49 protein-coding genes and 1 pseudogene (1 of these 50 running past the window's edge) are annotated in these 57,671 nt (G+C 64.4%); 16 read left to right on the top strand and 34 right to left on the bottom strand.

Going from position 1 to position 57,671, the window contains the following annotated elements; all coding sequences use genetic code 11:
* The 11 genes from G8E10_RS15895 to G8E10_RS15845 all read right to left on the bottom strand — a co-directional run.
* On the bottom strand, nucleotides 1-2,448 hold the 5' portion of the coding sequence (locus G8E10_RS15895; protein ID WP_167129987.1) for a molybdopterin cofactor-binding domain-containing protein. 732 nt of this gene lie to the left of the window's left edge; 2,448 of the gene's 3,180 nt are visible here — the first part of the coding sequence; its start codon is at nucleotides 2,446-2,448; its stop codon lies beyond the left edge, outside the window.
* Nucleotides 2,449-2,450: 2 nt separating this feature from the next.
* The gene (locus G8E10_RS15890) at nucleotides 2,451-3,305 is read right to left on the bottom strand and encodes an aromatic ring-hydroxylating oxygenase subunit alpha (RefSeq protein WP_110801425.1); all 855 of its coding nucleotides are present in this window, start codon (nucleotides 3,303-3,305) and stop codon (nucleotides 2,451-2,453) included.
* A gap of 62 nt (nucleotides 3,306-3,367) precedes the next feature.
* A complete protein-coding gene (locus tag G8E10_RS15885; protein ID WP_110801426.1) occupies nucleotides 3,368-4,753 on the bottom strand; it encodes an amidohydrolase family protein in 1,386 nt (461 codons plus the stop codon).
* A 41-nt stretch (nucleotides 4,754-4,794) separates the two neighbouring features.
* A complete protein-coding gene (locus G8E10_RS15880; protein ID WP_110807758.1) occupies nucleotides 4,795-6,360 on the bottom strand; it encodes a GMC family oxidoreductase in 1,566 nt (521 codons plus the stop codon).
* Between the two features lie 3 nt (nucleotides 6,361-6,363).
* Complete coding sequence (locus G8E10_RS15875; protein ID WP_110728684.1) at nucleotides 6,364-6,972, bottom strand: thiamine pyrophosphate-dependent enzyme; 609 nt, start codon at nucleotides 6,970-6,972, stop codon at nucleotides 6,364-6,366.
* On the bottom strand, nucleotides 6,969-7,469 hold the full coding sequence (locus G8E10_RS15870; protein ID WP_110728683.1) for a thiamine pyrophosphate-binding protein: 501 nt from the start codon (nucleotides 7,467-7,469) through the stop codon (nucleotides 6,969-6,971). The genes G8E10_RS15875 and G8E10_RS15870 overlap by 4 nt, the downstream gene beginning before the upstream one ends.
* Before the next feature lie 93 nt (nucleotides 7,470-7,562).
* The gene (locus tag G8E10_RS15865; protein ID WP_110801428.1) at nucleotides 7,563-8,501 is read right to left on the bottom strand and encodes a LysR family transcriptional regulator; all 939 of its coding nucleotides are present in this window, start codon (nucleotides 8,499-8,501) and stop codon (nucleotides 7,563-7,565) included.
* Nucleotides 8,501-10,300 (bottom strand): adenine deaminase C-terminal domain-containing protein, encoded by a 1,800-nt coding sequence (locus G8E10_RS15860; protein ID WP_167129986.1) that lies wholly within the window; start codon nucleotides 10,298-10,300, stop codon nucleotides 8,501-8,503. Before G8E10_RS15860 ends, G8E10_RS15865 begins: the two co-directional genes overlap by 1 nt.
* Nucleotides 10,301-10,394: 94 nt before the next feature.
* On the bottom strand, nucleotides 10,395-11,027 hold the full coding sequence (locus G8E10_RS15855; protein ID WP_110801430.1) for a glutathione S-transferase family protein: 633 nt from the start codon (nucleotides 11,025-11,027) through the stop codon (nucleotides 10,395-10,397).
* Nucleotides 11,027-11,668 (bottom strand): Rieske (2Fe-2S) protein, encoded by a 642-nt coding sequence (locus G8E10_RS15850; protein WP_110801431.1) that lies wholly within the window; start codon nucleotides 11,666-11,668, stop codon nucleotides 11,027-11,029. Before G8E10_RS15850 ends, G8E10_RS15855 begins: the two co-directional genes overlap by 1 nt.
* 21 nt (nucleotides 11,669-11,689) lie before the next feature.
* Nucleotides 11,690-11,929, bottom strand: a complete 240-nt coding sequence (locus G8E10_RS15845; protein WP_245420119.1) for a hypothetical protein — start codon at nucleotides 11,927-11,929, stop codon at nucleotides 11,690-11,692.
* 407 nt (nucleotides 11,930-12,336) lie between these two features.
* Here G8E10_RS15845 and G8E10_RS15840 point away from each other — a divergent pair, with 407 nt between their 5' ends.
* From G8E10_RS15840 to G8E10_RS15820, 5 genes are all read left to right on the top strand, one after another.
* Complete coding sequence (locus G8E10_RS15840; RefSeq protein WP_110801432.1) at nucleotides 12,337-13,458, top strand: BMP family ABC transporter substrate-binding protein; 1,122 nt, start codon at nucleotides 12,337-12,339, stop codon at nucleotides 13,456-13,458.
* 197 nt (nucleotides 13,459-13,655) lie between these two features.
* Nucleotides 13,656-15,179 carry an ABC transporter ATP-binding protein gene (locus G8E10_RS15835; RefSeq protein ID WP_181425228.1) on the top strand — a complete coding sequence of 508 codons (1,524 nt, stop codon included), beginning with the start codon at nucleotides 13,656-13,658 and terminating at the stop codon, nucleotides 15,177-15,179.
* A 1-nt stretch (nucleotide 15,180) separates the two neighbouring features.
* Nucleotides 15,181-16,221: an ABC transporter permease gene (locus G8E10_RS15830; RefSeq protein WP_110801434.1), complete on the top strand. Its 1,041-nt coding sequence runs from the start codon at nucleotides 15,181-15,183 to the stop codon at nucleotides 16,219-16,221.
* A gap of 11 nt (nucleotides 16,222-16,232) precedes the next feature.
* Nucleotides 16,233-17,168 (top strand): ABC transporter permease, encoded by a 936-nt coding sequence (locus G8E10_RS15825; protein WP_110801484.1) that lies wholly within the window; start codon nucleotides 16,233-16,235, stop codon nucleotides 17,166-17,168.
* 167 nt (nucleotides 17,169-17,335) lie between these two features.
* Nucleotides 17,336-18,193 carry an aromatic ring-hydroxylating oxygenase subunit alpha gene (locus tag G8E10_RS15820; RefSeq protein WP_110801435.1) on the top strand — a complete coding sequence of 286 codons (858 nt, stop codon included), beginning with the start codon at nucleotides 17,336-17,338 and terminating at the stop codon, nucleotides 18,191-18,193.
* A gap of 290 nt (nucleotides 18,194-18,483) precedes the next feature.
* On the opposite strand, the gene G8E10_RS15815 is transcribed toward G8E10_RS15820, so the two are convergent.
* The 4 genes from G8E10_RS15815 to G8E10_RS15800 form a co-directional block, all read right to left on the bottom strand.
* Nucleotides 18,484-19,113 carry an isochorismatase family protein gene (locus G8E10_RS15815; protein ID WP_110801485.1) on the bottom strand — a complete coding sequence of 210 codons (630 nt, stop codon included), beginning with the start codon at nucleotides 19,111-19,113 and terminating at the stop codon, nucleotides 18,484-18,486.
* Nucleotides 19,114-19,154: 41 nt separating this feature from the next.
* Complete coding sequence (locus tag G8E10_RS15810) at nucleotides 19,155-20,732, bottom strand: amidase (RefSeq protein ID WP_165910697.1); 1,578 nt, start codon at nucleotides 20,730-20,732, stop codon at nucleotides 19,155-19,157.
* 5 nt (nucleotides 20,733-20,737) lie between these two features.
* Nucleotides 20,738-21,823 carry a pyrimidine utilization protein A gene (rutA, locus tag G8E10_RS15805; RefSeq protein WP_110801437.1) on the bottom strand — a complete coding sequence of 362 codons (1,086 nt, stop codon included), beginning with the start codon at nucleotides 21,821-21,823 and terminating at the stop codon, nucleotides 20,738-20,740.
* 275 nt (nucleotides 21,824-22,098) lie between these two features.
* The gene (locus G8E10_RS15800) at nucleotides 22,099-22,905 is read right to left on the bottom strand and encodes a GntR family transcriptional regulator (protein WP_110801438.1); all 807 of its coding nucleotides are present in this window, start codon (nucleotides 22,903-22,905) and stop codon (nucleotides 22,099-22,101) included.
* 171 nt (nucleotides 22,906-23,076) lie between these two features.
* On the opposite strand from G8E10_RS15800, the gene G8E10_RS15795 reads away from it, so the two are divergent.
* The 7 genes from G8E10_RS15795 to rutF all read left to right on the top strand — a co-directional run bounded on the left by G8E10_RS15795 (nucleotide 23,077) and on the right by rutF (nucleotide 30,502).
* On the top strand, nucleotides 23,077-24,294 hold the full coding sequence (locus tag G8E10_RS15795; protein ID WP_110801439.1) for an MFS transporter: 1,218 nt from the start codon (nucleotides 23,077-23,079) through the stop codon (nucleotides 24,292-24,294).
* A gap of 271 nt (nucleotides 24,295-24,565) precedes the next feature.
* Entirely contained in the window at nucleotides 24,566-25,663 is a 1,098-nt protein-coding gene (locus tag G8E10_RS15790; protein ID WP_167129985.1) for a sugar ABC transporter substrate-binding protein, read from the top strand.
* A gap of 38 nt (nucleotides 25,664-25,701) precedes the next feature.
* The gene (locus tag G8E10_RS15785; RefSeq protein ID WP_110801441.1) at nucleotides 25,702-27,291 is read left to right on the top strand and encodes a sugar ABC transporter ATP-binding protein; all 1,590 of its coding nucleotides are present in this window, start codon (nucleotides 25,702-25,704) and stop codon (nucleotides 27,289-27,291) included.
* On the top strand, nucleotides 27,288-28,316 hold the full coding sequence (locus G8E10_RS15780; protein WP_110801442.1) for an ABC transporter permease: 1,029 nt from the start codon (nucleotides 27,288-27,290) through the stop codon (nucleotides 28,314-28,316). Before G8E10_RS15785 ends, G8E10_RS15780 begins: the two co-directional genes overlap by 4 nt.
* Nucleotides 28,317-28,326: 10 nt before the next feature.
* On the top strand, nucleotides 28,327-28,533 hold the full coding sequence (locus tag G8E10_RS15775) for a hypothetical protein (RefSeq protein WP_132713212.1): 207 nt from the start codon (nucleotides 28,327-28,329) through the stop codon (nucleotides 28,531-28,533).
* Nucleotides 28,520-29,938 carry an amidase gene (locus tag G8E10_RS15770; protein ID WP_165929833.1) on the top strand — a complete coding sequence of 473 codons (1,419 nt, stop codon included), beginning with the start codon at nucleotides 28,520-28,522 and terminating at the stop codon, nucleotides 29,936-29,938. Before G8E10_RS15775 ends, G8E10_RS15770 begins: the two co-directional genes overlap by 14 nt.
* A gap of 30 nt (nucleotides 29,939-29,968) precedes the next feature.
* Nucleotides 29,969-30,502 (top strand): NADH-dependent FMN reductase RutF, encoded by a 534-nt coding sequence (gene rutF / locus G8E10_RS15765; RefSeq protein ID WP_207901515.1) that lies wholly within the window; start codon nucleotides 29,969-29,971, stop codon nucleotides 30,500-30,502.
* Between the two features lie 204 nt (nucleotides 30,503-30,706).
* On the opposite strand, the gene G8E10_RS15755 is transcribed toward rutF, so the two are convergent.
* Nucleotides 30,707-30,919: a hypothetical protein gene (locus tag G8E10_RS15755; protein WP_132664930.1), complete on the bottom strand. Its 213-nt coding sequence runs from the start codon at nucleotides 30,917-30,919 to the stop codon at nucleotides 30,707-30,709.
* 418 nt (nucleotides 30,920-31,337) lie between these two features.
* Here G8E10_RS15755 and G8E10_RS15750 point away from each other — a divergent pair, with 418 nt between their 5' ends.
* Complete coding sequence (locus G8E10_RS15750) at nucleotides 31,338-32,420, top strand: ROK family transcriptional regulator (protein ID WP_110801446.1); 1,083 nt, start codon at nucleotides 31,338-31,340, stop codon at nucleotides 32,418-32,420.
* Here the strand turns inward: G8E10_RS15750 and G8E10_RS15745 are convergent.
* The 5 genes from G8E10_RS15745 to G8E10_RS15725 all read right to left on the bottom strand — a co-directional run bounded on the left by G8E10_RS15745 (nucleotide 32,365) and on the right by G8E10_RS15725 (nucleotide 39,932).
* Nucleotides 32,365-33,621, bottom strand: coding sequence for an ROK family transcriptional regulator (locus G8E10_RS15745; protein ID WP_110801447.1), 1,257 nt, complete (start codon nucleotides 33,619-33,621; stop codon nucleotides 32,365-32,367). The genes G8E10_RS15750 and G8E10_RS15745 overlap by 56 nt on opposite strands.
* A gap of 112 nt (nucleotides 33,622-33,733) precedes the next feature.
* On the bottom strand, nucleotides 33,734-36,763 hold the full coding sequence (locus G8E10_RS15740; RefSeq protein ID WP_110801448.1) for an alpha-mannosidase: 3,030 nt from the start codon (nucleotides 36,761-36,763) through the stop codon (nucleotides 33,734-33,736).
* Between the two features lie 33 nt (nucleotides 36,764-36,796).
* Entirely contained in the window at nucleotides 36,797-37,639 is an 843-nt protein-coding gene (locus tag G8E10_RS15735; protein WP_110801449.1) for a carbohydrate ABC transporter permease, read from the bottom strand.
* Nucleotides 37,639-38,571, bottom strand: coding sequence for a carbohydrate ABC transporter permease (locus tag G8E10_RS15730; protein WP_110801486.1), 933 nt, complete (start codon nucleotides 38,569-38,571; stop codon nucleotides 37,639-37,641). Before G8E10_RS15730 ends, G8E10_RS15735 begins: the two co-directional genes overlap by 1 nt.
* 65 nt (nucleotides 38,572-38,636) lie before the next feature.
* Nucleotides 38,637-39,932, bottom strand: a complete 1,296-nt coding sequence (locus tag G8E10_RS15725; RefSeq protein WP_110801450.1) for an extracellular solute-binding protein — start codon at nucleotides 39,930-39,932, stop codon at nucleotides 38,637-38,639.
* A gap of 239 nt (nucleotides 39,933-40,171) precedes the next feature.
* Between G8E10_RS15725 and G8E10_RS15720 the strand changes: the two genes are divergently transcribed.
* Both G8E10_RS15720 and G8E10_RS15715 read left to right on the top strand, forming a co-directional pair.
* Nucleotides 40,172-41,194, top strand: coding sequence for an ABC transporter ATP-binding protein (locus G8E10_RS15720; protein WP_110801451.1), 1,023 nt, complete (start codon nucleotides 40,172-40,174; stop codon nucleotides 41,192-41,194).
* Nucleotides 41,195-41,391: 197 nt separating this feature from the next.
* Nucleotides 41,392-42,753: a peptidoglycan L,D-endopeptidase MepK gene (locus G8E10_RS15715; RefSeq protein ID WP_110801487.1), complete on the top strand. Its 1,362-nt coding sequence runs from the start codon at nucleotides 41,392-41,394 to the stop codon at nucleotides 42,751-42,753.
* A gap of 12 nt (nucleotides 42,754-42,765) precedes the next feature.
* Here the strand turns inward: G8E10_RS15715 and G8E10_RS15710 are convergent, their stop codons facing one another.
* The 10 genes from G8E10_RS15710 to G8E10_RS15665 all read right to left on the bottom strand — a co-directional run bounded on the left by G8E10_RS15710 (nucleotide 42,766) and on the right by G8E10_RS15665 (nucleotide 54,495).
* Nucleotides 42,766-44,112: an adenylate/guanylate cyclase domain-containing protein gene (locus tag G8E10_RS15710; protein ID WP_110801452.1), complete on the bottom strand. Its 1,347-nt coding sequence runs from the start codon at nucleotides 44,110-44,112 to the stop codon at nucleotides 42,766-42,768.
* Between the two features lie 325 nt (nucleotides 44,113-44,437).
* A complete protein-coding gene (locus G8E10_RS15705) occupies nucleotides 44,438-45,478 on the bottom strand; it encodes an isopenicillin N synthase family dioxygenase (RefSeq protein WP_110801453.1) in 1,041 nt (346 codons plus the stop codon).
* Between the two features lie 167 nt (nucleotides 45,479-45,645).
* A complete protein-coding gene (locus tag G8E10_RS15700) occupies nucleotides 45,646-46,260 on the bottom strand; it encodes an alkylhydroperoxidase domain protein (protein WP_422038412.1) in 615 nt (204 codons plus the stop codon).
* A gap of 14 nt (nucleotides 46,261-46,274) precedes the next feature.
* Entirely contained in the window at nucleotides 46,275-46,862 is a 588-nt protein-coding gene (locus tag G8E10_RS15695; RefSeq protein ID WP_110801454.1) for a CMD domain protein, read from the bottom strand.
* Between the two features lie 92 nt (nucleotides 46,863-46,954).
* Nucleotides 46,955-48,007 carry a putative FMN-dependent luciferase-like monooxygenase gene (locus G8E10_RS15690; protein ID WP_110801455.1) on the bottom strand — a complete coding sequence of 351 codons (1,053 nt, stop codon included), beginning with the start codon at nucleotides 48,005-48,007 and terminating at the stop codon, nucleotides 46,955-46,957.
* Complete coding sequence (locus tag G8E10_RS15685; protein WP_110801456.1) at nucleotides 48,004-49,653, bottom strand: dipeptide ABC transporter ATP-binding protein; 1,650 nt, start codon at nucleotides 49,651-49,653, stop codon at nucleotides 48,004-48,006. The genes G8E10_RS15690 and G8E10_RS15685 overlap by 4 nt, the downstream gene beginning before the upstream one ends.
* Nucleotides 49,650-50,537 (bottom strand): ABC transporter permease, encoded by an 888-nt coding sequence (locus tag G8E10_RS15680; RefSeq protein WP_110801457.1) that lies wholly within the window; start codon nucleotides 50,535-50,537, stop codon nucleotides 49,650-49,652. Before G8E10_RS15680 ends, G8E10_RS15685 begins: the two co-directional genes overlap by 4 nt.
* A complete protein-coding gene (locus tag G8E10_RS15675) occupies nucleotides 50,537-51,475 on the bottom strand; it encodes an ABC transporter permease (RefSeq protein ID WP_110801458.1) in 939 nt (312 codons plus the stop codon). Before G8E10_RS15675 ends, G8E10_RS15680 begins: the two co-directional genes overlap by 1 nt.
* A 56-nt stretch (nucleotides 51,476-51,531) precedes the next feature.
* Nucleotides 51,532-53,163 (bottom strand): TIGR04028 family ABC transporter substrate-binding protein, encoded by a 1,632-nt coding sequence (locus G8E10_RS15670; protein ID WP_110801459.1) that lies wholly within the window; start codon nucleotides 53,161-53,163, stop codon nucleotides 51,532-51,534.
* 351 nt (nucleotides 53,164-53,514) lie between these two features.
* Complete coding sequence (locus G8E10_RS15665) at nucleotides 53,515-54,495, bottom strand: aldo/keto reductase (RefSeq protein ID WP_110801460.1); 981 nt, start codon at nucleotides 54,493-54,495, stop codon at nucleotides 53,515-53,517.
* 267 nt (nucleotides 54,496-54,762) lie between these two features.
* On the opposite strand from G8E10_RS15665, the gene G8E10_RS15660 reads away from it, so the two are divergent.
* Entirely contained in the window at nucleotides 54,763-55,656 is an 894-nt protein-coding gene (locus G8E10_RS15660; protein ID WP_110801461.1) for a LysR family transcriptional regulator, read from the top strand.
* A 171-nt stretch (nucleotides 55,657-55,827) separates the two neighbouring features.
* On the opposite strand, the gene G8E10_RS15655 is transcribed toward G8E10_RS15660, so the two are convergent.
* The 3 genes and pseudogenes from G8E10_RS15655 to G8E10_RS15645 all read right to left on the bottom strand — a co-directional run.
* Nucleotides 55,828-56,966 (bottom strand): IS3 family transposase gene (locus G8E10_RS15655; RefSeq protein WP_167129999.1). Its coding sequence is split into 2 segments (ribosomal slippage): nucleotides 55,828-56,708 and nucleotides 56,708-56,966, totalling 1,140 coding nucleotides; the frame shifts between segments, so codons are not numbered across the junction.
* Nucleotides 56,967-57,066: 100 nt separating this feature from the next.
* Nucleotides 57,067-57,435: pseudogene (locus G8E10_RS15650) on the bottom strand (IS3-like element IS426 family transposase); the annotation flags it as partial.
* 135 nt (nucleotides 57,436-57,570) lie between these two features.
* A partial coding sequence (locus tag G8E10_RS15645) for an integrase core domain-containing protein (RefSeq protein ID WP_167129984.1) occupies nucleotides 57,571-57,671 on the bottom strand: 101 nt, incomplete at its 5' end.

The following is a 57,671-nucleotide window of genomic DNA, read 5'->3' as shown; positions in this document are numbered from 1 at the left end:
GGCGCTGGTCGAGCTGGAATCGGGGGCAAGCGCCGTGTCGCCGGTGACGGGCAGGATATCGTCGCGGCTGATGCCGAGCTCGGCGGACACGGCCGCCTGGACGGAGGTGAGCAGCCCCTGTCCCATCTCGTCCAGCCCGTAGGCCGCCTCGATCAGCCCGTCGGCGCGCAAGCGCAGGCGCCCGCCGGCCGGATCGGGCACCAGCGAGCCGAGCCCGTTGCCCTGATAGTTCAGCGCCATGCCCGTGCCGATCACCTCTTCGCCGTCGCCGGGCCCGGGATCGTCCCAGAGCGGGCTGGCGGCGGCGGCCTCCAGCATGTCCGCGAGGCGCTCCGACGGGGCAACGGTCTGGCCGAGAAAACCGGGTGAGCCTTGTGCGCGCAGGTTCCGTCGGCGGATTTCCACGGGCGTCAGGCCGCAGAGCTCCGCCAGCGCATCCATCTGGCATTCGATCGCATAGGTCATCTGGTTGGCGCCGAAACCGCGAAAGGCGCCGCAGACGCCGTTATTTGTATAGGCAAGCCGCCCGCGCGTCGAAACATGCGGGATGACGTAGGGGCCGGCCACGTGCTCGAGCGCGGTTTCCAGCACGCCGGGACCGAGCGAGGCATAGGCGCCGGCATCGGCGAGCAGGTCCACCTCCTGCGCGATCAGGCGCCCGGCGGCGTCGCATGCGGTGCGCATGCGGATGATCATCGGATGGCGCTTGATACCGGATATCACCGACTCGGCCCTCGAAAGCTGGAGGCGCACCGGCTTGCCGGATTTGATCGCCAGCAAGGCCAACGCCGGCTGCACCGTCAGCTCGTCCTTACCGCCGAAGGCGCCGCCGGTCGGGCTGGTGACGACGCGGATCGTTTCTTCCGGACGCCCGAGAATGCGCGCCAGCTGCAGCCGGTCGCGCGCGCCGTGCTGGCCGCCGACGAAGACGGCGAGCGATCCGTCCGGCTCGACACGCGCAAAGCCGCCTTCCGTTTCCATGAAACCATGCATCTGCCGCGAGGTCTCGTAGCGCCGCTCGACGACATGCGCCGCCGCCCCGAACCCGGCCGCGACGTCGCCGCGCGAAAAATGCAGGATCCGCTGCAGGTTGCCGCCCGCATGGATCGCCGGGGCTGCGTCCGACAGCGCTTCTTCGGAGTCGGTCACGATGGGCAAGTCTTCGTAGTCCACCCGGATCAGCGCGAGCGCCGCCTCCGCCGTGGCCGCATCGACGGCAGCGACAGCGGCCACGGGATCGCCGACATAGCGCACCTTGTTAAAGCAGAAGGCCGGCTGATCCTGCACCACGATGCCGAACGCATTCTCGCCGCGAATGTCGCGGTGCGTGACGACCGCCACGACGCCGGGCAGCGCCTCGGCCGCGCGGGTATCGATCGACAGGATGCGCGCATGCGGGCGACCGGCCCGCAGAATTCGGCCGACCAGCATGCCCGCCTCCCGCCGATCCGTCAGGTAGGACAGAGTTCCGGAAACCTTGGGCTCCATGTCGGGCCGGACATGCCAGTGATGCGGCTGGTCCGTCCGGGACAGTCGGATCTCCGTTGGCGTGCGCGGCATCTCCAGTTCTGCCGATCTCTGCGGCACGGGGCCCTCGGCCAGGCGGGATCGTCCGGCATCCCGCAAACCCTGCACCAGCGCATTGGCCGCAACCATCCGCCTGTACCGCCCCGACCGAAACGCATCGTCGGGCGCGTCGATCGCCGCGATCAGCGCGGAGCCCAGCGCCGGCCAATCGATCCCGGCGACATCCTGTCCTGTGAGCCGCCGCTCGATCTCATACAGCCTGCGCGGCACCACAATGCCGCCGCCGACCGCGAGGCGCGCCGCGACGATGGTGCCATCGTGGCAATCGAGACGGCCCGCGATACCGATGACGCTGGGGGTGAAGGCAGCGCGCAGGCCGATCTTGCGCTGCGTCCAGCGGCTCTGGGAATCCGGCACCGGCAGGTGCACCGCCTCCAGCACCTCGGCCGGGTCGGCCGGGCGTCGGAGCCAGCCGGAAAGGGGCTCGCGGAAGCGCCCGTCTCTGCCCGTTACCTCCAGCGTCGCGTCTAGCGCCAGCAGCGCCGGCAGGAGGCAACCGGTGCGGGCGACGATGTTGCCGCCGAGCGTGGCAAGATTGCGCACCGCAGGCCCGGCCACGGTGCGGGCGGCGGCTTGCAGCATCGGCAGGTGATGCGCCACACGCTCGCTGGAGCAGAGAAGGCCGAGCGACGACAACGCCCCGATCCGCAGGCCCGCCGCATCCCCCGTGATCCCCTTGAGGCCGGGAATGCGGCCGAGGTCGATCAGCCGTGTCGGCTTGGGCAAGCCGCGCGCCCATTCAAGTTGCAGCGCCGTGCCGCCGGCGACGAGACGCGCGTCGCCCTGAAGCAGGTCGAGCGCGTCCTGAACGCTGGCCGGGTGCAGGACCTCGAGGGAACCGGGGTGTGGGAGACCGGCCATCGTCACCCCGCCCCGGCAACTGTGCCGAAGCGCAGGCCCTTTTCCTTCAGCCAGCGGCGATAAGCGATGGAGGAGGAATCGGCGCGGGTCGGAATTTCCCGCCGGGGCTCCATCGGCAGGAGCAGCGGGCGCTGGTTCTCCACGATGATGCGGTCCTGCAGGAAAATCACCTGCTCGAAATGCAGGAGCGAGGTCTGGGTGGAGGCGGTATCCACCAGATACATGACCGGCTGTGCCCGGCAGAGATCCTCCTCAATCGGCTGTATGAACAGCGCGATGGCGTCGAGCCGGTCGGGGGCCGTCGGACAGACGCGGTAGAGCATCACCACGAAGGGCATCGGCACGCGGTAGGTCAGCTGCACGAAGCCACCCTCGCTTTCGGTCGCGGCGATCCGCGGCTGGAAGAAGGTGCAGTTGGTCGCCCACACCTCGTCCACGTCGCGGCGGATCTCGCTGAGGTAGCTAGGCACCTCCGTGTTCGGCTCGGCGCCCAGAATATCGGCATGGACGAAGGGGAAATGCGCCATGTCGAGAAAATTCTCCACCACCCGCAAGCCGGAGGCACGCATCGTCACCCAGCCGCAGGGCACGAACCGGCGATCGGTCTCCAGCGCCTCCGAAATGTCGAAGATGTCCCGGCGCGGCGCGCCGAGCGTCGTCCATACGCAACCGTATTTCTCCCGCACCGGCAGTGGCGGGCCGGCGGGGGCCTCGCGGACGGTGATGCCATCGGCGCCGCGCGACACGATGATGTCCTGCCCGAGCAGGCGGGTGAAAACGGGCGTGTCCTGGATCTCGGCCGCTGTTTCGACCGCATACCATTCATCGAGCGCTGCACTGTCGGTCGTCTTTGCCACCTGTCTCGCTCCATCGTCCCTTGCCGGTGTTCGGAATGCTCCGCGACCGGCGGCCGGTCCTGTCATTGCCCCGCTTTCGTCCACTGCGCCGTGCCTTCGCTGTTCTCTGCGAGCCATGCGGCCCGGCGGGCGAAATGGGGTGGAGCGAGGCGGTGGATGTCGGCGATGATGTGGTCGAGGTCGGCGGTTTTCAGCACACCGTCCTCGGCCAGGATCCGGCCGTCCACCATGGTCAGGCGGACATCGCTGCCACGCACGGCGTGGACCAGATTGTGCTGTAAGTTGAAGTAGGGACCATCGGAAAAGACCGGCGTCATGCGCGGCGTGTCGGTGCGCACCGCGATCAGGTCGGCGCGCTTGCCGGCTTCCAGCGATCCGATCTCGTGGTCGAGCCCAATGGCCCGCGCGCCCGTGATCGTCGCCATGCGCAGCACGACCCAACTGTCCATGGCGGCGGCGTCGAGGTCTTTCAGCTTGCCGAGGAGGGAGGTCACCTTCATCTCCTCGAACATGTCGAAATTGTTGTTCTCCTTCTCGCCATCCGTGCCGATGCCGACCGGCACGCCGGCGGCGAGCATATCGGCCACCAGCGCGATACCGCTTGCCAGCTTCATATTGCTCACCGGATTGTGGGCGACGGAGACGGTATGGTTGGAGATCAGGTCGATTTCCGACGCATCGAGCCAGACGCCGTGGGCGATCATGGTGCGCGGCGCCTCGAAGAAGCCGAGATCCTTCAGGGCGAACATCGGGCGCTTGCCATAACGCCTGTCGAATTCGGCAAGCTCGATCTGTGCCTCGCTGCAATGGGTGTGGAAACCGGTATCGTAGCGTTTTGCAAGGTCGATGACGCGCTGCTGGCCGGGTTCGTCCGCATAGAACAAATGCTCCAGCCCAACCCAGACATTGACGCGGCCGCCGGCCTTGCGGTGCCATGTCTGAAGCATAGCCTCGTTCATGTCGAGCGTGTCGAAATAGTCGTAATCCGGGTGTTCGCCGACATAGGGAACCGCCACCAGCCGGTTGCCGATGATCTCCGCCGCGCGCGCGCTGCCGTCCATGAAGCGCCACATGTCGACCACCGTCGTCGTGCCGCCGAGCACGGATTCCGCGTAGCAGAGAAAGGAGGCGGCCTCGGCTTCCTCCGGGCGCAGCATGCGGTGCATGGGGTTGATGTGCAGGGTCAGCCAGTCCCAGACCGGCAGATGCTCGGCGGTCCCGCGGAGAAACCCGGAATGGGCATGCGCATTGACGAGGCCGGGCATCAGCAGGCAGTTCGTCATCCTTTTCACCGGCACCTGTGCGTTGACGGCCGTCAACGTATCCACCGGCCCGACGGCCAGGATGCGGCCGTCCTCGATCAGCACGGCTCCACCCGCAATCACGCTGTTTGCGGCGTCCATGGTCAGGAGCGTATCGCCGGCGATGATCTGCTTGTCCGTTGCCATTCTCGGTCCCGTTCGGGTTGAGGGTCTGTCGGTCATGGGTCTCACGCCGCTCGCAGCAGAAAGTCGGCCGCGCGCTCGCCGATCATGGTGACCGGTGCATGGGTGTTACAGGTGGGAATGATCGGGATCACCGAGGCGTCCGCGATGGTCAGGCCCTCGACGCCGCGCACCCGCAGGCGGGCGTCCGTCACCGCCATCTCGCCCGCGCCCATCGCGCAGGTGCCGCAGACGTGGAAGAAGGTCGAGCAGGCATTGCGGATATAGGCGACGATCTCGCGGCGCGAAAGCCGGGGGGCCGGCGCGAGATGCCCGCCGAACCAGTCGGCATAGGCGCGGGTCTGCACGAGGTCCAACACAGTTTCCACGGAGATGATCAGCGCGTCGAGATCGGCCTGTTCGGCCAGGTAATTCGGCTGGATCTCCATCCGAGCGCCGGGCTCGGCACCGAGCAACCGCAGATGACCGATGCTTTTGGAGCGCATCAGGCCGCAGCCGATGGAGAAGACCTCGCCGGAGAGGTCGTGAAGCTCGCGGATGCGCGCCTCCGCGCCGTTGCCCTGGATCGGAAACGCATGAAGGTCCGCCTGCGGCAGGGCGGCCGACGACTTCCAGTTGATCATGGTCCCGCCGCCATTGCCGACGACCGGCCCCAGCGGTTGCCTCGCCCGGAACACGCAGGACTGTACCAGTGGATGATCCTGCAAATTGCGCCCGACGCCGGGCAGCGCGGCGAGGACATCCACGCCGAGCCAGTAGAGTTCTGCGGGATCGCCGATGCCCGATTGCATGAGGAGGCGCGGCGTATCGATGGCGCCGAGTGCGAGCACGACCTGCGTGGTGGCACGCGTCTCGCACAGGCGCCCTTCGACAAGATGCTTCACGCTGACGCAGTGGCGGTGCTCGAAGCCGAGACAGACCGCAAGCGACCCGGTCAGCACCGTCAGGCGCGGGTGCGCAAGGATCGGCCGGAGATAGCCCGTCGCCGAACTGCAGCGCTTGCCACCCGAAATGTTGAAATTGGCGATCGCCGCCCCTTCGTTATCAGGCCCGTTCGGATCGTCGATGACCGGAATGCCGAGCTCCGCCGCGCCGCCCAGCATGGCGTCGGCGACCGGATGGACAGGCGCGCCGCGCTCGATGCGCAGGGGGCCGCCGGCACCACGCAGCGCCGTCTCGCCGTCCTCCCAGTCCTCCGCGCGCTTGAAGAAGGGCAGCACGTCGGCAAAGGACCAGCCCTCGCATCCGGCCTCTTCCCAGGCGTCGTAGTCCATCGGATGGCCGCGATACCACATCATGGCATTGATCGACGAAGAGCCACCCAGCACCTTGCCGCGCGGAATGCCGATCGTGCGGCCGTTCACCCGTTCCGTCGGCGCATAATCGTAGCCCCAGTCGTAGGCGCTACGCCCGAGCGGCACCCAGGCGGCGGGATCGTCCAGCGCCGCGACATCGAGACCGGCCGGGCCGGCCTCGATCAGGAGCACGGTCGCGTCCGACCCCTCGACCAGCCGGCGCGCCACGGCACAGCCCCCCGAACCGGAGCCGACGACGATATAGTCGTAAGCCGGGGCAAGCGTTCGGACGGGCAGGATGGTCGGGTGCGCCATGGTCTAGTTGTGCTCGCTCGGCCCCATGATGACCACGCTCTCGCTGGCCTCCACATGGCGCACAAAAATGTACTTGTCCTCACGCCCGTCGCTGTGCTTGCGCCGGATGTCCGGCTGCACGCTGCCGGCCACCTTGGCGACGACCAGATAAGGCACGTCAGCGGACAGGCCGGCCTGGCAATGGGCGTCGAATTCCTCCACCGTTCTGGCGGTAAACGCATTGTCCACGCCGCAACCGCGCGCGATGGCAGCGATGTCGACGCGGCCGAAGGCCGTGTGTGTCGGAGGGCCGCCGATCGACTGGTAGCACTCGTTGTCCCAGACGACGACGAACAGGTTCTTCGGCTGCTCGTTGCCGAGGGTCGCCAGAATGCCGAGATTGAACATCATGCCGCCATCGGTATCGAGCGAGACCACGCGCCGGTGCGGCAGACCGGCCGCAAGCCCGAAGGCCTGCGGCGTGACGCAGCCGAGCTGCTGCTGGAAGAGGCTCGCCGTGCGCATGTGCGGGGCGGCATTGTACCACTCGTCGACGCTGCCGCCGAGCGACAGGATCACCAGCTCGTCCTTCAGTCGGGCGGCGAGCGCCGTCATGCAGTCGAAACGCTTCATCGCACGATCTCCCCGCCAAGCGCGATCGCCGAATGGTAGTAACCGGCATAGGACCAATTGTAGGCATCGACGATCGCCCGCTCGATGGCGTCTTCCTCGCGCACCACGCGGTAGGGAATGCGCAGCGCGTCGAGCACCGGCTCCATGGTGATGCCGTGGGGGATCGCCCACCAGTTGTTCTCGCCAAGCTCGCCGCGATAACTCATGAGCATCACCACCGGAATGCCGGCACCGAGACCCATGCGGGCGAGCGGCTCGACGGCGGCGCGCAGGCCGGAATTCTCCATCACCAGCGCGGCGCGCTTGCCCGAAAGGAACACGCCGCCGCAGATGGCCGCGCCCTCGCCCTCGTTGGTGACGCGGATGGTGCGGATGTCGGGGTCGGCGTCGAGCGCCGGATAGAGTTCCTTGAACAGCGAGTCCGGCAGGTAGCAGACGATGCTGACGCCCGCCTTCTTCAACCCCCGGATCACCGCATCGACGGCCGATTGCTTCATGATGCATCCTTTCGAGGCGAACAGGGTGGCAAGAACGCAGTGTTCCGAATAGTCCATGATTTCGTTACGAAGCGGTGCGCTCAGCGCAACACCTCAGCCCGCTTCCCCGGTGGCGTCGCGCAGGCGGTCGAGATGTCCTCCGAGCACGCGGCCGAGCGCAGAGGAGGCCGGCGACATTTCCTTTTCGGTGCGCGAGAGCAGCATGAGCTTGCGCAGCGAGAGCTTCGGATCGCGCAGAGGCACGAAGCCCAAGGTGCCCTCGGCGATATCCTGCTCGATGCCGACGCGGGTCTGGAGCACGAGCCCGAGATCGCGCTTGGCAAGGTCCGTCATCAGCGCGATGGAATTGGTGCGGGCGCGCTGGTTCAACTCGGCAAAGGTGCGCCCGAAGGCCTCCTCCACCCAGGCGCCGAGCGTCAGGCTCGCATCCGACAGGATGACGCGCTCGCCGGCGAGGTCCGACATGCGCAGGTCGGCCTTCCCGGCCAGCCGGTGGTTGGGCCGGGTGACCACGCCGAGCGGCAGCGACACCATGCCGATGCGTCGCACATTGCGCGGCACCCGGATGTCGAAGACGAGGCCGAGATCGCATTCGCCTTCGGCTACGGCATTGGCCACCTGCTGGGAACTCATCACCCGCACATCGACGGCGATGCCGGGATGCGATCGCCAGAAGGCCTCGAGCGCCTCCGGCATCAGCCCGCGCGACACGCTTTCGATAATCGCCACCGACACCGTGCCGCGGTGCAGGCCATGCAGCTCGTTGATCTCGTTGCAGGCGCGGTCGAGCTCGGAAAAGCTCTGGCGGGCATGGTAGAGCATCAGCTCGCCGGCGCTCGTCAGCTTCAGCCGCTGGCGCACCCGCTCGAACAGCGGCAGGCCGAGTTCCTCTTCCAGCTGCTTGATGATGCGGCTGACCGAGGAGGGCGCGACATTGAGCATCTGGGCGGCCTGCCGCATCGAGCCCAGCCGTGCCACCAGCTGGAAATAATGGATGCGGATGGCGACGAGGCCCAGCCGGTAGGGGTCCATCAGACCGGCTCGAACAGAGGCTGCAGCGCCATCTGCGGCACCAGCACATTGCCCTTATCGGTGATGCGGATTTCCGGAATGACCGACAGGGGGATGAGGTTGAAACCCATATAAGGAATGGTGCAGCCGGCCTTCTCCCATTCGATTTTCAGACGTTTCACCTCTTCCGCCACCGCATGGACGCGCTTGTCGGAGAGAAGCCCCGCGATCGGCAGTTCCACCATCGCGGTCACCACCCCGTCCATGACGACGCAGACGCCGCCCTGCACCGCCTCGATCGCGTCCAGCGCCACCTGCATGTCGGCCTCGCTGGCACCGGCAACGATGATGTTGTGGCTGTCATGGCCGACCGAGGAGGCGACCGCGCCACGCTTGAGGCTGAAATTGCTGAGCAGGCCATGGCCGACATTGCCGTCCGATTTGCCGTGCCGCTCCACCACGGTCACGAAGCAGAGGCCATGGCGGTCGAAGTGGGTCTGCCAGTCGTTGGCGGGTTCGAGCACGACGGGCACATGGCCGAGCATGATGCCGGGCAGCTCTGTGCGGATCGTGTGGGCGATCACCGTCTCGGTCGGCAGATCGGGCGTGAGCTTCAGGCCCTTGGGCAGTTTCACGGTGCTATAGGCGGCGTCCGGATAGCGGTAGGGACGGGACAGGGTCTCCTCCAGCACGGGGGTGATCTTCCGCTGATCGACCACCAGTTCGCCGCCATACCAGGTGCTGACCGGGGAGAGATCGTCGCTCAGAAGCACGAGATCGGCGCGGCGCCCGCCGCCCATGCCGCCGATCTCGCCATCCATGCCGAAGCGGGTGGCGCCATGCAGCGAGCCCATCGACCAGGCCTGTTCGGGCGTCATGCCGGCCTTCACCGCCTCGCGCACCACCCAGTCGAGCCCGAAGAACAGGAGGTCGTCCGCATCGCGGTCGTCGGTGCAGACAGCAACACGTTTGTGGGACGCGCCAAGCTCAGTGATCGTCCGGATCGCATGCGGCAGGGAATGCCAGGCGGTCGTCGGCGGGCCGCCACGCAGGAACAGCCAGATACCGGCCTCCAGCAGGTCGTCGGCGATCTCCCGGTCGATGGCTTCGTGGGTGTCGGTGACGCCGGAGGCGGCATAGGCGGCGACGAATTCGCGGCCATAGACATGGCCGGAGACCGGCCGGCCGCGCGAGAGCGCCGCCGCCAGGATGGCATGGGCGCGCTCGTCGCCCATGGCGACGGGAACGAAATCCATCTTCTCGCCGAGAGCCACGGCTTCCGGCCACGCATCGAACAGCGCGGCGATCTTGCCTGGCGTCAGATCGCCGCCGGCGGTTTCAAGTTCGGGCGAGGTGGCGGGAACCGTGCTCGGAACGGTAAGGAAGATCGACAATGGCGCATGGCGCGCATCCTCCAGCATCGCCTCCACACCCGCCACGTCCATTACATTACCGATCTCGTGGCTGTCGCAGAAGATCGTCGTCGTGCCGTTGAGAAGGGCGGCCTCGGCATAGGCGCAGGCCGTCACCATGCTGGATTCGATATGGATATGCGGATCGACCAGCCCCGGCGCGAGAATCCCGCCCCGCGCATCGTAACGCTTCGCCCCGCCCTTGTGGCTTCCCGCGGGTTTGACGGCGGCGATGCGTCCGCCCGAAATCCAGATCTCCCGCTCGGGCAGGATCCGCTCGGAATAGGTGGAGAGTACCCGCGCGTCCCCGATGACGAGGTCGGGATCGCGGCGCCCGGACGCGACATCGGCAAGCCTGCGCGTCATTGTGGAGAGCGGCTGGACGGAAAAGCGGGTGAGAGGCTGCATGGCGATCTCCGGGGATGGGTTGAGATGAGCGTGACGGGTTGGTCTGTCTGTCTTTTCTCCCGCAGAACCGGCCGATCCTCCCGATCGTCCAGCCCTAATGATAATCCGGGATGCCCGGCATCGTGATGAAGCCGTCGAGCGCGCGGACGCGGCGGATCCAGCGGCGCAAGGCGGGGAACGCGTCGTGATCGACGCCGTAATCGCGACTGAGTGCGAAAGAGGGAAAAAGGGCAAGGTCGGCGAGGGTCGCCCCGTCGCCGCAGAACCAGTCCTGCCCGTCGAAATGCCGCAGCGTCATGTGGTCGTCCATGGTGCGGAACGCCGCGCGTGCCCGTCTACGCAAGGCGTCCGCATCGCCGGGGGCGGCGAACATCGCGTTCAGTCGCGCCTGGAACGCCGGTGCGAGTGCGATTTCGGAAAAGCCGAGCCACGTGACGACGGCGCCGAATTCGGCCGGCGCCTCCGGCAGAAAACGGCCCGCCGGGTCGTAGGCCTTGGCCAGATACATCAGGATCGCCGCCGTACCGTGCAGAACGAGGCCGTCGTGTTTGAGAACCGGGAGCGTGCCCTGCGGATTGAGCGCCAGCATGGCCGGCTTCAACTGCTCCTGCCCCGGAAACATATCGACTGCGACCGGATCGACGTTGCACCGGAGCAGCGACAGCAGCAGGCGGACGCGATAGCTCGCCTCGTCCAGTTCGTAATGGTAGAGTGTCGGCTGCGCCATCAGGCCACCTCGCTCGTGGTTTCCAGCCGGAAGCGCAACGCCTCCGCCCAGCGCGCATGATGCTTCTGCCGCGCGACCGGGTGGGGCTCCGCGCCGAGGAGGACGAGATGCGCGCACGTGCGGTCAGAAGTGACCGCCTGCACAGCCACCAGCAGCGTGTCTCCATCCACTGTGATCACCGCCGCCGGACCTTCGAGCCCCAGCTCTGTCTGGACAGCGAACGCCGCACAGTCGATCGAGACGCTACGCACCGGGGTAAAGCCGGTATCCGCCCCGAAATCCGGCAGAAGCGCATCCGCAGAGGCGGTCGCCCAGACGATGCCGTATTTTTCCGCGACCCGGTAGAGCGGCACCTTGATGGTCTGCGGCACATCAAGCTTCGGATGCGCCGGGATGTAGCGACACTGGCCGGCCGCGTCGTACTGCCAGCCGTGATAAAGACAGGCGATGTGGTCGCCGCGCACGAAGCCGAACGACAGACGCATGCCGCGATGCGGGCAGCGATCCTCCCAGACATGCGCCGTGCCGCCGGTGTCGCGCCACACGACGATCTCGCTGCCCGAGACGACGGCGCCTGCCGAGGTTCCCGCCTCGATCGACGACGACAGGGCGACCGGCACCCACCCCTCTTCCAGTCTCATGTCCCGCTCCCGTTCATGCGCTCAACTCCGTTCGACATCGAGGACGATGCAATCCTCGGGCCCGAGGCTGCAGGCCATTTCGAAGGCATCGACAAGGTCGTCCTGACCCCGGACGCGGAAGGTGGCCGCATCCGCATCGCAGGCGCCGACATCGATCTCGATATCCAGCCGCCGGGCGCGGTGCAGCGCGAATTCGGTGAAACTTCCGCACACCATCCGCCCGCGAAACGTGAACCGCGCCGCAGTGCTCATCTCCGACATCGGCGGCCCATCCCTTGCAAAACCAATCCCCGGAGCCCTCAAATTCGCCAGACTGCATAAAAAACTTGCACGTCTTTCTTTTGGGCATTCTAGGCATTTTTTGTCACGGTATTCAAGCCACACACTTTGATCCTGTGTTGCCTTTTGCACATCGCCGTTGCGGGAAAATTTCGGAAATACCGAACAACCCCTGCCACCCGAGGACCGATTTCAGCCGCCAAAAGGCTTTGCGGCACGACGGGGCTGCGAAAACCTGCGTCAGGTCCCTGCCGTTCCCCCGGATTTCCCGTGTCGGCCGGCGCATTGCGAGTGCGGGATCCGCGAGCAGTCGCCAACTGGCACGCAAGTTGCTTGAAAACAAGGCTAGGGCGCGACGTCGCTCGGGAGAACGACCTGAAGGGGATGCCATGATCGACCTGCGTACACTTTCCCGCCGCGGCTTCTTGAATATGAGCGCGGTCGGAGCGGCCTCGCTGATGCTACCGGCCGGCCTTGCCCGCCAGGCGCTGGCGGCGACCGCGCTTCCGGCCATTGCCGAAGAAGACGCTGTGATCGGCTTCGGCCATGTCGGCCCCATTTCCGACGAGGGCTGGACCTGGTCGCACCATCAGGGCCTGCTGGCCGTCAAGGAAGCCTATCCGAAGCTCAAGAAGATACTCGAAGTCGAGAACATTCCCTATTCCGCCGATGCGACGCGCACCTATCGGCAGTTCGTTTCGGAAGGCGCCAACCTGATCTTCGACACCTCGTCGAACGGCGACTTCCTGCACGAGGTGGTCAAACGCGCCACGGACGTCGCCTTCCTGGAATGCAACGGCCATATCACCATGGACAATCTGGGCTGGTACTACCTTGCCCACTGGTATCCGACCTATGTGCTGGGCGTGGCGGCAGGCCACCTGTCGAAGACCGGCAAGCTCGGCTATGTCGCGTCCTTCCCCGTGGCCTCCGTCTACGCCTCCACCAACGCCTTCCTGATGGGTGCGCGCACCGTCAATCCCCAGGCGACGCTGCAGACCATCGTCATCAATTCCTGGTTCGATCCGCAGGCCGCGACCCAGGCCGGCACGGCGCTGATCGACAATGGCTGCGACTTCCTGTTCGGCATCATGGACGAGGCCGGCTACCTGCAGGTCGCCGAAAAGCGCGGCGTCTGGGCCGCGATGTGGAACACCGACATCCGCCGCTACGGCCCCAATTCATACGTCTCCTCTGTCATCATCGACTTCAAGAAATTCTATGTCGATCAGGTCGGCAAGCGATTGGCAGGCACTTGGACGCCGAGCGAGACGCTGCTGGCCATGGGTGCCGGCGTCGATCGCGACGCATGGGGCGAGAAAGTGCCGACCGATGTCGGCAAGGCCGCCGACGCCGTGCGCGACAAGATCCTTTCGGGCTGGTCGCCGTTCGAGGGCGAGATCAAGGATGCCACCGGCACGGTCCGCGTCGCCGCCGGGCAGAAGATGACCGAACTGGAACTGTACAATTGGGACTGGTCCGTCGAGGGCGTTTCGGGGCTGACCTCTTAAGATCCGCATCATGTGAAGACCCCGCCCCAATGCTTCTCGACAGGCGGTTCGGAAGGGGCGGGTCGAAACCCGGCCCCGCCCGCCTTGCCTGAGCCGAAGCGTTCCCGCGTCCACCATCACAGCCCACAAGGTCCCTGGCCCTGTCGACATCCCCTCACGCACCCCGTTTCCAACCCGCTCCCGGCACGCCGCCTCTCGTGCAGTTGAGGGGGATCGCCAAGTATTTTCCGGGCGTCGTCGCCAACGAGAATGTCCATCTGGAGGTCATGCCGGGCGAGATCCATGCGCTGCTCGGGGAGAACGGCGCCGGCAAGTCGACACTGATGAACATCCTCACCGGCATCTACCAGCCGGATGCCGGCGAGATCATCATCGACGGCTATGCGAAGCAGTTCTCGACGCCGGTACAGGCGATCGCGGCCGGCATCGGCATGGTTCACCAGCATTTCAAACTGGTTCAGGCCTTCACGGTGGCCGAAAACATCCATCTCGGCTGGTCGGACACGCCGCGCCGCGCCTCCACCCATGTTCTGGAAGCGCGCACGCAGGCGCTCGCCGCCCGGTTCAACCTGGCGACCCGCCCCGGCGCACGGGTCAGCGACCTTTCGACCGGCGAGCAGCAACGCGTGGAAATCCTGCGGGTGCTCGCCCGCGATGCCCGCGTGCTGATCCTCGACGAACCCACGGCGGTGCTGACGCCGGCCGAAGCGCGCGAACTGTTCAAGGCGCTGCGGGTGTTCGCCGCCGCCGGCAATGCCGTGATCTTCATCAGCCACAAGCTGGACGAGGTGCTGGAGATCTCCGACCGCGTCTCGATCCTGCGCGGCGGCCGCAAGATCGCCACCGAAAACACAGCCGACTGCACGCCCCGCCTGCTGGCGCGGCGCATGGTCGGGCGCGATATCGTGCTCGCCGACATGCGCCAGCGGGCGCCGGGCGCCCGCCCGGTGTCGGCAACTCCGGTGGTGAGCCTCGAAAACGTGTCGGCCCTCGGCGATGGCGGCCATCTGGCGCTGAGCGGCATTTCGCTCGACATCCGCGCCGGCGAGATCGTCGGCATCGCGGGTGTCGCGGGCAACGGGCAGCGCGAGCTGAGCCAGGTGCTGACCGGGATCCGTCCTGCCAGCGCCGGGCGCATCCTGATCGAGGGCCGAGAGGTTGCCGCGAGCGATCCCGCCGCCTTTGCCGAAAGCGGGATCGGCCACATTCCCGAAGACCGGCTGCACAGCGGCCTTGCGCCCGCGCTTAGCATCACCGTCAACGCCGTGATGCGGGAATACAGGCGACCGCCGGTCTCGCAGGGCGGCATCTACCGGCCCACCGCGGCCACGGCGCTCGCCCGCGAGATCGCGGCCGCCGCCGAGGTCACCATTCCGGATTTCGGCATGCCGGTGCGAAATCTTTCCGGCGGCAACCAGCAGCGGCTGGTGGCGCGACGCGAGATCCGCATCGCCAGCAAGGTGCTCGTTGCCGCCTATCCGAGCCGCGGCCTCGACGTCGGCGCGATCAACACGATGCTGCGCTACATCGTCGAGCTGCGCGATGCCGGCGCCGGCATCGTCCTCATCTCCGAAGAGCTGGAAGAGCTGCTCAACCTGTCGGACCGCATCGCCGTTCTCTACGAGGGAAAGATCATGGGCATCCTCGACAACGACAGGACCGATATCGACGAGATCGGCCTGATGATGGGCGGCCGAATGCGCATCTCCGGAGCCGCCTGACATGGCCACCTTCCGCTTCCAGCGCATCCCCTCCGCCTCGTCCGGCGTCGCCTTTGCGGCGCGTGCTGCCGCCATCCTGCTGGCCCTCGCCGTCGCCGGTCTCATTCTGGCAGCGACCGGGGCCGATCCGCTCGACCTCGGCTGGCAGGTGATCTCTGCGAGCTTCAGCTCCAGCTTCGGCCTGGAGGATCTGGCGCTGCTGGTCACGCCGCTGATCCTGACCGGCCTGTCGGTCGCCGTCGCTCAACAGATCGGCGCCTGGAATATCGGCGCCGAGGGCCAGTTCTATGCCGGCGCCTTCGGGGCGGCGGTGGTCGGCCTGTTCGTGCCCGGCCCGCCGGCCTTCATCCTTCCCGCCATGTTCGCGGCGGGGTTGCTGGGCGGCGCGCTGTGGATCCTGATCCCGACGCTTGCCCGCGCCTATGCCAATGTCAACGAGCTGATCACCACGCTGCTCCTCAACTTCGTCGCCATCCTCCTCGTCTTCTACGTCTCCACCAGCGTCTGGCGCGACCGCACCGCCAATTCCGCAACGCCGCGCATGTCCGCTGAAATCCCCGAATTCTGGGGCTCGGTTCACTGGGGCCTGCCGATCGCGGTTCTGGTCGCCGTCGCGGTCGGCCTGTGTCTCGCCTTTTCGCGCTGGGGCTATGAGGTGCGCCTCGTCGGCTCCAATCCGTCGGCGGCAAAATATGCGGGGATCCCGGTGCGCCGGCACCTGATCGCGGTCATGCTGCTGTCGGGCGCGATCGCCGGCCTGGCCGGCATGCTGGAGGTGGCAGGCACCGTTCACCGGCTGCAGGGCGGCATTTCCAACAATTACGGCTATCTCGGCATCATGGTCGCGGTGCTCGCACGCTCCTCGGCCATCGGTGTCATCTTTTCGGCCGCGCTGATGGCCTTCATCCTCAACTCCGGCATCATCCTGCAGACGCAGGGGCTGACGACCTCGGCGGTGCTGGCCATTACCGGGCTCATTCTGTTTCTCACCGCCATCGGCGACGAACTCGCCCATTATCGCATCACGCGCGACAAGGCGTGAAGGAGCAGACGATGGATCTTCTCACCGGCCTCTTTACCACAGCCTTCCTTGCAGGCGGCGTGCTGGCCCTAGCTGCCCTCGGCGAAGTGCTGGCCGAGCGGGTCGGCGTCGTCAACCTGGGCGTCGAGGGTCTGATGGCGATGGGCGCGCTGACCGCGATTGCCACCGTCGCCGCCGTGCCCTCGCCCAGCATCGGCTTTCTGGCGGCGCTGGCCGTCGGCGCGCTGTTCGGCATGGTGTTTGCTTTTGCGACCGTGATCCTGCGCGCCAACCAGGTGCTGTGCGGGCTGGCGCTGACGCTGATGGGCAGCGGTCTTGCCTCCACCATCGGCCGTGCCTATTCCGGCATGCCGGCCCGCGCCGTCTTCCCGGGCGTCGAGGTGCCGATCCTCAGCACCCTCCCCGTTCTCGGCAAGGCGTTCTTCTCGCAAAACATCCTCGTCTACCTGATCTACATCATCCTGCCGGTCGGGCTGTCGATCCTGATGTTCCGGACTCGCCACGGGCTGAACCTGCGCGCCGTCGGCGAGAACCCGGCGGCGGCCGATGCGGCAGGCATTCCCGTAACGCTGATCCGCTTTGCCTATGTCACCGCCGGCTCGGCGCTCGCGGCGGGCGCCGGAGCTTATCTGACCCTGACCTTCGTGCCCTCCTGGTCGGACGGCGTGGTAGCCGGTCGCGGCTGGATCGCCGTGGCGCTGGTGATCTTTGCGGGCTACCGGCCGATCCCGGCCGTGCTGTCGGGCCTCCTGTTCGGCTTCATCACCGCGCTCGGCTTCGTCGGGCAGGCGCGCGGCTGGCCGGTCGCGCCCGCCTTTCTCTCCATGCTGCCCTATCTCGGCACCGTGGCCTTCATCATCGTGCCGGTGCTCGCCTTCCAGCGCATGCGCCGCATCATGGCCGCCCCCGCCGCCCTCGGCCTGCCCTATTATCGCGACGTTCGCTGACCGGAGACCGCTCATGTCCATGCCGCGCGTGAAACACATCGCCCCTCTCGCGACCGTCAGCGGCGCTGTTCGCGCGCAGGCGGTTCAGGCTATAGTGCCTGCAAACAGACGGACGGCCGGGCATCAGACCGTGATGAACCGGATCCACGACCAATAGGAGGCGTCGCATGAACACCTGTTCGGACAAGGCCGCGCTCGATCAATGGTATCCGCTGGCGACCGAGGCGGACCTGCCCTGCGGCACGACCACGACCCGGCTTCTCGGCACGGAGCTCTCGGTCAGGCGCACAGGCGATGGCACCATCACCGTCATGGCGGAGGGGCGCAACGATCCACTGCCGACGATCCGCCGCTTCGGCCTGCTCTGGGCGACGCCCGGCACCCCGGCCGGCGGGCTGTTCTCGCTGCCCGAGGCCGACGAGGCCGACCGGCGCGTGGTCAATTGCGGCACCGTGGCGGTGCACGCCTCCGGCTTGCGCATCGTGGAAAACTTCCTCGACATGGCGCATTTTCCCTTCGTCCACACCGATATTCTCGGCGCCGAACCGCACACGGAGGTGCTGCATTACAATGCCGAAATCCGCCGCGACGTGGACGAGGTCTGGGCGACCAACTGCCAGTTCTTCCAGCCGCAGGCAGCGCTGTCTGCGACATCCGGCATCATGACCGACTATATCTACCGGGTCATGACCCCGTTTGCGACGCTGCTTTACAAGACCTGCCCGAATGCCGCCAACCGCTGGGACGTGATCTGCCTGTTCGTTCAGCCGCTCGATCCCGACCGCTGCATCGCCCATCCGGTGATGTTCCTGATCGACGACGTCTCGACCACCACCGAGCTTGTGCAGTTCCAGCAACTGATCTTCCTGCAGGACCGGATCATCCTCGAGAACCAGCGTCCTCTCCTTTTGCCGATGGAGCCCCGCGCGGAGATCCCGACGCGCGCCGACGCCTCGTCCATTGCCTATCGCCGCTGGCTGAAGGAGAAGGGCATCACCTACGGTACAACGACGATGGCGGCGTAACCGGGCCGAAGACCGGAGCATCTGCGCCCAGTCACGCTGCTTGCCTCCGGACACCGCGACCATCAGACATCACGGACAGCCACCGCTATACGGCGTCGCCGCCGATGACTTCGGTTCCAAGATCGCCCTGCTCGAAAGGGGTACGCCGTGCCGGAGATAGTGTCGTGGGATCTGGTTCGCGTTTTCCTCGCTCTGTCGCGGCTGCAGAAGTTCGAATCCGCACTTTCCCCACCGCGATCACGATGTCAGCTTGGCGGAGGACCGGTGGTTTCCCCCAGTAGAAGCCCTTCTCACGAAAGACCGTCGAAATGCGCAAGAATGTCCGCTTCGGAGACGACATCGGCGTATTTTGCGTTCATGTCGAAAAGGTTGGCCTCGTGGGGTGCGGGGTGGCGGTCGCCGCAGGCGTCGCGGACCACGGTCGTGATGAACCCGTGCGACATGGCATCGACGCAGGATGCGCGGACGCAGCCGCTGGTTGTCAATCCCGTGAGCACAACGTTATCGACGCCCATAGACGTCAGAAGTGGTGCCAGTGAGGTGCCGAAGAAGGCGCTTGGATACTGCTTGGTGACGATGAATTCGTCGCTTTCGGGCACGAGCCCGTTCGGCCAGCGGCCGAGCGGGTTTCCGGCGGTGAAGCAGGCCAGCGGCTTGGCTTTCTGGAAGAACCGGCCGCCATCGGCGCCGCTCGGGTGAAGAACGACACCGGTCAGAATGACGGGAATGCCTTTCGACCGGGCGCGTTCGCGAATGCGTAGCGCGCTTGCCAGTGCAGCATCGACCCCGGCATAAAGCGGGCTTTCCGGTTCGAAATAGGCTTGGACGAAATCGACCAAGACCAAGGCCGGCTTCCGTCCGAAGCCGATCCTGTTGTCATAGGCATTCCGGTAGTTATCGAGCAGATCGTCGGCGGACATCGTGGTTGCTCCGTGCGTTGCCATCCCTTCGTCAAAGGGCATCATGCGGGCACTTCCAGTCGAGGAGGCAACGCCCTGTGATGGCTGGTCGTCGCCTGAAAGGCGACACCGGCGCGCAGGCAGAGGCCGTCATCCATCGGCCGCCCGACAATCTGGATACCCGTGGGAAGGCCGTGTTGTCCGAGACCGGAGGGGAGCATCAGCGCCGGAAAGCCGGTGAGATCGAAAAGCATGGTGTTCCGGGAGATGATGTCCTGGAAGGGCACGTTCCGGCCATCGACATCCACCGTCAGCGTGTCGAGCCGTCCGGCCTCGCCGCCCAGACCCGGCGTGATCATGAGGTCCATGCCGGCCATCGCCGCCATAACCGTCTCCTGCGCCTGAAGCCTCATCTGCAGCGCGCGTCCGTAGTCCGAAGCGCGGATCTCCATGCCCTGCCGCAGCCGATGCACGAGGCCCACATCGAACAGCGCGGCCCGGTCGATCCGCTCCTCGTGGTAGGTCGCAAGCTCCGACAGCAGGATCGTCCACCCCGCTTTGTGCAAAGGCTCGACGTCGATCTGCGGCATCGGCACCAGTTGGCAGCCGAGCGTCTCGAAGACGGTCAGCGCCGACCGCCAGTTGGAAAGAACATCGGACGACACCTGGTCCGTGAACCAGCCACAGGGAACGCCGATCCGCAGGCCGGCGACATCGGCTGGGCCATGACGGAGGCCTTCGCACTCTGCGCTCAGACCGGCGTCGAACAGTGCGGTCATGACGGGAAAGCTCGCGGCGATGTCCGCAGCGCTTCTCGCCATGGGGCCGACATGATCGAGCGTCCAGGAGAGTGGTGCGACGCCCGCGCGCGACACGCGCTCGCGGCTCGGTTTCAGGCCCGTCGTGCCGCACCAGCAGGAGGGAACGCGGATCGAGCCACCCGTATCGGTGCCAAGCGCCAGCGGCAGGAGCCGCGCGGCAAGGGCGGCACCGGAGCCGGTCGAGGAGCCACCTGTCCAGCGGGTCGCGTCCCAGGGATTGGCGACCGCGCCATAGCGCGGATTGAAAGGGGATCCGGTGGCAAATTCGGTCGTTGCCGTCATGACGAAGGGGATGGCGCCGGCTGCACGAAGTGCTGCGACCACCGGAGCGTCGTCCAAGGCGATCCTGTCGCCGGTGAACATCGAGCCGGACGTGACCCGGGTCTCCGCGACGTCGATGATATCCTTGATGCCGAACGGGATGCCTTCGAGCGGTCGCGCGGTTCCCGCCTGCCATCGCCGGGTGCTCTCCGCTGCGGCCTCGTCCGCTCCCGGCACGCGGGCGAGGATCGCATCGCGCCCGGATGCATCCTCGTCGATCGCGATCCGGAGGGCGGACAAGACATCGGACGGGGTTGTCGTGCCCGCGGCATAGGCGTGCAGGAGATCCCCGACGCCGGCATGACGGACGGAAACCGAAGCTCGCACCGGACGGCCTTCGCGAGACCGCTGGGGTTCGTTCACCAGGACGAACAGATCCTGTCCCGCCAGCGGCGCGGCAGCGGGCACTGTCCGAAAGGGCGCGTCGGCGCGCGTCGGATCCCGCATGCCTGCGGGATCGAGCGTCTCCGGCGCCGGTATCTGCTGAAGCACGGCCATGCCGCTCATTCCGCGGCGATAGCCGTTGCAGTCGCGCGGGTCTGCATCAAGGGCTGGATACGCTCGCCGAACTGGTCGAGACCGACGAGGAAATCGTCGAAGGTCAGCATGATGCCTTTGGTGCCGGGCACGTCGCCAGCTTCGTCCAGCATTCGCGCCACGCTGGCATAGGAGCCGACGAGGGTGCCCATGTTGAAGTTGACGGCGCCTTCGGGGAGATTGATGTGCTTGGCCGTCGAGTTCGGGTCCGCCGTCTGGTCCCGTCCGCCCTGATCCGCCATCCAGGCAAGGGCGTCCACGTCGGCACCGGCGCGATATTTCTCCCACTTCGCCTTGGCAAGCTCGTCCGTTTCATCGGCGATCACCATGAAGAGCACGTAGGCGCCCACGTCGCGGCCGGTCTTTGCCGCCGCCTCGACCAATGTCGTGTTGTTCGGCGCATAGGCTTTCGGCGTATTGATCCCGGCACCCATGACGAAGTTGTAATCGGCATATTCAGCCGCGAACGCCATGCCGCGCGGGCTCTGGCCGGCCGCGACGATCTCGATCTTCCCCTGTGGCGACGGCTTCATCCGGCAGTCGTTCATGGTGAAATGCTTGCCGGAGAAGGTGCATTCGCCCGTTTCCCACAGCTCCTTCATGATGTGGACGTATTCGCTGGCGTAGTCGTAGCGATAGCCGAAATAGGCATCCCCCGGCCACATGCCCATCTGGTCGTATTCGGCCATCTGCCAGCCGGAGACGATGTTGATGCCGAAGCGGCCCGGCGCGACGCTGTCGATCGTGCTCGCCATACGGGCGACGAGAGCCGGCGGCAAGGTGAGAACGGCCGTCGAGGCAAAGAGCTTGATCTTGCTGGTGACCGCGGCAAGGCTTGCCATGAGCGTGAAGGATTCGAGATTGTAGTCCCAGAACTCGGCCTTGCCGCCGAAGCCGCGCAGCTTGATCATCGACAGGGCGAAATCCAGCCCGTAGGCCTCCGCCTTCTGTACCACCTGCTTGTTGAGCTCGAAGCTCGGCATGTATTGCGGCGATTCCGTCGAAATCAGCCAGCCATTGTTTCCAATCGGAATGAAGACGCCAATGTCCATGGAGATACTCCTTTGCAGGATCGAGAGAAGCAGGAGACGTGCAGTATGTACGAACTAATGCAAAATTCGTGAGACCTGTCCAGCGCAAAATTGCTGTATATTTATGCGTGAGTATTATTTGGGCAAATGCATTTTCGCATTGCCGCGACGCTGGTCATCGCCGTCGCTTTCGCGCGAGGAGATGCGGCCACTGGAGAGAATGGCGAAAATTTGCTCATGGAATGGAGGCTACCGGACGCGCCTAGGCGGCGGCGCCGGGCGTTCGCTGTAGCCGATCAGCTTCCGGCGCGCAGCGTCGTCGAATAGGTGAATCGGTCGGCGGGCAGAATCTGGAATGCGTACTCGATCAGGCGGCGGCCGGCGCTGAAATAGCGGCGCGTCACCTGAAGGGCGAGATCGCCGGCCTTGCTGTCGATCTGCGCCGCGATCTCGGCCGTGAGGATGAGCGGCTTGATGTCCTGCTGAATTTCCTGGATCTTCTCGCCGGTATAATCCTCGATCAGATGGAAGATCGCGGATTTTGCGACCTCGAGATCGCGCACGGCAGGCGCCAGACGCGCATCTATATAGACCTCGTTCCACGAATACGGCTTCTGCCGGGTCGCCGGGTAGCGCACCCCGCTCATATGCAGGAACTTGCGGCCGGGCCGGCAGCCGAGCTCCACGGCCAGCCGTCCCTGCGCCGATATCTCTTCTTTGTGGGTAATGACGAATTCGGTCTGGCTGGCAATCTCAAACAGCTCGGACCGCGAATGCGCGATGAAGCGCTTCCCGTCGAAGTTGGACCCTGCCTCGACGCGCGTACCGACACCCTTGCGGGCGGAAAGCTGTCCGCTCGCGCGCAATGTGCCGATGGCCTGGCGGACGGTCTGCCGGCTCACACCCAGTGAGGCGGCCAGCTCGTTTTCCGTCGGCAGGAGCGAGCCGACCGGAAATTCGCCCCGCCGAATGCGCGCTTCGAGATGGTGAGCCACCTGCATATAGAGCGGCGCTGTGACGAGTTCGGGCCTCCAGTCCGCGGCATCGATCGCAACCTTCGTCGGTTCGCCCTCATCCCGTGTCGCCATTGGCGCTTTGTCCATCCGTCTCGCTCGCCTCCCGCTCAGCGTCTTCTTCACCCGTTTTCACCACGGGAGGCAAACGAAATCCAGCATAGCGAAAAGGTAACGTTCCTCGTTGCCGAGAAAGAGGAAATCAATTAGTACGGACATATACAATTCATATGCGTTACCATTCCTGTTGAAAGTCCTTCCATGTCCGACATGCTGGCAGAAGCGGCCGAGCCGCAGCGCGCCTCGTCCCTCCTCCAAACGCTGACCGTCGCCACCCTCGTGCAGATCGTCGCAACGGCCAGCGTGCTTGCCCTGACCGCAATCGCGCCGCTCGTGGCTCTGGATCTCGGCATCGGAGCCCATTGGATCGGCTACCAGATCAGCCTCATCTATGCCTCCGGCATGATTTCGTCCGCGGTCGCCGGCACGCTGGTCCAGCGCTTTGGGCCGGTGCGGATCGAACAGGCGGCGCTCGGCTGCTTCATCTTCGGCTGCATCGGCATCGCCACCGCCATGATTAGCCTGATCGTCATCGGCTCACTGTTGATCGGCATCGGCTACGGGCTCAACAATCCCGCAGCATCAGAAATGCTGAGCCGCGTCACCCCGGCAGCCCGCCGCAACATCGTCTTCTCGCTGAAGCAGAGTGGCGTCCCGCTCGGCGGCATCCTGGCCAGCTTCCTTTTCCCCTATCTGTCCGCCAGGCTCGGCTGGCATGCGGCGCTCCTGGTCGGCGCAGCACTTCCATTTCTCGTCTCGCTGCTGATGATGGCGACGCATGCGGCGGAACCTGTCGCATCCCGCACGCCCACCTCGTTTCGCCGCGGTTTCCTGGACGAGCAGACGATCATCTGGAGAAACCCGAAATTGCGCGCGTTGAGCGCGCTTGGCTTTGCCTACTCCGCCATGCAGCTGTCGGTCTCGGCCTTTGCCGTGGTCACGCTCGTCCACGATGCCGGATGGTCCGTGCTCGCCGCCGGCTCGGTGGCGGCCGCCATGCAGTTTGCCGGTGCGTTCGGCCGCATCTTCTGGGGCGTCGTCGCAGATCGGATTGGTGGCGGCTTTCTCACCCTGGCGCTGCTCGGGCTTCTGGGCGGGCTTGGATATGCCGGTCTCTTCTGGCTGCCAGACATGCCGGCCATCGCCCAGATCGCGCTGTTCGTCGCCATGGGCGGCGTGACCATCGGGTGGAACGGCGTGCTGCTGGCCGAAGTCGCGCGCAACGCGCCGGATGCCCGGGTCGGCGCGATAACCGGCGGTGTTCTCGTCTACACCTTCATCGGAGTCATCGTGGGTCCATCGAGCTTTGCCATGCTCTACGCTCTCATCGGCCACTACGGCGCAAGCTTCCTTACGTTCTCGATGTTCGGGTTCGGCGGCATGCTGGTCGCCTGGCAGGCCCACCGCGCAACCAACTGACATAACAGACATGAAATGTACGGACAAACCGACCTTCGCTATGGTGCGAAGGTCATTTTCCGGCGTTGCATGTCTATGCCGCACGACACCCCTCCTGACCAAGGAAAGAGCGGCCTGCATGTCCGTGGAGCAGAATTGCACAGTTTATATGCAGGAAACTTTTTTAGGCAAATACGGTTGACGGCCGACCGAATAAGTACGTACATTATCCCTACGACTTTCGTTCAGGCAGACCATGGGGCTCGCACTGAAGAGCCGGAAAAGGGGATACATGCAGAAGCTTCTCACCGGCGCCTTTTTGGCCGTTTGCACCTACGGAATGACCGCGCCGGCCATGGCCGACCCCATGGCGGATGCGAAGGCCATCATCGCCGAGCATGAGAAGATGCCTGTTTTCGCAGCGCCGGGCGAAGCCTTCGATGCCAAGGCCTGCATGAAGGACAAGAAGGTCCTGTCAATCCCGATTTCCATGACCATTCCGTTCAATGTCGAACTGCAGAAGGCGATGGCCTCGGCGGCTGCCGAGATCGGCTTCACCTACACGACCTGGGACAACCAGCTGAAGGTCGATCAGTGGATCCAGGGCGTTTCGCAGGCTATCAGCCAAAAATACGATGCGCTCGACATTGCCGGCGGCCTCAATCCTGAAGTGCTCGGCCCGCAACTTTCCGAAGCACACGCGGCCGGCCTTAAGATCAGCACGACGCATCTCTACGACGTCACGCAGGAGCAGTTCGCCGGCGTGGACTATTCCGCCAAGGTCGATTTTTCCGGCGCCGGCAAGCTGCTGGCCGCCTGGGCCTATGTGAAGACCAAGGGCAAGCCGAACGTGCTGATCGTCGGCTCGTCCGACGTTCTGCCCTCCATTCCCTTCGTCAAGGCGATCCAGAGCGAACTCACGGCACTCTGCCCGGACTGCACGCAGAAGCATCTCGATGTGCCTGTGTCCGAATGGGCGACGAAGATCCAGCCCGGCGTGCAATCGGCGCTGATCTCCGATCCCGGCATCAATTTCGTCCTGCCGATCTACGACTCCATGTCGCAGTTCGTCTTCCCTGCCCTGCGCATCACCGGGTCGGAAGGCGCGGTCAAGATTGCGAGCTTCAACGGCACGCCCTTCGTGCTCGACATGTTGCGCGAGGGCCAGGTGGACATGGACATCGGCGAAAGCCTCGGCTGGGCCGGCTACGCCGCCATCGACAACATCATGCGCATGACCTGCGGACTGCCCACCGTCGCCAAGCTCAACGTGCCCCTGCTCGTGTTCGACGAGAAGAACGTGAAGACCGCCGGCATCCCCGCCAATTTCAACGACGGCTATGGCGATGCCTATCTCGGCGGTTTCCGCAAGCTGTGGAAGCTGAACTGAGAAAGCCCGCCCGGACCGCAAACCTCAGGACGTCGCCCATGCCCGCATCCGACATGCCCGCACCTGACGCAACGACGGGTAAAGACGTCCTTCGCATGTCGGACATCCGCATGCGCTTTGGCAGCCACTACGCGCTCGATGGCGTGACGCTGTCGATCCGCCGCGGCGAGGTGTTCGGCCTGCTAGGACAGAACGGCTCCGGCAAGTCGACGTTGATCAAGGTGCTCGCCGGTTTCCACCAGCCGGAGGGCGGCAGCGAGATCGTGTTGTGGGGCGAGACGATGCCGCTGCCGCTCGATCCGATGGCCATCAAGAAGCGTGGCGTTGCCTTCGTGCACCAGCATCTCAGCCTCGTGCCGTCGCTGACCGTGGTCGAGAACATGCGGGTGACGGCGCTGGGCCAGAAGACGCCGTGGCGCGTGTCCTGGAAGAAGGAAGCCGCCCGCGTCGGCGCGCTCTTTGCCGAGTTCGGCCTTACCATCGATCCGTTCGCAACTGTCGCCAGCCTGCCACCGGTGGAGCGGGCCTTCGTCGCGATCGTGCGGGCCTTCGACGACCTTCGTGCCTCCGATGCCGGCTATGGCGGCGAGGGCATCCTCGTGCTCGACGAACCCACGCCCTTCCTGCCGGCGCAGGATGTCGAACGGCTCTTCGCCCTCATCCGCTCGATCGTGCGGACCGGGGCCTCCGTCGTCATCGTCACCCATGATATTGATGAGGTCCGGGATATCACCGACCGGGTCGCCATCCTGCGCGACGGCAAGCTGGTCGCCATCCTCGACACGCAGACGACCGGCCGGCAAGCCATCCTCGACACGATCGTCGGGTTACGGGTCGACGCCTTCGAGAAGACCCGAAAGACGAGCGTCGGTGCCCCCGCCGTCATCGTGCGCGACCTGACAGACGGCCGTCGCCCCGGCTTCGATGTGGACATCCGCCCGGGCGAGACCTTGGGCATCACCGGTCTGATCGGCTCGGGCTTCGCCGCCGTTCCCTACATGCTCTACGGCGCCCGTCGTGGCGCAGGCCGCATCCGGATCGGCGGCCAGGAGGTCGATCTCGCGCGCATGACACCGCAACGGGCCCAGTCCCTCGGCATCGCCTTTCTGCCCGGCGACAGGCTGGGAGCCGCCGGCATCGGATCGCTGCCCATCACCGACAACATCACCCTGCCGGTGCTGGCCGATCACCTCTCGGCGCTCGGCCTTGGTCTCGATCGGCGCGGCATGCGCCAGCATGCGGCCGCACTGTCGACGGACTACGACGTGCGCCCAGCGAGGCCCGATCTCAATCTCGGCGCGCTTTCCGGTGGCAACCAGCAGAAGGTTCTGCTGGCCAAATGGCTGCAGACGAAGCCGACACTGCTGATGCTGGACGAACCCACGCAGGGCGTGGACTTCGGCGCGCGCCAGCAGATCTTCGAGGCGCTGCACCGCGCGAGCGAACAGGGCACCGCGGTTCTTTGCGCCTCAACCGATAACGAGCAGCTCGAACAGATCTGCGACCGCATCATCGTCTTTGCCCGCGGGCGGCCGGTCGCAGAGCTTATCGGCACAGACATCACCCGGAAATCGATCGCCGAAGCCTGCTTCCATGGCGAGACAACCGCAGCGGAGGCCGCGCAATGACGACCATCGACCTCTCCACGCCCGAGACCTCCACTAAGGCCGGCCCCGCCAAGCCGAAGCGCCGCCCGCTCGACTGGAAGGCTGAGACCGAGCGTTTCGCGCTGCTCGGTGCCTGGATGCTGCTCATCGTCATCTTCGGCATTCTGATGCCGGACTCTTTTCTCAGCTGGCGCAATTTCTCCACGATGTTCGGCTCGCAGGCAGTTCTCGTCGTCCTCACGCTGGCCCTGTTGGTTCCGCTCACCTCCGGCGATTTCGATCTCTCCGGCGCCTCGGTCCTCACCATGAGCTCGATGCTCATTGCCGTCCTCAATGTGCGGGAGGGCTGGCCGATCGCGCCGGTCATACTGGTCGCCCTTGCCAGCGGCGCCGTCATCGGCGCGGTCAATGCCGTCTTCGTCCTCTATTTCCGCATCCATTCGCTCATCGTCACGCTCGGCATCGGCACATTCGTCAACGGCCTGATCCTGTGGATCAGCCAGTCGCAGACGATTTCCGGCGTCTCGATGGACCTCGTCGGCTGGGTGATCATCAACCGTTTTCTCGGCATCCCACTCGCCTTCTTTTACGCGCTCATCCTCGCCGGCATCCTCTGGTACGTGCTGGAATTCACCATTCCCGGCCGCAAGCTGCTGTTCGTCGGCCGCGGCCGCGAGGTGTCGCGATTGAATGGTATCGCGGTCGACCGCGTCCGGGCGGTTTCCTTCATGGTGTCAGGCCTGATCTCCGCCTTTGCCGGCGTGCTCTATGCCGGCATGACCGGCTCGGCCGATCCGCTCTCCGGCCTCAGCCTGTTGCTGCCGGCCTTTGCCGCCGCCTTTCTCGGCGCCACCACCATCTCGCCCGGCAGGTTCAACGCCTTCGGGGCCGTCATCGCCGTCTACTTCCTCGTCACGGGGATCACCGGGCTCACCATGCTGGGCGCAGACGCCTACGTGCAGAACCTGTTCTACGGCGGCGCGCTCGTCATCGCCGTCGCCCTTTCGCAACTGGTGCGCAATCGCCAGCCGCAGGATTTCAGCTGAGGAGCCTTCCATGGATCGTGGTCTTTTCGCAGCCCTCTCCCGCCAGTTCCTCGATCGCGACGCGAACGAGGCCGAACTGACGGCGATGACGGGACAGGCCGAACGCGCCGCCACGCATGTCGCCGCACATCCGGCCGGGCGCACCGGTGCGCTCTTTGCCGTCGAGCCTGCCCATTTCGAACAAGCCTTGCGGGAGGCACAGCATGAGCCGCACTGATCCCAAAACCCTGCGGGAGGCGGCCGACGCCATTGCGACCGGCCGGATCTCGTCCGTTGAAATGACCACGGACGCCTTGGAGCGGGCAGACCGTTCGCAGCCGCATCTGAACGCCTTCATCGAGATCGAGCGCGATGCGGCTCTCGACGCGGCACAGGCCGCAGACGAGGCGCGGTCCCGCGGGCTGCCGCTCGGGGTGCTGCACGGCGTCCCCCTGGCGCACAAGGACATGTTTGACCGCGCGGCGAAGATCACCGGTTGCGGCTCGAAAATCCGCGCGGATCATGTGGCGGCGGAGACCTCCACGGTCATTCAGCGTCTGGAGAGCGCCGGCGCCCTGCAGATCGGTCGTCTCAACATGTCGGAATTCGCCATGGGACCGACCGGCCACAACGCGCATCATGGCCGCGCGATCAATCCGGTCGATCCCGCCCGCATCACGGCGGGTTCGTCCAGCGGCTCCGGCGCGGCGGTCGGCGGCGGTGTCGTTCTTGCAGCGCTCGGCTCCGACACGGGCGGTTCCATTCGCCTGCCCGCCGCCTGTTGCGGCGTCGTCGGCATCAAGCCGACCCAGGGTCGCGTCAGTCGCCACGGCGCCATGCCGCTGTCCTTTTCGCAGGATTGCATCGGCCCGCTCGCCCGCACCGTCGAGGATGCCTATCTCCTGTTGCAGCTGATCAGCGGTGTCGACGGCCGGGACCCGACCTGTTGCAACATTCCGACGCCTGCAGCACTGACAACCGAGATCGCCACGATGCGCATCGGCCTCGGCGGCGGCGTCTTTGCAGACGCCCTTTCCGGAGACGTCGCAACGGCGATGGAGGACATGGCCCGTCTTCTTCGTCCCGTCTGCCGTTCGGTCGAACCGGTTCTGCCGCCCGACCTTTCGCACGTCGCGGAGCTTGCCAATGTCGTCGCGATGAGCGAGGCCGGCGCCGTTCACTTCGACGCCTTGCGCCGCCGGCCGGAGGATTTCGGTCCGCAGGTGCGGATGCGGCTTGCCCAGGCGATTGCCATTCCGGCGCCGGTCTATCTGCGTGCGCTGCAGATCCGCGTCATCATGCTGGAAGAGATGCTGCGCACGGTCTTTTCCGCGTGCGACCTTCTGATCGTGCCGACCATGCCCTTCCTCCCGCCCTTAGCAAGCGAAGTGGACGTCGGCGCGGGTGCCACCATGAACCGCATTATCAGCGCCATGACGGCCTTCACGCGCCCGTTCTCGTTTCTCGGCCTGCCCGTCGTGACGCTGCCGGTGGCCCGCAGCCGCGCGGGTTTGCCCGTCGGACTGCAGATCGTCGCGCCGCCCTGGCAGGAGCGGCGTGCGGCATCGCTGGCCCTGCATATCGAGCAGGCGCTGGCCCTTGGCCCGTTTTCGGCCGGGTTCTCCCGCCACGAGGCTGCCTAAGGTCGAACCAGAACAGCGAGAGGAAAGACCATGCCTGCAATGCCCTTCGTCGATGAGGCCCTGAGCGAACCCGCTCCTATCGACCGCGATGCCTTTCGCAATGCCATGTCGAGGCTCGGCGCCGCCGTCAACATCATTACGACGGATGGACCGGCCGGCAAGGCGGGCTTCGCGGCTTCCGCCGTCTGCAGCGTCACCGATACGCCGCCAACGCTTCTCGTCTGCCTCAAGCGCTCAAGCTCGGTCTTTGAAACCTTCACCGCCAACCGCACGCTCTGCGTCAACACGCTGGCCGGCCATCACGAACAGCTGTCCGCCCTCTTCGGCGGCAAGACACCCGTGGAGGAGCGCTTCGCTGCAGCCACTTGGCAGGAAGGCGAGACGGGCGCGCCGATCCTCGCAGACGCCCTCGTCTCCTTCGACTGCTCGGTGAACGAGAGCGTCGATATCGGCACCCATCAGGTCCTGTTCTGCACGGTCATCGGCATCCACGAAACGGACGGCGACATCCCGCTGATCTACTACAGACGCGCATACCACCGCATCGGACGTGAAGCGGGGTAACCGGTTCGCTCATCAGCTCAGGGCCCCGGTGGTATACCTGGGTTTCGACATCCGCTGGGTCAGAGCCCTGCCACCGGAATTGCGCTTATTCTCGTCAACCGAGCGCAGCGAGCGTCTCGGTGGCGTCTCCGTCGATGATCAGGCCATTGACGGCGCCGCTCTTCGGCAGGCTTTTCGCCGATATCGACTTTTCCTGTCCCACGATCAGCAGGATGACGGGGATAGCGGATCGTGGGCGTGCATCTCGCGAATATAGATCTTCAGGAAATCCGACGGCACGCGCGAGCAGACGAAATTGTGGAGGTTCTTCTGTTCATCGACGGAATAGAAGACCAGCCGGCTCGCACGCATCGTGCCCGACAGCAGCCGGAATGTCTCGTCGATGAATTCCCGCTTGTGAACCTCCGAGAAAGCCACGGCCATCCTCCATCGTGCTCTACACAGCAGCAAAGGAAATATTGCTGCACTGCAGCAAGCGAGTCAAGGGTTTCATCCGGTCGCCATGCGAGCCAAACCTGTCGGCTCTCGACGCCCGGTCTGACAGACAGGAAACAGCAAGACAGTTGGTACTTTCCGTCCTCAGAGTCCCACCATGTTTCCATCTCATCTCCGGGAAAAATCTCGTCATCCCTTGCCGGAAGGTTCGGAACGTTGCAGGTTCGTTACGGAAGAAACGATCCGGTTTCGAGGAAACTCTGCGCTATGAGCCCGGGAACAGACGCTGTCCGGCTTAGAGAGACATGGATGAGATGCCTGAACACGTTATCGGCAGAGGTCTAGTGGCGAAATCCCTTTGTCGCTCGGCGCTCTTCCATGACAGCGAAAGGCGACAGGCATGAGGCCGGGGCAGCGGCTTGCACGGCGCGAGACGAAGGCCTCATCGGCGGGTGCGTCCGGTCCCGGCATGAGCCCGGGCGACATTGCAGACCATAATTCCCGCGTGGCGCTCAGCCTCATCAGGACATTCGGGCCGTTGACACGGCAGGAACTCTCGGATCGCCTCGGCCTGACCGAGCCGGCGGTGACAGGCATCATGAGCCGGCTCGATGCCCAAGGACTAGTGCTGAAACGCAAGCGCTCCGGCACCGGACGCTACCATGCCGCAGAATTCGCGCTTCAGGCGGAAGGTGCTTTGGGTTTGGGTATCAGCCTTTCCGCAGAAACGCTTGAGATGGCGCTTGTCGATCTTTTCGGCACGGTCGTTGCCCGGGCAGAACTTCAGGGCATGGATGTTGAAAAGCGCCTTCCGGATGCACTTGCGTCCATGCTCGGCGCCGTGAGCACCCGGATACCGCTTGGCGTCGGAATGGCCTTCGCGCCGGGATGCACGCCTCAAGGGGATAGCATCAAGCATCTGCTGCCGGGCCGACCCGTCTTCCTCATGCCGGATACGGAGGCGTGCCTCACCGGAGAGCGCCTGCTGGGGCTTGGCGAGCCGGAAGGCGGGCTGGTGGTGATACTGATCGACGACACCGTACGCGCCGGGCTCTTCATCGGCGGCAATACCTTTCGCGGCATGAACGGACGTGCGGGGCAGATCGGCGAGATGCGTCCGGGCCGTCTGCATCCGAGCCTCACGGAAGTCGCCAATCGCGGCGCCTATCTCTGCGCTCTCGAGGCCGGACCTTCGGCCCTTGCCGCCTGGACCGAGACTGCGGCTGACCGGCTGCTCGATGCTGTGGTCGCGATCGCTGGCTTCGTTTCACCGGGCGCCCTTCTTCTCGGTGGCACGCTGCCCGAGCCGGTCCTCGACAGTCTCATCGCGCGCATGCAGGATCAACGCAACGATCAGGCAAGCACCTTCGTCGCCGCTCTGTGGATTCCGCCGATCCGGCGTGCCACGCTGGGAGGTCGCGGTATCGTCATCGGGGCGGCGATGACGCCACTGATGGAGTTGCTGCTGCCGCGGACGGGATGACGGCGCCGTCGCGGGCGGAAAGCGGCACGCGTTCCCGTTGGGCCGCCTCGGCCGTCGGCAGGCAGAGCCTGTGGGCGAGCAGCATGGTCGCAGCGCCCAGCGCCGCCGCGTCTTCGGAGCCTGCCGCCCGGTGCAGGGAAGGCGGTGTGATGCCGCGGCGAAGGATTTCCTCGCGCGTAAAGACCAGAAGCTCGTCGATCATCCGCACCGGCAGTCGGCCGCCGATCAGCACGCCATCAGGATCAACGATCATCCCGATATCGATGATGGCTTCGGCGAGCGTGATGCTGATCGCCTGTAGCCAAGCGCTGACCAGTCCTCGTGCCTCCCCCGTCAAGGCAGCCAGTTCGGCCGGCGTCGAGACGCGAATGCCGTGTTGTTTGAGGTGATCGTAGAGGATGAACAGCGAAAACATCTCACCGAGAGGCTGTGTCTTGCCGGCAGCCGGACCGTTCTCGATAACGACCGGTAGCCAGCCGATTTCGCCGCCAAGGCCGCTTGCGCCCTTGTGACGCATACCATCGATCACGAGGCTGCCGCCCAGGCACGCATTGACGAAAATGTAGAAGAAACTGCTGATCTCCGTTCCGAAGCCGTATTCGATCTCGCCAAGCGCGGCGGCATTGGCGTCGTTGTCGATGAAGACGGGATGGCTGGTAATCCCGGCAAGGGCGCCCCGCACGTCGAAGCCGCTCCAGCGGCTGTAGGTTTCCGGCCGGCCGATCACGGGCACCTCGCCCAGCCAGTCGGGAATGGCAAGGCCGATGCCGGCAAGACGCGGTTCCTGGATCACCTTGCGCCGGAGGAAAGACGAAAGGGCATCGCCCATCAGCGCGACGAAGGTCTCCGGCATCATGAAACGCATTTCGTGATGGATGCGCCCCCGGACGGCACCGGTCGCATCCACGGCGACGACGGTCAGGTGGTCGCGATCGATGTTGGCGCCGATCGAGAAGACGCCTTCGGGATCGATCTCCAGTTCGATGGCCGGTTGCCCGCGCAGCCCCTGCCGCCGCCGCGCCTCCATCACGAGGCCTTCGTCGAGCAGGCGATCGACGATGCGGGTCACGGTCTGCTTCGTCAGCCGCGATCGCTGCGCCAGCTCCGTGCGCGAGATCGGCGCCCCGCGATAGATGTCGCTGAGGATCGTCGCGCGGTTCTGAACTGCCGCCTGTTCGCCGTTGGAGCCGGCAAAGGTCACGCAACGTCTCCCGTCATGTTGGACCGGCCGAGCCGGATGAAAAAGGCCTGCACATCTCGCGATGCGCAGGCCAAGGTAGGCCAAAGTGGCCGGGGGAGGAAGGGTTGAGAGATCAGGTCCTTGTGAGGCGCCAGCTTTTGACTTCGAAGGGAAGGAGTCCGGCAGCGGCAACGCCGTCCATCGGCTCCTCCAGGATTGTCACCGGTGCGCTCGTTGCCCAGCCCTCCGGCAGCGCAACGGCGAAGTCGCCGCGACGACCTGCCGGCTCGAAAACGCGCAGAATGAGATCGTCACCATCTTCGCTGGGCTTCAGGCCGGAGATTGCCGCGTCGATGCCCTTGGGGGCAAGCGGCTGCCAGGAACCGACGGCCCGATCCGTGAGAGGCAGAACCACGAGCGGCTGGTTCAGATCCTCTGCCTCCTCGCGCACCCCACCTTCGTACCATGTGCCGGCATGCGGCATGAGCGCGTAGGTGAAAGCCTGATAGCCTTCGTCCGCCATCGGGTCCGGGTAGATCGGCGAGCGCAACAGCGACAGGCCGAGCACGCTTCCGCGCATGCTGTGGCCGTACTTCGCGTCGTTGAGAAGGGCCACGCCGAAGTCCGGCTCCGACAGATCGACGAAGCGGTGCGCGGGCGCTTCGAACATGGCTTCGTCCCAGGACGTGTTGGAGCCCGTTGGCCTTTCGAGCACGCCGTAGGCGCATTCGCAGGTCGCATACTTGCTCTTCACGGCGAGTTCGCTGAGGCTGCGCAGCATGACGCGGCGGTCGTGCCAGTCGATCTCCGTGTGGATGTCGAGACGGCGCGCATTGGCGCCGAGGCTCAATGTCTGGACGATGCGGGAATGGCGCCAGGTGCGCGTAATCCGGATTGCCACCCGATGAGGACCCGTCTCGACGATCTCGATCGCATCGAAACCGGTGATTTCCTCGGCCTTCTCGATGTAGTCGTTCTCGACATCCCAAGCGTCCCAGTTGCGCGGCTTGTCGGCCGTATAGGCATAGAGCCGGTTGCCGCGCCCGTCGATCGCCTCGCGGCCGGTCGGTTTGTGCAGGATGCTGGCGATCGATCCGTCCTCGGCGAGCGTCACCTTGACGGTGGCATTCTCAAGGGTGTTCTCGGTGACCGTGAGGCCCGGAGCCGGAGCGAGAGCCGAGGCCGGGAGGATGGCGATGCCAAGCGGCGGCAACGTGCCTTCTGCCGAGACAAGCCCCTCGGGTAGATCGAGCCGGATCGCGCGCGGGGACAGCGACGGGTTGACGACGAGAACCGCTCCACTTTCTCCGCCAGAAGCGGCCGGCAGGCGGTCCGCAAGGGCGGTTATTGCCTGATCGAGCGCCGTCGTTCCCTCGGCAATCGCGCCGTCGAGTTCGCGCACCGCATCGACATAGACCTCGGCGATGGAGGAGCCGGGCAGGATGTCGTGGAACTCGTTCTTGAGGACGACGCGCCATGTCGGCTCCATGGATTCCGGACGCGTGGCGCCCATCAGATGGGCAAGGCCTGCCACCGTTTCCGCCGTGATCAGCGTGCGCTCTGCCTTGCGATGCAGGCGCTTGACGGCGCTCTGGCTCGTCAGCGTCGCACGGTGGAGCTCGAGATAGATCTCGCCCTGCCAGACATGCAGCGCCTTCTCGGCAGCCGTCTCGTGTGCGCCATCGAAGAAGTCCTCGACCCGGGTCCATTCCGCCTGCGGGATCGCCGGGAAGACGCGAAGCTGCTCCTCGCGCATGACCATTTCCGGCGTCACGCCGCCGCCGCCATCGCCATATCCGACGCAGAGTAGCGTCGTTTCGTGCTTGTCCTTCTGGCGAAAATTCTTCCAGGTCGGCACGAAGCAGTCGGGACGCACGAAGCCGTTATAGCCCTGCATCGGGTTGTCGAAAGTATGCGCCAGCACACGGCTGCCGTCGATGCCTTCCCACCAGAAGAGATCCGCCGGAAAGCGGTTGGTCTCCGACCAGTTGACCTTGATCGTGAAGAAGCTGGTCATGCCGCCCTGTCGCAGGATCTGCGGCAGCGCGCCGGTGAAGCCGAAGCAATCGGGCAGCCAGCAGACGGTATGGCGAATGCCGAAGGTCTTTTCGAAGTAGCGCTGGCCGTAAAGCACCTGCCGCGACAGGCTTTCGCCGGTGGGCATGTTCGTGTCCGGCTCGATCCAGAGGCCGCCGACGGTTTCCCACTTACCGGCCTTCACCTGCGCCTTTACCCGCTCCAGAAGGTCCGGATCATCCTCCGCGATCTGTGCGTAATAGTGTGCAGTGGATTGGTTGAAGCGGAAATCTTCCGATCCCTCCATCAGCGACAGGGCCGTGTGGAAGGTCCGGCGAATCTTGCGGCGCGTTTCGTCATACGGCCAGAGCCAGGCGAGATCGATATGGGCGTGGCCCGTGAGCGCGATCTTGCCCTGCGGCGGGAAGCGTTCGCGAAGGCCGGCAAGCCGTACCATCAGCGCATCATAAGCCTTGATGACGCTGGCACGGTGATGGTCTTCCAAACCGTCGGGCTCGGCCTTCAGGTCCGGCAGCTGCCAGATCTTCTGCTGCATCGGCGCTGCGGATGTGCGCGAGACGTAGTCGGCCGTCGCCGAGGGCCAATCCAGCGAGCGCAGCGCGTCTTCGCCTGCATCCAGCAGATGCGGCACGACGTCGTGACCTTCGAGAACCGTGATGGCTTCGGCGATCTGGCGCACCAGCAGCCAGAGCCTGTCCACGGACGGCTCCAGCCAGAGGAGTTCGGCGCGTTCCAGATGTGGCTTGCGCACGGGCTCGCCGAACGGCAGGCGGGCGACGGTTTCCGACGTCACCGTGAACCGCGTGGAGGGAACGCCGAACTCGCGGTGATAGGGGTCGAGGCCGACCGTCTTGGAGATGCCGTCGTCCGAGGCGATGGTGATCAGGCTTTCCCCGCCGAGGTCGAGGTAGAGGCGGGTATCCTCCAGCGGCCAGCCGGCGGGCACCTCGGCGGAGCCTGAAAAGCGCTGCGTCCCCTGGATCTGCGGCCAGGCATGGCCGAGCGCGATCGGCGTGTCGTTGACGTGCCAGCCATCGATCTGCGCGGTCTTGCGGACGCGCCAGAATTCAAGTTCGGCCATGCGCACCTGGAAGCGCTCGAGACGTTGGGCAAGTGTGAGTGTCATGATCTTCAAGTCCTGGTCTGTGTCATGAAAGGATCAACCCTTGACCGCGCCGGCGGTCATCGCGCCCAGAATGAGGCGCTGCAGGGAGAGGAAAGCAATGATCGCCGGCACCACGGAAACGAGGCAGGCAGCGGCGAGCAACTGGATGGAACTGTCATTCTGTGTGCCGGCATACTGGAAGATGCCGACCCCGATGGGCGTAAGGGCTTCGCGGGTGATGAGCAGGAAGGGCACGAGGAACTGAGACCAGCCGGCAATGACCGAGATGATGAAGGCCGAGGCGATGCCGGGCGTGGACAAAGGCAGGATGACCCGCACGAACACGCCCCACCGGTTGCAGCCGTCGATCAGCGCCGCCTCATCGAGGCTTCTGGGGATGCCGTCGATGGAGCCCTTGAGGATCCATGTCACCGTGGGTACGGCGAGCGCGATATAGACCATGACGACGCCGAAATGGCTGTCGGTCAGGCCGATGGCCGCCATGTAGCGATAGAGCGGCACCATGATCACCAGCGGCGAGATCATCTGGACCGACAGGATGGCCATCATCCAGCCGCCCTTGCCGCGAAACTTGAAGCGCGAGAAGGCATAGGCCGCAGGCAGCGCGACGACGAGGCAGCCGATGGCGCTGAGCGAAGACAGCTTCAGAGCGTTCCAGAGGTAGCCGAGGAACTTGTCGGAGGAGAGGATCATGGCGAAGTTGTCGAGCGTCGGCGCTTTCGGAATGAACCGGCTGACGCCGAGAAAAACCTCCTTGCGGGTGCGCAGCGCCAGCGACAGGAGCCAGAGCAGCGGCCATGCGAAGAAGACGAAGATCACCAGCATGAACAGGTAGCTGAGCGCGTCGCCCAGTCTCTCGCGGGATGCGGCGGACATCATTCGTCTCCTTTCGGCAGGAATACGGCGTAGACGAGAGCCAGCCCGAGGCTGATGGCCAGCATCAGGATCGACAGCACGGCACCGACCGACAGGTCGTAGTTCCGGAACACGATGTTGAACGTATAGAGCGAGAGGACCTCGGTTGCCCGGCCGGGACCGCCGCCCGTCAGCGAGATGATCGCGTCGAACGTGTTCAGAGTCTGGATGGTGATCAGGATCATGTTGACGAGGATGGCGGCGCGAAGCTGCGGCAACGTCACGTAGAACAGCCGCTGGCGGCCATTCGCGCCATCGACCGAAGCTGCTTCGTAAAGCACGGGATCGATCGCCTTTAGGGCGGCATACATGACGACCATGGAGAAGGCGGTGCCGCGCCAGACGTTGGAGAGCACGACCGACCACATCACAAGATCGGGGTCCGACAGCCATTGCACGGGTGCGGCACCCATCAGGCGCAGGATGCTGTTCAGCCCGCCGAAGGGGGCCTCGTTGAAGAGCATCTTCCAGATGATGCCGCCGGCGATGCCGGGCACCACCCAGGCGACGAGTGCCGTGGTGCGCACGATCGTCGTGCCGAACAGTCCCCGCCCCTCCCCGCGCACCACCACGAGGGCGATGACGAGGCCGAGCAGTTGCTGGGCGACGACGCTCGAGCCGGTGAAGACGAAGGTGACCCAGAGGATCTGCCCGAGTTCCGGCCGTGACAGGGTGTCGATCAACGTCGAAAGCGTGTAGGTCCCATCATTCGCCAGAAGCGTCGCCCGCATGAAGGCGAGCCGCATCACGTCGAAGACGGGGTAGAGATAGAACAGCCCCAGCACCAGGATCAGCGGCAGTACCCAGGGGACCACGCGCGGAGCATCGTGCCGGCTGCCGCGGGCAAGGCGGGCAGCCACATGCTGTTCGAAGGTTGCGTTCTGCAAGGTCATGATCAAGGCGGCCTTTTGCGAGACGTGCGCGGCGCGGGGACCGACCCCGCGCCGAACCTGGGTGCCTAGAGGCGGCCGAAAGCCGCGGTCGCCGCCTTGAAGGCTTCATCGACCGCTGCATCCGTGGTTTCGGCGCCGGTGAGCACCTTGCCCATCATGATCTGGATCTGGTTGGAGATCTCCGGGTAGACGGGCGCACCTGGTCGCGCTTGCCCGACCTTCAAGGCCTCGCCAAACGCTTTGTTGGCATCGCTCGAGAAGATCTTGTAGGTCGAGTAGAAGTCGGCCCGCGTCGGCAACTGTTCCTGTAGCTCGTTCGCCGGTCCCATGTAGATCTCGCGGGCGAGGTTCGCGCACATCTCGACCTTGGCCGGATCCTTGGAGAAGGCGGCGACCGTCCAGCCGCCGGTGCCGGTGGAACGCTCGTCCTTGGTCGGGCCGGGAAGCCGCGAAAAGGTCCATTTGGCAAGCTCTTCCGGCTCCAGAACCGTCTTCAGCTGGCTGTACTGCCAGTTGCCGCCGACAAACAGCGCCGATGTGCCGGCCGCAGCAGCAGCATTGAAGTCGTCATAATTGCCGATGGTTGCCACGCGCTTGGGTGCGGCACCGGATTCCACCAGATCGCGATAGTAGTTGACGGCCTTCACGAATTTCTCGCGGTTCTCGCCTTCTCCGAAGACCGGCTTGCCGGCATCGTCCACGAGCTTGCCGCCCTGGCCCCAGAAGTTCGCCAGCCAATCGAAGGTCGTGCCCTCGTAGCGGCCACCGTTGAAAAGAATACCTTCCATGCCCTTTTCGACGGAGGCAAGTGCGGCCTTCTTCGTGTCGTCCCAGGTTTCGGGCGCATCGGGAATAATCTCGGTGTTGCGGTAAAGCACGCGCAGGTCGGTCGACCACCACCAGGCATAGATCTGACCGTCGGCGCCGGTCACACCTTCGCGGATGAACGGGAACAGCTGGTCGATCTCTTCCTTCTTGAAATAGGGCGAAAACGACTGCAGCACGCCGGACTTCTTGAACAGCGGCAGGACGAAGCTATCGACGGCCGCGCAATCCGGCGCGTTGCCGGACTTGGCCTGTTCGAGCATGCGGGCCTGCTCCTGGCTGATGTCGCCGGACATCATCTGCAACTCGACCTGCCATCCGGCATGATTGGCGACGAAAGCATTGAAGAGCTTGCTATAACCCTCTGCGAGAACCGGATCGTTGTTGCGCGGACCGTCCGACGTCATGCGGAACACGAGCTTGTTCGGCGCATCCGCCGGTCCGACGGTGTCGCCGGTGATCGTGTCCTGCGCGAAAGCCGCGACCGGCAGCGTCATGGCGACGGCCGAAAGGAGCGTGAGAATTCTGGCGTTCATGCGAATGTCCTCCCCAAAAGTTTTTCGTGCGTCCGCACCTCGTCTCGCCCACGGCGATGCCCGAACCGGCGGCAGCGTTCACATCCTCGTCTCGTGGATATCGTATGCCGCAGGCTTGTCGCCTGCCGCCTCCGCTCCCCATCGACCTTCCTCGCCTCCAACAACGATCTTCACAGGCCGTGGAAATTAGATTAAATCACTTTTGTTTTGTGTCAAGCCACTGTGTCGGGAGGATGATGATGGCGCGTTTGGAACTCGAAGAGATCCGCAAGTCCTATGGAGCATTGGAGGTGCTGCACGGTATTTCGGTGGCGGCGGAGGACGGCGAGTTTCTTGCGCTGGTTGGTCCGTCCGGCTGCGGAAAATCGACCTTGCTGCGCACGATCGCCGGTTTGGAGGCGATCACGTCCGGCGACATCCGCATCGAGGGCGTGCGGGTCAACGACCTTGCACCGCGGGACCGCGACATCGCCATGGTCTTCCAGAACTACGCGCTCTATCCGCACATGACGGTCGAATCCAATATGGGTTTCGCGTTGCGGCTTGCTGGTCTTGCCAAGGATGAGATCGGCAAGCGGGTGGCCTCGGCGGCGGACATCCTGGATCTCACGCGTTATCTCGATCGCAAGCCTGTCGCGCTGTCCGGCGGCCAACGCCAGCGCGTCGCCATGGGTCGAGCGATCGTGCGCGCCCCGAAAGTCTTCCTGTTCGACGAACCGCTCTCCAACCTCGACGCCAAGCTGCGCGTCCAGATGCGCGGGGAAATTCGCGATTTGCAGCAAAGGCTTGCGACCACCACCGTTTACGTCACCCATGATCAGGTCGAGGCGATGACCATGGCGGACAAGATCGTGGTGATGAATGCCGGCAAGGTCGAACAGATCGGGCATCCGCTCGATCTCTACCACAAGCCCGCCAACATTTTCGTCGCGACCTTCATCGGTTCACCCCAGATGAACCTGATCACGGGGCCGTTGGCCGACCATTACCGCGCCATCACCATTGGAGTCCGGCCGGAACATTTCGACGTCCGCGCCGTGACCGATACGGGTGGTGAAAGCGGCAGGGGCGGTTGGAAGGGGCGTGTCGCGTCCGCCGAATATCTGGGTAGCGACACGTTTCTTGTCGTGGATATCGAGGGCGCCGGTCGCCTGCAGATCCGCACCCATGGAGGCCTCGTCCTGCCCATCGGTCGGGATGTCGTGGTGAAGCCAAACGACCAGTTCCTCTACCGCTTCGATCATCTGGGTATCGCCCTTTAAGGTCTTGCCCGCAGGACGGAAATCCCTCGCCGGCTCTCCGCCGCCGGGTTTCCGAACAGCCTCTTGGCGGCAACACGACATGTCTCTGATGTCGAGGAAACGTCTTGTTAAGTCTTCGTTGACCATAATCTCTGCCAGACGAACGTGCCGACGCTTTCTGCCGGCCGTCATTGTTTCTTGCAGAGATCGGAAACGCCGTGTTCGAACGTTCTGTGGCCGCACGTCTTGCAGGCCTGCTACCGCCCGGCGCCCATAGGGCTCTTCAGGTGCTGGCGCGCTGCGCCGCCCGCGCATCGGCCATTGCCGCTATCGCGGTGTCGGCGCTGACACTCGGAGCGTTCGAGGCCGTGGCCGAAGACCGCGCTCTGAAATTGTTTTTCACCCACACGGGCGAGCGGGCGACGATCACGTTCAAGCGGAACGGGCAATACGATGCGAAGGGTCTGGCGCAGATCAACCGGCTGCTGCGCGACTGGCGCCGGAATGAGCCGGCCCGCATGGACCCGCGCCTGCTCGACCTCGTCTGGGACGTCTACGAGCGCAGCGGTGCCAAGAGCCACATCAACATCGTCTCCGCCTATCGCTCGCCCGCGACCAACAGCATGCTGCGCGGCCGTTCCCGCAGCACGGGCGTCGCCAAGAACAGCCAACATACGCTGGGTAAGGCCATGGACTTCTTCATTCCCGGCGTGAGCCTGGCGAAGCTCCGTTCCATCGCCATGCAGTTGCAGGCAGGCGGCGTCGGCTATTACCCGACATCCGGCTCGCCCTTCGTGCATCTCGACGTCGGCAATGTCCGGGCATGGCCGCGGATGTCGCGGCAGGAGCTCGTGCGCATCTTCCCGAACGGCAAGACCCTGCATCTGCCCTCCGACGGACGGGCGCTGCCCGGCTATGACAGCGCCATGGCGGACCACAAGCGTCGGGCCAGCGGCAAATCGATCATCATGGCAGGAAGCGCGGCTCCACACCGCTCGCCCGAAACGACAAAGAACGATGCGAGCCTGGTGACGGCACTGCTGCCGACACAGACGAGCCGTGCGCAGAAAGCGCTCGACCTCCAGACGAGGCCGATACCGGAGACGCGTCCGGAGACCTCTCCCGATCTCGCAGCCCAAAAACTCGCAGCCCTGAGCGTGCCTGTTCCGACCTTCCGCGCCGCCGTGCTACCTCCTGCCGCAGACATAACGGAAAGCGATCACAACGCGCTTCGCGAGGGTACGTCGACATTCCTCCCCTCCCCGAGGTTCACGGCGCGGGCGGGCCTTGCGCTCGCCGGACGCGCCTTGCGGCAGCCGACACCCGCGGAAACCACGCTTGCCTGGGGCCGCGGAAGCCTGCAGCCTGCGTGGACCGTGACTGACCGAGCCTTGCTCGGCTGGGCATTGGCGCGCACGGACACGCTCCAGCGCCTCGTCCTTCCAAGAAATCTGCGCCGCGTTTTCGCCGCTACAGCCACCAGCGCCTCTGCACGACCGGACGAGATCCCCGGGCGTCGGCGTGGCGCATCCGTTCCGTCGATCCCGTTCGACGCCAACCGGTTTGCACGGGACGGCTGACGCGTCGCACCATCACGCCAGATGCGCGCGCACCGGATGATCCCGGCCCCGAATGTCGACCGTCAGCGTGCGGGTGAAGCTGCGGCCGGGCGGAACCCCTCCCGCAGCCCGCAGGCAGGCATCGGACACCACGAGGCGACCGTCGAGATCCCGCGTGGCGCGCTCCAGTCGGCTTGCCACGTTGACAACGTCGCCGATAACGGTGAATTCGCGCCGTTCGCTGGTTCCCACGTTGCCGACGATGACTTCGCCGAAGTGCAGGCCGATCGCCACGCGGATGGGCTCGGCGCCGCGTAACGTCCGCTTGGCGTTCCACGCGGCATAGGCGTCCAAAAGATCGAAGGCACAGGAGAGCGCCCGCTGGCCCGCATCGGTCTGCGGCTCGACGCCGCCGAACGTCGCCATGATGCCATCGCCCAGAAACTTGTCGAGCGTACCGCCGCTGGGAAGCAGCACGGCGCATCCCCGTTCCTGAAAGCTGCGCAGAAGCGCCAGCGCCTGCTCGGGCGAGCGCTTTTCCGCCATGTGCGTGAAGCCGACGATATCCACGAACATCACCGCAACCTCGCGCTTGGAGGGCGCGCCGAAGCTTGGGCCATCGTCTCCCATGGCATGCGCGACATCGGGCGACACATAGCGCGCGAGCGACTGCCGCACGGCATTGTCCTTGATCTGGGCGATCAGCGTGTTGCGGCTGCGCAGCACAGCAATAGCGAGGAACAGGGTGAATAGCCCGGTCGTCACCACCTGCACCCACATCTGGGCGAGGCCGACGAAGTAAGGATTGAGAAACCGCTCCAGCGCCTGCATCTCCGTCAGGTCGCCGGCATCGCCGAACCTGACGGTATCCACCCTGTCGTAGATGCTGTTGATGCCGAAGGACCAGACCGCGATTATGATGCCACCGGTCCACACGACGAGGATCGGCGAATAGGTCAGCGCAGATTCTGCAAGCAACAAAAGCACATAGAGGAATTCCGGGCCGCGTGTCCGCGTCTGGATCGGCCAGTCGGACGCAAAGTCGCCGAAGGGCGGGAGAAGGATGGTGGACGTGATGAGGGCGACGTCGAGGATGGTGCAAGCGAGCTTGATCGTCCAGGCGGCCGGATGGCGGCGGGTTGCATAAGGGATGTAGCTGAGTGCAAGGAAGGCGAGACTGATAGCGAGATAGTAGATGTTGCGCGGCCAGGCGGTGCTGACCAGAAGCCAGAGCGCAATGACGGCCACGGCGCAGAGCCGCACGCGGAACGCGGTCGCCAACCCCGTCAGTTCCGCATCGTGCAGCCGCCGCGACTGCTCGTCGGACGTCGAGCGCCCTGGCAGCGCGGCAGACAGTTGAAGCTGAAGCCATTCGAGCATCAGATGCGTTCACTCCCTGCAGCCGTCCTCCACAGATCTTGCTACATCAAGAAGGGGCTGAATGACATCCGTAAGATCTTGGGATGGTTCGAGAGTGAGAGCGTTGAAATGGAGGAGACCAAACGACCGAGCGCAACCTCCTGAGCGCCGGAGAGCGGCGTCACCATCGTCGCTGCCGCCAGCGCATATTCGGCCTGCGCCCGCATGTCCGCTACAGATCCGCCCTCCCGTTTCGACGTCGAACTCGCGCAACGCCGACAGCCAATCCGTGCAGACGGCAGACCATCTCTCGATCTTTGAGAATACCGCTGCTCGCGGCTCAATCTCAGATTTTGGCTGGCGTTTCCAGCAGGTGGAGCAGGTCCGGATGGTGCTTGGCTGCGACATCGGGATGCGAGCGCAGGCGGCTCTTCAGGTGGTTGATACCGACCTCGCGGAAGATCGGGTTAAGGGGATCGACGGTAACGCCGCGTTCGCCGCGCTTCAGGCTCTCGGGCAACGGAATGACGGGGATGGTGGCGTCGTAACGGGCGCCGAGGAAGAAGGCGACGGAATAGCGTTCGCTGCCGGCGGGCGGCGTCACCACGCCGTGCACGTCGGCGCGCACGAAGCCGTTCGTCGCGAGTTCCAGAAGCTCGCCGCTGTTGATGATGAAGGTTCCCGGCACCGGAGGCGCGTCGATCCACACGCCCTCTTCCGTGCGGATGCGCAGGCCGGGCACCGTATCCTGCAGAAGCACGGTCACGAAGCCGCCGTCCTTGTGGGCGCCGACGCCTTGGTCGCTGCCTGCCTCATTTCGACCCGGGTAGCGGATGATCTTCAGAAGCTGCGAGGGAGATGGCTCGTAGATATCGGCGAATGCGTTTTCCGGCTGGCCGAGGGATAGCGCGATCGCCTTGAGCACGTCGATGCCGATGCGGGTGACTTCGGCCTGGTAACGCAGGAGCAGCGGTCGCAGCTCCGGCAGGGCCTCCGGCCACTGGTTCGGTCCATAGAGCCGGTTCCATGGGGTCTCGGGGCCAGCCTCGACCGGCTGCCCTTCGGTGTTGATATCGAGCTGTTCGCGCCAGTCCTGCTCGCCGCGTGTCCGCTCGTATCCGGCGCGATTGTATCCGCGGAAATGCGGTGATTTCACCATCTCGATCGACAGCTTGTCAGCGTCCGGAATAGCGAAGAAGCGCTTGGATGTCGCGAGCACATCGTCGATCAGGCTTTGCGGAACGCCGTGGCCGGTCAGGTAGAAGAAGCCGTGGTCATGGAGGACGCGCGTCAGTTCCGTAATGAAAAGGTCCCGCTCTTCGGGCGTGCCGTAGAACCGGGAAAAGTCGATCGTGGGCATATGCACGGGCTTGGTGTGAATCGTCATGGACTTGTTCCTCAAAGACGGCGGATGGGGAATGAAACGAGATGAGCCGCACCCGCGGCTTCTGAACGGCACCCTGTTTTCCGCGCGGACGATGCGACGCCCGCCAGCAAGCGCCGAACATTTTTCACGGTGACGTCGACGGCTTCCCTGCGCGCAACGTGAAAGTTTCAGCCGGCGGGCAGAGGCTCGCCGATCGAGAGCATCAGCCGATTTGCCCAGTTGAAGAACGCAGCGCCATGGATGACATCGGAGATCTCCTCGGTCGAAAGGCCGGCAGCCTTCAGGCGGTCGACATGGGTGGTGTCGAAGGCCGGAGGCGTCTGAGTCAGGACAACGGACGCCGCGATGATCGCATTCCAGCGTTCGCCGAGATCGACGTTCACGCCTTCATCCAGAAGACGCTGTACGTCCTCGCTGCGCTTTGAGAAATGCGAGGCAAAGCGGGAATGCACGGAGGCACAGAAGATGCAGCCATTTTCGCGCGAGGCGGCGGTCGCTGCCAGTTCCCGCTCGGCGCGCGGCAGGCCGTCTTCGACATTGTAGAAGATGTCCTTGTCCGTTTTCGTTCTCGCCTCCAGAACATCGGGGTCGCGCACCAGAAGCATGAAATAGGGCGATTTCGCGCGGGATGCCTCGACCAGACCCGCCCAGTGTCGATCGGTCAGTTGATCTTCCGCAAGCGGCGCCAGCCATGGCGTCCAGCCGATCTGATCCTGGGTGAAGGCGACGGGTGCATTCTCGACGGCGGGCGTGATGACGGGGTGTTGCAGGGGAGCGTTCATGAGGGCATCTCCGTTCAGGCGGCGGACAGGACTTTCAGACCGGCGACAACGCGGATCTGAAACGAAAGAAACGCGACGAGCTGGGACAGCGTGACGATGCCGGTGCTGCTCCAGCCGGCAGCCGCCAAGGCAGCGAGAGCTTCCGGGCTCGCCTCCCGCGGCCGGAAGACGAGCAGATGCGCATGATCGAGCGCCGCCGCCAGCCGCGCGCCGATCGCATCACGCTGCGCGGAAGCGACGGCGTATTGGAGGCCCGCCTTGTTTTCGACCGAGAGCGGTCCATCCGGATAAGCGCCATAAGGGCCTTTCGTGACACCGGCCTCGGCGGCAGCGAGAACGGCGGCAAGCAGCCTCTCCCCGTCCGGCTGGCCGGTCAGAAGTGCACCATAATGCTCGGTACTTGCGGTATCGGCATGCAGGACGGCCACGAACAATGCGACGGCGAAACGCTCGGCGAGGCTGACATCGTCGACGTTTACCGGCTGGAAGAGCGCCCGGTACGTCTTTTCCGCGTTGTCCCGCGTCACGGGTCGCCGCAAGCGCAGGGCCTCCAGCGGCGATCCGGTCGCGGTTCCCGCCAGCGTATCGATGATATCGGTCATGATGGTCTCCTTGTGCAGATGTCTGGGTGCAGATGTCTGGCGTATTTCGCCTCTTCGCTCTGGGGTCGTTCAGCGAGAGAAAGAGACGGAACCTATTCCGCCGCAGCGAGATGGCCGGCTTCACTGCGATGCCAGCCGAGGGTTGGCGCCACATGCGTTGCGATCAGCTCGATCGAGCGAAGGATGTCGGTATGCGGCGGATCGATGGAGTGGACCTGGAAGGTCAGATCGGTGGTGCGTGCCAGTGCATCATCGGCCTTCAGCGAGGCGATGACGTCGTCCGGCGTGCCGACGTGGCTGTCGAGGGCGCGGATGAGGTCGTGCACCGAGGTGCCGGGGATGCGATGCCCCGCTTCGGCAAAGCGTGCGGCAACGCGGGTCAGGCCGATGTCCGCGAGCCGCAGCGCCTCCTTGCGGCTCTCCGCCACGAACAGGCTGCGCGAGCCGAGGATGCGCGGCGCGCGGCCCTTGGGCAATGCCGCGAGATAGGCGTCGATAAGCGGATTCTGCAGGTCGGGCAGTGTCGCGTCCAGCCGGTCGGCGGGCCGCGGCTGCGTGCGCGACAGCATCAGCCCGTCGCCGGAGCGGCCGGCAAGCTCGGCGCCACCAACCGAAAACGTGGCCAGCCAGACGCGGTCGATCAGTGTCGGCGCCGGCGGATAGAGCATGTTACCGCTCGGCAAGGCTTTCCCGGCCCATGCCGTTCGGACCAACGCGAGGTTGCGCGCATAGACCTCGCCGCGCGTCGCGCTGTCGATGCCGAATTCCTCAAAGGATTCGCGCGTACCGCCCGTGCCGAAGCCCACCTCAAGGCGGCCGTTAGACAGCAGTTCGAGGACGGCGGCATCTTCGGCAACCCGGATCGGATTTTCCATGGGCAGGGTGATGACGCCGGTGCCAAGCCGGATGCGCTCCGTCCGCGCCGCGACATAGCCAAGGAACACGCTCGGCGAAGGAAGCCCACCCTCCTCCGGATGGAAGTGATGCTGGGCGATCCAGGCGCTGTCGAAGCCGAACGCCTCGGCATGGCCGATCTGCTCGGCTGCCAGCCTGTAGCGTTCGCCGGGGGAGACATCATCGAGGAGGCGGGTGAAGAAGCCGAGGCGCTTGCGGGCCGTTGCTGTTTCGCTTTTTGCCAGGGTCATGCCGGATATCCTTCTGCCGTCTCGGACGGATTGGACCGCGCGCCTTCTGCCTGACGTCGGCGCCCGGGAATGGCCTCGATGAGGTCGCGCGTGTAGGCGCTCGTAGGCCGCTCGAACACCGCCTCAACCGAGCCATGATCGACCTGACGGCCCTCGTGCATCACCGAGACGCTGTCGGCGATCTGCCGGACGACGGCGAGATCGTGCGAGACGAAGAGATAGGTGAGCCCGAGATCCGCCTGCAGTTCGGCAAGCAGCGAGAGGATCTGCGCCTGCACGGTCACGTCGAGCGCCGATACGGCTTCGTCGAGAATGACGAGCTTCGGTTCGAGGATCAAGGCCCGGGCAATCGCGATGCGCTGCCGCTGGCCGCCGGACAAAGCATGCGGGCGGCGGGCAAGCGTTGCCTGCGTCAAGCCGACCCGGTCGAGGATGGCGGCCACGCGCCGGGCCCGTTCGTCGCGTGCCACGGGGGCGAAGTTCAGGAGGGGTTCCTCAATGATGGAAAACACCGACTGGCGCGGATCGAGCGATGCCAGCGGGTTCTGGTAGACCAACTGCACCTTGCGGCGGAACTGCCGCAGCGTTTCACCCTTCAACGTGCGAGCGTCGAGGCCGTCGATGAGGATGCTGCCAGATGTCGGCCGCTCGAAGCCGGCAATCGCGCGAATGGTGGTCGTCTTGCCCGACCCGCTCTCACCCACGATCGCATGCGTCGTGCCCGGATCGATCCCAAAAGATACACCGTCCACCGCCCTCTGCACGCCGCCGTCCGGCAGTGCGAAATCCTTGACGAGATTTTCCACGGTTACGAGGGGCGTCTCTCCGGCGCGCGATCGCCGCACGATGCGGGCCGGGGCGGACAATGACGGTGCGTCGGCCAGGAGGCGTTGCGTGTAGGTGTTTTGCGGCGCAGTAAGAACGTCCGCGGTCGCCCCCTCTTCCTGGATCTCGCCGCCCTTCAGCACGATCAGCCGTGAGGAGCGATCGGCGGCCACGCCGAGATCGTGCGTGACGAAGAGCACCGCCGTGCCGAATTCGCGCCGGAGATCGTCGATCAGGTCGAGAATGCGCTTCTGCACGGTCACATCGAGCGCGGACGTCGGCTCGTCGGCAATGATCAGCGCCGGTTCGAGCGCGATGGCGATAGCGATCAGCACGCGCTGTTTCATGCCGCCGGAAAGCTCGTGCGGATATTGTCGGGCCCGGACCTCCGGCTGCGACAGACCGACTTTGGTCAGGAGTTCGATGACTCTCCTGTCTGCAGCCTTTCCCCTCGCCTTCCCATGCACGGTCAGGATTTCCCGCACCTGCGCACCGATCGTCATCACCGGATTGAGCGAGCCGGTGGGGTCCTGCGGAATGAGGCTGACGACAGCGCCGCGCACGGCATCGAGCCGCTTCTGGCTCCACCGCGTGATGTCGGTTCCGTTGAGAAGGATGGCGCCGCCGTCCACCCGGCCGTTTCCCTGGAGAAGGCCGATCACCGCCTGTGCGATGGAGGTCTTGCCCGAACCACTTTCCCCGACCAGTGCCACGACCTCTCCCGGAAAGACCTGGAGGCTGACGCCGTTGACGGCGCAATGCGGGACATTCGCATCATAGGAGACACGCAGGTTGCGGATGTCGAGGATCGGCATGGTCATGATCCGGCTCTCCCGAACGACTGGCTGATGCGGTTGGCCGAGAGAACGACGATAACGACGATAAGGCCGGGCGCCGCCGTCAGCCACCACGCCGTTGCGAGGTAATTGCGGCCTTCGGCAATGAGGAGGCCCCACTCCGGTGTCGGCGGCGGTGCGCCGTAGCCGAGGAAGCCGAGCGTCGAGATCTGCAGCAGGGCCCAGCCGAACTGCAGGGCCGTGAAGGCGAAGACCGACGTCAACGAATTCGGCAGGATATGCCGCCAAAGAACCTTTACGAAGCTGCCGCCGCTGCCAAAGGCGGCTTCGACATAGTCGGACCGGCGCACGCGAACGACTTCCGAGCGCGTCAGCCTGGAAAAGCCTGCAATCGCCGTCGCACCGACCGCAATAGCCGAGTTGAACGTGCCGAAGCCGAGAAGGATGATGATGCTCAGAGACAGCAGCAATGTGGGGATGGAAAGCAACACATCCACGAGGCGCATGAGCAGATCGTCGATCCAGCCGCCAACCGAACCCGCGAGAATGCCGATCGTCGTGCCTGCCAGAAGCCCGACACCGACGGCGGCGAGCGCTCCGGTGAGCGAATGGACGGAACCGTGCACGATGCGGGAAAACAGGTCGCGTCCGAGCGAATCCGTGCCCAGCAAATGTGCCGCGCTCGGTGCCTTGAGCTGTCCGCCGGGCACCCCTTCCACGGGATTGTAGACCGTGAAGAGGCCGGGTGCCATGGCCCAGAGGAGAACGGTGGCGAGCACCAGCCAAGCGAGGACGAGACTGGGCGATATGCCGCGCCAGACCCTGAAGCGCGCGGCGGTGCTTGGCGTTGCAGCCGACGCAGCCGAGGCCGGCACAGACCGCCGGTCGAGAATGTCGAAACTGGTCATCAGGCACCTGCTCGGGGCTTCAGCCTCGGATCGAGGAAGGGATAGGCGAGATCGACGATCAGGTTGATCGCCACGAAGATCGCGGCGGAAACGATGACGACCGCCTGGAGAACGGCAAGGTCCTGATAGCTTACTGCCCGCTCCGTCAGGCTGCCGATGCCGCTGAGGCCGAAGACGGTTTCGGTCACGACGGCGCCGGCCAGAAGCTCGCCGAAGAGAACGCCGGCAATGGTGAGGACGGGCAGAACGGCGTTGCGGGCGACGTGGCGGAACAGGACGCGGCCGCGCGAGGCGCCCTTGGCGCGGGCGACGGAGACGAAAGACCGGGTTTCGATCTCGTCGAGGTTACGGATAAGAATCTGCGCCAGCGGTGCGGAGATCGGCACAGCCAGCGTGAGAACAGGGAGGATGAGGCTTTCCCACGGGCCTGGGTGGATGACCGGGACCAGCTTGAGCCGAAAAGAGAAGATCTGGATCAGCATGATGCCGAGCCAGAAGACGGGAATGGAGATGAACAGCGCCGGGATGGACTGGATGAGATCCCGCAGGCGGCTGCCGGCCGAAAAACTGGACAGGAAGGCGAGAAGTGCGGCGAGGATGACGGCTGTGGCAAAGCCGAGCGATGCGAGTGTCAGCGTGGCCGGAAGGTTGACCGCAAGTTGCGCCGAGACGGGAACGCCGGCCCGAACAGAATAGCCGAAATCGCCGGTGAGCACATTTCCAAGCGATGCCGCATATTGGGCGAAAAGACTGCCGTCCACCGCATAATCCGCTCTGATTTCTGCGATCTGCTCGGGGCTCAGCCCGTATTCGGGGTTGAGGAACTTGATCAGCACGGCATCGCCCGGCATGGCCTGCAGCAGCACGAAGGAGAGGGTGAAGGCGGCCCAGAGAACCAGCACCGCCTGTCCGATGCGTGCAATAACGAATTTCAGCATGACGTCTCCGCATTCTGAACTTTGACCGGCGATCGATCCCGCCGCCGGTCAGAGGCTCATTTGTCCAGCCAGACGCTATAGAAGCTCGGACGGCCGACCGCCTCGAAGGCAAGCCCGTTGACATAAGGCGCTGACGCATAGACCTGTGGCTCTTCGAAGATCGGGATCGCATAGGCTTGATCGAGCACGTAAGCCTGCGCCTCGGCTGCCGCTTTCAGGCGCTTCTCGCGATTCGGCTCCGTTGCGATCGTCTCCAAGATACCATTGAGCTTCGGATCGACGAACGACTGGACCTTGTCGCTCGGCCCGCCCTTCTGGCGCAGGACATCGCGGTTTTTCGGATAGTACTGGCTCTTGAGCACGTCCGGATCCGCCCGTCCGACCATGGCCGGTGAAACCGGCGTCTTCAGGGGATCGAGATCGTCGACCGTGCGGCTGCCGGCGTCGCCAGCAAGCACGTTGAGAGTCACGCCGACCTTGCCCCATTGCTGAGCGACGAGCTGAAGCGTGGCGCGGTTTTGCGGCTGCGGCAGCGACTCGTAGGCGGTCAACACTAACTTCCGCCCGTCTTTCTCGCGGATGCCGTCCGCTCCGGGCTTGTAGCCGGCTTCGTCCAGAAGCGCCTTTGCCTTCTCGGCATCGAAGCCGAGTTTCGCGGTCTCATCCGCATAGCCGATGGCGCTGGATGCGAGGATGGAGGTGGCGACCGGGTAATTGGCCGAAAAGAGCGTGGACACGATCTCCTTCGTGTTGGTGGCGAGCGAGAGCGCCTTGCGCACCTTCACGTCGGCAACCAGCGGATTATCCGGACGGAAGACGATGCTGTTGTTCACGCCGCGCGTGCTGGCCGCATAGATGCGGAAGTCCTGGCTTTCCACCTGCGGCTCGTCATAGGCCTGGATCTGCCGGATAAGATCCGCCTGCCCCGCAAGCAACGCGCCGATCCGCACGCTATCCTCGCCGGTGACGATGTAGCTGATGCCGTCGATGTAGGCCCGACCCTGATGCTCCAGCTTCGCCGGGCCCCACGCATAGTCTTCGCGCGCCTTGAGGTTGAGTTCCTTGCCGAGCGTCTCGCTTTCGACGACGAAGGGACCGGACCCGACGATCTTCGTCGCGTCGCCGAGCGTCTCGAACGGAAGCGTCAACGTCTTCAGCGAGACGAGACCGGAGCCTATGACCGAAGTGCCCTGCAGAAAGCCGGGCGAAGGCTTCTTGAAGTAAAACTTGACCGTCTGGGGATCGACGACCTCGCTGCGATCGTAATTGTTGACGACCTCGGAGACCGGGTATTTCAACGCCTTGTCGCCGAGGCCGAAAACGTCGAAATTCCGGGCAACGGCTGCCGCGTCGAGCGGACTCCCGTCGGAGAAGGTCACGCCGGAACGAAGCTTGAACGTGTATTCCGTCGCATCCGCATTCACCTGCCAGGATTCCGCAATCCAAGGCTCAACCTCCAGCGTCTTGGGGTTCTGGTACGTCAGCTTGTCGGTGATCTGGTTGAGAATGCCGCCATTCGGGTAGAAGCCGCCCGCCGGAGGATAGAGATTGGTGTGCGTCTGCTGCTCCAGATAGATCAGCGTTCCCCCTTTGACCGGCTCCGCAGCGTGCGCCCCAGACGCGCTCACCGCCGTGGCAGCCAGAACGGCTGCAAGAGTAAAGGATGTTAAGGAGACTCGGCTTTTCATCAGACACCTCTGGAATTTGATGATTTCAGGGTAATCCTTTCCGATTATGGGGCAATGCAGTCTATAAGATTACTATACTAAATTTCCCACCAAGGACGGATGAAATCACTCACGCTGAAGGTCGCGGGAAAATATGGAGGGAACGCGATCCTTCATAGTCCTATCGGTGGATCGCGTCAGGAGGGAGCCGGTCGGGCCCGTCTGACAGTCTGCGCGTCATCTTCTAGATAACCCGCAGACGGAATGATCTCGAAGACATCGGACGACGTGGCACGGCTGACCTGGTTAGAGGTAACGCGTGTGTTCATTGTCCATTGGCCCCGAGCACCATCCCTTTGGGACCGGTGACGGTCATCGGTCGATCCGGGCCTGCTGCTGGGGCGAATAACGTTCGCCCTGAATAGCGATCCCGGCAACGGCGGCGTTAATCGCAGCCAGGTCCGCTTCTGACAGGGTGATGTCCGCCGCCGCGATGTTCTCATCCAGACGATGCAGCTTGGTGGTTCCCGGAATCGGCACGAATGTCGGGCTCTGTGTCAGGACCCATGCCAGTGCCAGCTGCGCAGGCGTCACGCCCTTGTCCTGCGAAATCCGGGCCAGCGTATCGACGATACCTTGGTTGGCGGCACGGTTTTCCTCGCTGAAACGCGGGACGGAATTGCGGAAATCGTTCTGGGTGAAGCTCGTGCCCGCATCGATCGTGCCGGTGAGGAAGCCTTTGCCAAGCGGGCTGAAGGGGACGAACCCGATGCCCAGTTCCTCCAGAACCGGAAAGATCCGCTCCTCCGGCTCCCGCCACCACAGCGAATATTCGCTCTGCAACGCTGCGACCGGCTGGACGGCATGCGCGCGGCGGATATTGGCGACACCTGCCTCCGACAGTCCGAAAGCGCGGACCTTGCCTTCCGCAATCAAGTCCCTGACCGTGCCGGCGACGTCCTCCATCGGCACGTTCGGATCGACCCGGTGCTGGTAAAGGAGATCGATATACCCCGTCCGCAAGCGCTTCAGGGAGTCCTCGACGGTGGCGCGGATGTGGTCCGGCCGGCTGTCCATGCCGCCGCCGCCGGGGATGTCGAAGCCGAACTTGGTGGCGATCACCACCTTGTCGCGGATCGGCTGCAGCGCCTCGCCGACGACCTCTTCGTTCTTATAGGGTCCATAGACCTGGGCGGTATCGAAAAAGGTAATGCCGCGCTCGAAGGCGCCCCGGATGAGCTTGATGCCGTCAGACGGTTCGAGCGGCGTTCCGTAGGATTGGCTGATCCCCATGCAGCCAAGGCCGATCGCTGAAACGTCCAGACCACTTGTGCCGAGTTTACGTGCTTGCATGATGCGTCTCCTTTGAGATTGGTTGACCGAACGTCTACTTTCCGAACCCGCTCGCCCTAGCGGTAGGAAGCGGTGAAACCGCCATCCATCAGGATGTCGCTGCCGGTGACGAAGGGCCCTTCGGACCCCTTGGCGAAGGCCTGAGAGCCGTCACGTTCGATGTCCGTTGGCGCGCATCCTTTCCGTCGGATGTGTGCCAAGATACGCTTGTCAGATCATTCTGATTAGATGGTATGATCCGCATGAACATATGCAGGAGAGCCATGAATGCTACGCGAAAACCTGAACGACCTGCTGGCCTTGCGCGCGGTGGCACAGGAGCGGAGTTTCACCAAGGCAGCCGCAAAGCTCGGCTTTTCACAATCGACTCTCAGTCATACGATACGGGAACTGGAATCCCGGCTCGGGGTCCGGCTGCTCACCCGCACGACGCGGAGCGTGGCGCCCACCGAAGCGGGCGAGCGACTGCTGCAGTCGATCGGGCCCGATCTTGATCACATTGAGGGCGAACTGGCGGCGCTGAGCGACTTCCGCGACCGGCCGGCCGGCACGATCCGTATCACGTGCAGCGAACATCCCGCCGACGCCATCCTGCGTCCCGCCCTGCAGAAGATCCTGCCAGCCTATCCGGACATCCGCGTGGAGGTGATCCTCGACAACGGGCTCACCAACATCGTGGCGGAACGGTATGACGCCGGCATCCGCCTGGGGGAGCAGGTCGACAAGGACATGATCGCGGTACGGGTCAGTCCGGAGGTCAGCATGGCGCTGGTCGGGTCACCCGGCTACTTCGAAAACCGCGACATGCCGCTGACCCCGCGCGACCTGACCGAACATAACTGCATCAACCTGCGCCTGCCGACCTTTGGCGGGCTTTATGCCTGGGAGTTCGAGAAAGATGGCCAGGCACTGAACGTGCGGGTCGACGGCCAGCTGACCTTCAATACCGGGAGCCAATCGCTGAAAGCCGCCATTGCCGGGCTTGGACTTGCCTTCGTCACAGCGGACATGGCCCTGCATGCGATCAGCGAGGGCAGGCTTATCCGTGCCCTGGAAGACTGGTGTCCCCCCTTTCCGGGCTATCACCTCTACTACCCCAGCCGACGCCTGCCCTCACCTGCCTTTGCGGTCCTACTGGAGGCTTTGCGTTACCGAGGCTGATCGCAACAGTGCGCGATACCCCGTGCACTTGAAATTGCAACCTTAGATTGCTCCAGTGCGTTAATTAAGTATAATAAAAGAAAAGGCCGTGCAGAAGCAGGGTGTCAGATAGAGGTGGCTCGGTTTGTCTGAACAGTTTCGGGCGTTTTGCTAAGTGGATTTCCGCCTCGGTTATGCCGCCACCATCATTGGTGCCAGCGCGTTAAAGTAGGCCTGCTCCGGCGTCTGCCCGTCAAGGGATGAATGTGGGCGTCGGCTGTTGTAGAAGGTCAGATATCGGCCAATGCCAGCGCGGGCCTCAGACACGGTCTTGTAGGCGTGCAGGTAGACCTCCTCATATTTGATCGACCGCCAGAGCCGCTCGACGAAGACGTTGTCGCGCCATGCGCCCTTGCCATCCATCGAGATGGCGACCTCGGCTTTCTTCAGCACCGCCGTGAAGTCCACCGAGGTAAATTGCGAGCCCTGATCCGTGTTGAAGATGTCGGGCTTGCCATAGCGGGCGAGCGCCTCCTCGACCGCTTCGATGCAGAAGTCCGCTTCCATCGTGATCGACAACCGCCACGACAAGACCTTTCGGCTGAACCAGTCCACGACGGCACAGAGATAGACAAATCCTCGCGCCATGGGGATATAGCTGATGTCCATGGCCCAGACCTGGTTGGGTCTGGTGACGGCCAACTTGCGCAGGAGGTAGGGATAGATTTTGTGACCTGGCGCTGGTTTGGAGGTGTTCGGGCGGCGGTAGATCGCTTCGATGCCCATCTTCTTCATCAGCGTGGTGACGTGCAGCCGCCCCGTTTCCAGCCCTTCTCCCCTCAAGAGCCCCTGCAACATCCGACTTCCCGCGAACGGGTAGTCGAGATGCAGTTCATCGATCCGCCGCATCAGGGCCAGATCGCCGTCGGGCACTGGACGAGGCAGATAATAGACGCTGCCACGGCTGAAGCCGAGAAGCTTCGCCTGGCGCACGACGGATAGTTTATGCTCGCGGTCGATCATTTCTTTCCGCCCAGCAATCCCGCCTTGCCGAGCGCACCGGATAAAAAATCGTTCTCCAGTGTCAGTTCGCCGATCTTGGCGTGCAGCGTTTTGACGTCCACGGCCGGACCCGCCGGTTCCGCCTTCGCTTCATCGCCGAAAACGCCCGTCGCCCCCTCAAGGAGCTGGTCTTTCCACTGTTTGATCTGGTTGGCATGCACATCGAACTGCTGGCACAATTCCACCAGCGTCTGCTCACCTCGGATGGCAGCGAGCGCCACCTTTGCCTTAAAAGCCGGGCTGTGGTTCCGGCGCGGTCGTCTCGTCATGGTAGCTCCTGTTCCCGGCATCTAAGCCGAAGTCAGGCAGAAATTCCACTTATCCCCGCTGTGCAGATTTCCCGAGCCACCTCTGATTGAGCGCCTAGGTAAACAGCCTCGTGTCGCGCGCTGTATAAGCCGAACTATTGTCCGAGAGATGCTCGATAGCATGAAGCGCTCTCGTTGCGCGGAAGCGTTTCTCGACTGCCTCCAGCATCATATCGCGCACGTCTGAGCCGGAGATGCCTGCATTGGCGACCGCCGTCCAGGCGATGATCTCGTGGTCGAAGGCGTTGATGATGAAGGCGAGACGAATGACCTCGCCATTCCAGCAGGTGGACTCCAGCCCAACGGAGCACCAGCGCAGGTTCGAGCGTATGACCATGATCTTGCCGTCGTTGATGCGGTCTTTGCGAACGGCCGTATGGTTCTCCAGCAGCATGCCCATGATGCGATGAACCCACTTAGCGTTGACGACAGGCTGATCGGCGGCAGGAGGGCAACGACAACGGGAAGCGGGATGAAGGTCATGGGGAGAGACGGTTTTCGAGATGCTGACCTGAGACCCACTTTCCCACCAGTTTTCAGAGAGTCTTGGGTTTTTAATCTGGCCTCATGCGGCCTGTTTTTCCATAGCTATTTTCATTGCGAACTCGTTGGGGGTGATGTTGCCCAGCGACGAGTGCGGTCTGTTTCTGTTGTAATCCTCCTTCC

The sequence above is a fragment of the Ferranicluibacter rubi genome (genome assembly GCF_011603255.1).
GTDB classification, from domain to species: domain Bacteria; phylum Pseudomonadota; class Alphaproteobacteria; order Rhizobiales; family Rhizobiaceae; genus Ferranicluibacter; species Ferranicluibacter rubi.
Note: the sequence above shows the minus strand (reverse complement) of the source record. Positions and strands in the feature narration are given on the sequence as shown.

Coding starts and splice junctions, on each gene's coding strand:
- G8E10_RS15885 (WP_110801426.1), bottom strand. CDS start 4,753: ATGGCAACGGACAAGCAGATCATCGCCGGCGATACGCTCCTGACCATG.
- G8E10_RS15880 (WP_110807758.1), bottom strand. CDS start 6,360: ATGGCGCACCCGACCATCCTGCCCGTCCGAACGCTTGCCCCGGCTTAC.
- G8E10_RS15875 (WP_110728684.1), bottom strand. CDS start 6,972: ATGAAGCGTTTCGACTGCATGACGGCGCTCGCCGCCCGACTGAAGGAC.
- G8E10_RS15870 (WP_110728683.1), bottom strand. CDS start 7,469: ATGAAGCAATCGGCCGTCGATGCGGTGATCCGGGGGTTGAAGAAGGCG.
- G8E10_RS15865 (WP_110801428.1), bottom strand. CDS start 8,501: ATGGACCCCTACCGGCTGGGCCTCGTCGCCATCCGCATCCATTATTTC.
- G8E10_RS15860 (WP_167129986.1), bottom strand. CDS start 10,300: ATGCAGCCTCTCACCCGCTTTTCCGTCCAGCCGCTCTCCACAATGACG.
- G8E10_RS15855 (WP_110801430.1), bottom strand. CDS start 11,027: ATGGCGCAGCCGACACTCTACCATTACGAACTGGACGAGGCGAGCTAT.
- G8E10_RS15850 (WP_110801431.1), bottom strand. CDS start 11,668: ATGAGACTGGAAGAGGGGTGGGTGCCGGTCGCCCTGTCGTCGTCGATC.
- G8E10_RS15845 (WP_245420119.1), bottom strand. CDS start 11,929: ATGTCGGAGATGAGCACTGCGGCGCGGTTCACGTTTCGCGGGCGGATG.
- G8E10_RS15840 (WP_110801432.1), top strand. CDS start 12,337: ATGATCGACCTGCGTACACTTTCCCGCCGCGGCTTCTTGAATATGAGC.
- G8E10_RS15830 (WP_110801434.1), top strand. CDS start 15,181: ATGGCCACCTTCCGCTTCCAGCGCATCCCCTCCGCCTCGTCCGGCGTC.
- G8E10_RS15825 (WP_110801484.1), top strand. CDS start 16,233: ATGGATCTTCTCACCGGCCTCTTTACCACAGCCTTCCTTGCAGGCGGC.
- G8E10_RS15820 (WP_110801435.1), top strand. CDS start 17,336: ATGAACACCTGTTCGGACAAGGCCGCGCTCGATCAATGGTATCCGCTG.
- G8E10_RS15815 (WP_110801485.1), bottom strand. CDS start 19,113: ATGTCCGCCGACGATCTGCTCGATAACTACCGGAATGCCTATGACAAC.
- G8E10_RS15810 (WP_165910697.1), bottom strand. CDS start 20,732: ATGGCCGTGCTTCAGCAGATACCGGCGCCGGAGACGCTCGATCCCGCA.
- rutA (WP_110801437.1), bottom strand. CDS start 21,823: ATGGACATTGGCGTCTTCATTCCGATTGGAAACAATGGCTGGCTGATT.
- G8E10_RS15800 (WP_110801438.1), bottom strand. CDS start 22,905: ATGGACAAAGCGCCAATGGCGACACGGGATGAGGGCGAACCGACGAAG.
- G8E10_RS15795 (WP_110801439.1), top strand. CDS start 23,077: ATGTCCGACATGCTGGCAGAAGCGGCCGAGCCGCAGCGCGCCTCGTCC.
- G8E10_RS15790 (WP_167129985.1), top strand. CDS start 24,566: ATGCAGAAGCTTCTCACCGGCGCCTTTTTGGCCGTTTGCACCTACGGA.
- G8E10_RS15785 (WP_110801441.1), top strand. CDS start 25,702: ATGCCCGCATCCGACATGCCCGCACCTGACGCAACGACGGGTAAAGAC.
- G8E10_RS15780 (WP_110801442.1), top strand. CDS start 27,288: ATGACGACCATCGACCTCTCCACGCCCGAGACCTCCACTAAGGCCGGC.
- G8E10_RS15775 (WP_132713212.1), top strand. CDS start 28,327: ATGGATCGTGGTCTTTTCGCAGCCCTCTCCCGCCAGTTCCTCGATCGC.
- G8E10_RS15770 (WP_165929833.1), top strand. CDS start 28,520: ATGAGCCGCACTGATCCCAAAACCCTGCGGGAGGCGGCCGACGCCATT.
- rutF (WP_207901515.1), top strand. CDS start 29,969: ATGCCTGCAATGCCCTTCGTCGATGAGGCCCTGAGCGAACCCGCTCCT.
- G8E10_RS15750 (WP_110801446.1), top strand. CDS start 31,338: ATGAGGCCGGGGCAGCGGCTTGCACGGCGCGAGACGAAGGCCTCATCG.
- G8E10_RS15740 (WP_110801448.1), bottom strand. CDS start 36,763: ATGACACTCACACTTGCCCAACGTCTCGAGCGCTTCCAGGTGCGCATG.
- G8E10_RS15735 (WP_110801449.1), bottom strand. CDS start 37,639: ATGTCCGCCGCATCCCGCGAGAGACTGGGCGACGCGCTCAGCTACCTG.
- G8E10_RS15730 (WP_110801486.1), bottom strand. CDS start 38,571: ATGACCTTGCAGAACGCAACCTTCGAACAGCATGTGGCTGCCCGCCTT.
- G8E10_RS15725 (WP_110801450.1), bottom strand. CDS start 39,932: ATGAACGCCAGAATTCTCACGCTCCTTTCGGCCGTCGCCATGACGCTG.
- G8E10_RS15720 (WP_110801451.1), top strand. CDS start 40,172: ATGGCGCGTTTGGAACTCGAAGAGATCCGCAAGTCCTATGGAGCATTG.
- G8E10_RS15710 (WP_110801452.1), bottom strand. CDS start 44,112: ATGCTCGAATGGCTTCAGCTTCAACTGTCTGCCGCGCTGCCAGGGCGC.
- G8E10_RS15705 (WP_110801453.1), bottom strand. CDS start 45,478: ATGACGATTCACACCAAGCCCGTGCATATGCCCACGATCGACTTTTCC.
- G8E10_RS15700 (WP_422038412.1), bottom strand. CDS start 46,260: ATGAACGCTCCCCTGCAACACCCCGTCATCACGCCCGCCGTCGAGAAT.
- G8E10_RS15695 (WP_110801454.1), bottom strand. CDS start 46,862: ATGACCGATATCATCGATACGCTGGCGGGAACCGCGACCGGATCGCCG.
- G8E10_RS15690 (WP_110801455.1), bottom strand. CDS start 48,007: ATGACCCTGGCAAAAAGCGAAACAGCAACGGCCCGCAAGCGCCTCGGC.
- G8E10_RS15685 (WP_110801456.1), bottom strand. CDS start 49,653: ATGACCATGCCGATCCTCGACATCCGCAACCTGCGTGTCTCCTATGAT.
- G8E10_RS15680 (WP_110801457.1), bottom strand. CDS start 50,537: ATGACCAGTTTCGACATTCTCGACCGGCGGTCTGTGCCGGCCTCGGCT.
- G8E10_RS15675 (WP_110801458.1), bottom strand. CDS start 51,475: ATGCTGAAATTCGTTATTGCACGCATCGGACAGGCGGTGCTGGTTCTC.
- G8E10_RS15670 (WP_110801459.1), bottom strand. CDS start 53,163: ATGAAAAGCCGAGTCTCCTTAACATCCTTTACTCTTGCAGCCGTTCTG.
- G8E10_RS15665 (WP_110801460.1), bottom strand. CDS start 54,495: ATGCAAGCACGTAAACTCGGCACAAGTGGTCTGGACGTTTCAGCGATC.
- G8E10_RS15660 (WP_110801461.1), top strand. CDS start 54,763: ATGCTACGCGAAAACCTGAACGACCTGCTGGCCTTGCGCGCGGTGGCA.